The organism is Burkholderia sp. AU19243 (genome assembly GCF_018148075.1).
Lineage (GTDB): Bacteria > Pseudomonadota > Gammaproteobacteria > Burkholderiales > Burkholderiaceae > Burkholderia > Burkholderia latens_A.
On sequence record NZ_JAGSTV010000022.1, the window covers coordinates 1 to 56,110 of the forward strand.

Genomic DNA, 56,110 nt, shown 5'->3' on the forward strand with positions numbered 1-56,110 from the left:
CTCCGGTGGCGGCTCCGGCGGCGGCTCCGGCGGCGGTCACGGTGGCGGCTCCGGTGGCGGCTCCGGTGGCGGCTCCGGTGGCGGCTCCGGTGGCGGTTCCGGTGGCGGCTCCGGTGGCGGTTCCGGCGGTGGCTCCGGCGGTGGTTCGGGTGGCGGCTCCGGCGGTGGTTCCGGCGGTGGTTCGGGTGGCGGCTCCGGCGGCGGCTCCGGCGGCGGTTCCGGCGGCGGTTCCGGCGGCGGTTCCGGCGGCGGTTCCGGCGGCGGTTCCGGCGGCGGTTCCGGCGGCGGTTCCGGCGGCGGTTCCGGCGGCGGCTCCGGCGGCGGCGGTCATGGCACCGGCGGCCACGGTAACGGTGGTGGCAATGGCAGCGGCAACGGGAGCGGCGGCGCCGGCAACGGTGGCGCCAACGGCGTCGGCAATGGCAACGGTAGCGGCAGCGCCGGCGGTAACGGCGGCCATGGCCACTGACCGACGCACCGCCTGACCCGATGCTGTCAGAGCATTTCGAGCGCGCGCTTGCTGCGCGGCGGACGGAAGTACCCGTCCAGCTGCGCGCGCTCGTCATCACTGAGCACGACGTCGAGCGCCGCGCGGTTGTCGCGGACGTGCTCGATTCGCGATGCCTTCGGAATCGCGAACACGTGCGGCTGCGCCAGCACCCACGCGAGTGCGACACGCATGACCGAAACGCCTCGCTGACGCGCGATTTCATCAAGCGGCGAACGCTGCGGCAGCCGCCCGTGGTCCACAGGACTGTAGGCCATCGCCGGGATGCGGTGATCGGCAAGCCACGGCAGCAGGTCGAATTCCGGGCCGCGGCGCGCGAGGTTGTAGAGGATCTGGTTGGTCGCACACGCACCACCACCCGCTTCGTCGACGAGTTCGACCATATCGGCCGTGTCGAAATTGCTGACGCCCCAGTGACGGATCTTGCCGGCACGCCGCAGCGACTCGAAGCCTTCGACCGTCTCCTCCAGCGCCACCGAGCCGCGCCAGTGCAGCAGATACAGATCGATGCGATCGGTGCGCAGGCGCTTGAGGCTCGCGTCGCACGCGGCGACCACGCCGCGCCGGCTCGCATGATGCGGATAGACCTTGCTGACGACGAACACGTCGTCGCGCAGGCCGCTCAACGCTTCGCCGACGAGTTCCTCGGTCGCGCCGTCGCCGTACATCTCGGCGGTATCGACGAGCGTCATCCCGAGCGCGATCCCTTCGCGCAGTGCGGCGATTTCGTCCGCGCGCCGCGCAGGCCGCTCACCCATTTCCCAAGTCCCGAGGCCAAGCTTCGGAATCGTTTCGCCGTCCGGCAGGACGACCGTGGCGATCGTGTCTGTCATGCGCTCCTCACGTCGGATAGACGGCCGCGCACCGCGGCCGAAGCATGGGCCAGTGTAGTCAATCGGGGCGCTGCCCGCCTATCGCACGGCAAAAACCGGCTATAACGGCGCCGTGTGATGACTTAGAATGGCCGGCAACCTGATCGATACCCATTCCATGAAGGCACCCACGGACGACCGCTGGCAGGACCTGCGCCCCGACCCCGACAACGACACGCCGCTCTATCTGCAGCTCGCGCGCAAGCTCGGCGACGCGATCCACGACAATCGCTGGGCAGCCGGCGAGGCGCTGCCGTCCGAACGCGTACTGTCCGAAGCGCTCGGCGTGTCGCGCATTACCGCACGCAAGGCGATCGCGCTGCTCGTCGAGCAAGGCCTGATCCGCCGCACGCAAGGCGCGGGCAATTTCATCCAGCCGCGCTACGAGGATCCGCTGTCGCGCCTGTCGAGCTTCAGCGAGATGCTCGAGCGGCGTGGCTTCAAGCCGAGTTCGCAATGGCTCGAACGCGAGATCCAGCCGGCGAACCGCGACGAAGTAATTCAACTCGGCCTGTCGCCGGCAGCATCCGTTACACGGCTGAAGCGCCTGCGCCTCGCCGACGGCATCGTGATGGCGGTGGAGAACTCGACGTTCCCCGCCACCCTCATTCCCGATCCGCAGGCAATCGCCGGTTCGCTGTACAGCTATCTCGAAGCGCGCGGCACGCCGATCGTACGCGCGCTGCAGCATTTCCGCGCAGTCAATGCAACCGACGAGATCGCGCAGCAGATGGGCATCGCACCGCACGACGCGTTGCTGCTGATCACGCGGATCGGCTATACGGCCGACCAGCGCGCGATCGAGCTCACCGACACCTACTGCCGCAACGACTACTACGATTTCGTCGTCGAACTGCGCAAGTAGCGCGCGCTGCCAGGCGGCCCCGCCTACAGCCAGCGCGCAGCGTCGGTGCCGAGCGGCACGGGCGGCCGCACGAATCGCGCCGGGGTTGCCGACAGGCGCTCGGCCGCACGCACGGCATCGATCATGCCGAACGGCGATGCGGTCCGGTCGAGCCGGTCCCGCACGTCGTCAGCCGTGAAATCCGCTGCGTGCAGGCCGTCCGGTACCGCACCGAACGATTGCAGCCAGCGCCCCGTCTGCGCGAGCGACAGGCGCACATGCCAGCTGCCTCCTTCCGTCGCGCGGCGCGCGAGCGCGATCATCGCGCCGAACGCCGCGAGATAGCCCGTCGCATGATCGAGCGCCTGGCAAGGCAGATGGCGCGGGCCGTCCGCGTGCGCAGCGTGCTGCTCCTGCCACGCGATGCCGCTCGCCGACTGCACGAGGCTGTCGAAGCCGCGCCGCATCGCCCATGGCCCCGCGTGGCCATACGCAGACACCGACACGCATACGATGCCCGGCCGCAACTCGGCGAGCGCCTGCGGCGAGAATCCGCGCGCCGCGAGCGCGCCGGGACGGTACGCCTGCAGGAACACGTCCGCGCCGCGTGCAAGTTCGCGCAATGCGGCGATGCCTGCGGCATCGCGCAGGTCGATCCAAGTCGAGCGCTTGCCGCGCCCGTTGTCGATCACGAGCGATGCGATGTTCGGCAGGTGCGGGCCGTTGACGAGCAGCGTCTGCGCACCGTGCGACGCCAGCGTGCGGCCCGCGACCGGCCCCGCGATGATGCGCGTGAGATCGAGCACGCGCACGCCCGCGAGCGGCTGGTCCGGCTCGCCGCGTCCGATCGCCTCGACGGGCGCGTCGCCGATCCGTTCTATCTCGAACAGCGGCAGCGAAGCAAGTGCACGCGCCTGCTCGTGCGCGGCCCATTCTTCAGGGCTTCTGATCAATGCCGCGCAGAGCCCCGCGTCGGCCAGCGCGGTATCGAGTATCGCGCCGTCCCACGTGCGGATCGCCGTCGCAACGTCGTCGCGCTGCGGGCCGCAGCCGAGCACGTCGAGAATTCCGTGCAGGTGATGCGGAAAATTCGCATGCAGCTGGATCCAGCGCCCGTCGCGGGTGTCGTAGAAACCCGTCACCGGATGGCGCGGCTCGGGCGGCGGCCCGCCGTCCACCCGCAGGTAGCGCTCGCTGCGGAATGCGACGAGCGCGTCGCGCACCGACACGTCGACGCGCTGCGCGACACCCGAGCGCAGGCGATGGCATTCGGCCGCCGCAAGGCCGGCCGCGGCGATCGTCGCCGCGGCGAGCGTGCCGACATGGAACGTCGACGGGAGCGTCGGGTCCTGCCCCGTCACGGTCACGCGTGCGAGTGCGCCGGCCTCGCCGCGCGCGAGCTGCCACAAGCGGGTCAATGCGAATTCGGGTGTCATGGTGGATAGCCGTCGTGAACACGCAAACGAGTCTAGAATCCGCTGCACGTGCGATCAATCTTGATCGCGGGAATCAATGCATAACGAATAGTTGTAACCGGGCCGCGCTTCATGCGCCCCGACAGGAGCGATCGGCATGACGTCAGTCAGCGCACCGGAAGCCGCCGGCATTCTTGGTGTCAGCGTGAGCACCCTTTACGCGTACGTGAGCCGTGGCCTGCTGCGCTCGCTGCCCGACGGTGCGAGCAAGCGCCGCCGCTACGACGCGGACGAGGTGCGTCTGCTCGCGCGTCGCCGCGCCGATGCGAAACGCGCGGGCGGCGTCGCCGAACGTTCGCTCGACTGGGGCGTGCCGGTGCTCGAGTCGCGAATCACGCAGATTGCCGACGGCCGCCTGCGCTATCGCGGCGTCGATGCGGTCGTGCTCGCGAACAGTGCGACGCTCGAAGAAACGGCCGCCCGATTATGGGATTGTCCGCCGGCACGGCTCGCGGCGACGTCGCTTGCGGCTGGCGGCTTCGACGCCGCCCAGTGGGGCGACTGGACTCGTCGGTGGATGCATCTGCCACCGCTCGAGCGCGCGCTGGTGCTGCTGCCCGCCGCCGCTGCATCGCTGCCGCGCCTTTGGGCGCTGGAGCGCGATGCGCAGTTCGATACGGCCGCGCTGCTGCTGCGCATAACGGCAGCCGCGCTCGCGGGCGCCGCCCCCGGCAACGCGCCCGTGCATCGGCAACTCGCCGCCGCGTGGCGCATTCGGCGGCGCGACGAAGCGGACCTGCTGCGCCGCGCGCTCGTGCTGTGCGCCGATCACGAACTGAACCCGTCGACCTTTGCGGTGCGCTGCATCGCATCGACCGGCACGCATCTGTTCGGCGCGGTCGCCGGCGGACTCGCGGCGCTGTCGGGCCCGCGTCACGGCGGCGAGACGTTCCGCGCGGGCGCGCTGCTCGACGAAGCGGCGCGCGCCGCCGATCTCGACCGCTATCTCGCGCTGCGCGTCGCGCACGACGAGCGGGCCGACGGTGCGCGCACGGTGCTGTCCGGCTTCGCGCATCCGCTCTATCCCGACGGCGATCCGCGCGCTCGCGCGCTGCTCGATGCGCTGCACGCCGCAGTGCCCGACCGCGCGCCGCTACGCATGGCCCGCGCACTTGCCGTTCGCGTCGAGACGGCGACGGGGCTGCGGCCGACGATCGATTTCGCGCTTGCGGTGCTGGAACGCACGCTCGCGCTGCCGGACGGCGCCGCGTTCACGCTGTTCGCGGCAGGCCGCACAGCCGGCTGGATCGCGCATGCGCTAGAACAATATGCGGACGGCAAGCTGATTCGGCCTCGCGCGCGCTACGTGGGCAGCGTCGCGGCCGCCTGAGGGCGGCCGCCGCGCCACGCGGCGAGCCGGCGCCACGCCGTAGGGGCCACCTGCACGGCCGGCGCCGCCTGCGGGCCGAACGCGAACACCGCGCCGCCCGCAGCCGCGCTGATCCACACGCGCATGCCGGGCTCCAGCAGCAGTGACTCGCCGGCGCGCAGCCAATGATCGTCCGGCCGGCCTTCGACCGTCGCCCACAGGCCGCCGTCCGCGACCTGCAGCACGGTGCGATCGACGATCCGCCAGCGTCCGGCCGGCTCGTTGCCGTCCATCTCGTAGAGTCGCAATTCGCGCATGGCCGCCTCCAGATCGCGTGGGTTCGATGGCACCAGTATTTCGGACGGCGGCAGCAAGCGGACAGATACGCCTTCGAAGACTTTTGGCTGAACTGTACCGGCCCGCGGACGGACGGGCGTCCGCCTGATCGGGTGGGCCGGGGACACGCGGGCGCCCCCCCTCCTGCGCGGCACGGCAGCTTTGCCTACAATGACGGCTGTCTTGCGCCACCGGCCCCGTCATGTTCCAAAGCCCCCCCGCCGCCGCTCCCGGCGAAAAGAACCTCACCGTAATGCTCTGGCTCGTTGCGACGGGCTTCTTCATGCAAACGCTCGACGCGACGATCGTCAACACGGCACTGCCGTCGATGGCCGTGAGCCTCGGCGAATCGCCACTGCGAATGCAGTCGGTCGTGATCGCATACTCGCTGACGATGGCGGTGATGATCCCGGTGTCGGGCTGGCTCGCCGACACCTTCGGCACGCGGCGCGTGTTCTTCAGCGCGATCCTGGTGTTCTCGCTCGGTTCGCTGCTGTGTGCGAACGCGCATACGCTGCAACAGCTCGTCGCGTTCCGCGTCGTGCAGGGCGTCGGCGGCGCGATGCTGCTGCCGGTCGGACGGCTCGCCGTGCTACGCACGTTTCCGGCGGAACGCTATCTGCCCGCGCTGTCGTTCGTCGCGATACCCGGGCTGATCGGACCGCTGATCGGGCCGACGCTCGGCGGCTGGCTCGTGAAGATCGCGTCATGGCACTGGATTTTCCTGATCAACGTGCCGGTCGGCATCGCCGGCTGCGTCGCGACTTTCTACTCGATGCCGGACGCGCGCAATCCGGCCGTCGGCCGCTTCGACATCAAGGGCTATCTGCTGCTGACGATCGGGATGGTGGCGATCTCGCTGTCGCTCGACGGCCTCGCCGATCTCGGAATGCAGCACGCGGCCGTGCTCGTGCTGCTGATCCTGAGCCTCGCGTGCTTCGTCGCATACGGGCTGTACGCGGTGCGTGCGCCGCAGCCGATCTTCTCGCTCGAGCTGTTCAAGATCCACACGTTCAGCGTGGGGCTGCTCGGCAACCTGTTCGCGCGGATCGGCAGCGGCGCGATGCCGTACCTGATTCCGCTGCTGCTGCAGGTGAGCCTCGGCTATTCGGCGTTCGAGGCGGGACTGATGATGCTGCCGGTCGCGGCGGCCGGGATGTTCTCGAAGCGGATCATCACGCACCTGATCACCCGGCACGGCTACCGGAAGGTGCTGCTCGCGAACACGATCATGGTCGGCGTGATGATGGCGAGCTTCGCGCTGATGCGCGACACGGTGCCGGTCTGGGTAAAGGTCGTCCACCTCGCGCTGTTCGGCGGCTTCAACTCGATGCAGTTCACCGCGATGAACACGCTGACGCTGAAGGATCTCGGCACGGGCGGCGCGAGCAGCGGCAACAGCCTGTTCTCGCTCGTGCAAATGCTGTCGATGAGCCTCGGCGTCACGGTCGCGGGCGCACTGCTGGCGACTTTCACCGGCATGCTGCGCACGGTTACGCCGAGCAACACGCTGCCCGCATTCCACGCGACCTTCATCTGCGTCGGGATCATCACGGCAGCGTCCGCGTGGATCTTCGCACAGCTCGCGCCCGAGATCCGCGGCCGCGCGCAGCAGAAGACCGATCCTTCCGAACGCGCATGACCCCGGCATGCACGTAATGTGCGCGATGCGCGCCGGTGCAGCGGCCACGGCGGCGCGGCGCGGCGCGCACCATGTCGGTGCAGCGGCGCTGCGCCGCGCGGCGCTTCGGCGGACGGGGGACGGCTGCGGCGGGCAGCCGCACGCGATACGCTGCCGTGCATGCTTCTTGCTGGCCTATTCTGTAGGTAAACTTGCAGTATTCCTTCGGCCGACATCATGAGCATGATCGACATCGATCCCCCCGGCTTCCAGCCGCCCCGCCCCGTCGCGGGCGACGACGGCAAGCGGCGCACCGTGCTGTACGGCGCATACACCGTGTTCAGCGTGTTTCAGCCCGTTTTCTCGGTGTCGCACCGCCGCGCGATCGGCTACCACGCGTCGCTGCGCGCGCACGACGAGGACGGCCGCCAGGTCGCGTCGCACGAGGTATTCACGCAGGCGGCGCGGCGCGGCGACCTGCTCGAACTCGGCAGGCTCGCCGAATCGCTGCATCTCGGCAACTTCCATGCGTTCGACAGCCACGACGAATGGCTCTTCCTGAGCCTGCACCCGGCCGCGCTGATGGACACCGTCTACGGCGATGCGCTGCTCGCCAACCTCAAGGCACTCGGCCTGCCGCCGCATCGCGTGGTCCTCGAGGTGCCCGAACAGGCGGGCGGCGAAACGCCGCGCTATGCAGCGATCGTCGACGGGCTGCGCAAGGCCGGCTTCCTGATCGCGCTTGGCGGCTTCGGTGCGAAGCACTCGAACATCGACCGCGTGTGGCACCTGCACCCCGACATCGTCACGCTCGACCGCGGGATTCTCGCGCAGGCGAGCGAGCACTCACATCTGGAGCGCGTGCTGCCGGGGCTCGTGTCGCTGCTGCACGAATCCGGCCAACTCGTGCTGATGGGCGGCCTGTCGACCGAGCGCGACGCGCTGATCGCGCTCGAATGCGACGTCGATTTCGTGCAAGGGCAGTATTTTGCGGGGCCGAGCGTCGACCCGGTGCAACCGCAGGCGGCCGCGGGTTGCATGGATACGCTGTCGGCCGCGTTGCGGCTGCGTGTCGCGCAGCGCGAACGCACGCAGGCCGAACGCCTCGCGCCGTATGTTGCCGCGCTGGAGGAAGCGAGCCAGAAGCTCGCGGCCGGAGAAACGCTGATCGACGCCGCCGGCGCCGTGCTCGGCTTGCCGGAAACCGCGCGCTGCTTCCTGCTCGATGCATCGGGCCGCCAGATCGGCGACAACGTGCTCGCGCGCGGCAGCGTATCGCAGCGGGCGAAGCGCTTTCGACCGCTGCTGCACTCGGAAGGCGCGAGCTGGGAACGCCGGCCTTACTTCATTCACGCAATGCGCGCGCCGGGCCGCGTGCACCTGACGCCGCCGTACCTGTCGATCAACGAGGCGCATCTGTGCGTGACCGCGTCGATCGCCGCGCCGGCCGCGGCCGGCATGCAGGTGCTGTGCGTGGACATCAACTGGGAAGCGGCGCTCAGCCGCGAATGAAGCCCCGCGCCGCGCTCACGCGGCGCCCGCTGCGGCCGGGGTGGCGTCGTCGCGACGCGCGATCAGCCGATGCACGCGCTTGCCGGACGCGGCGCTGACCACCTCATGTTCGTCGATCACGCGGATGCCGGGACCAAGCGCCGCACGCATGCGCGCCGCATCGAGCGGCGTGTACAAGCGGCCGCGCTCGTCGCGCAGCGTGCCGTTTCCGCCGACGCGCCAGCTCAGGTACAGCGTGCCGCCCGGCATCAGCAGCGCGGCGAGCCGGGCCGCCGCCGCAGCCGCATCGGCAGGCTCCAGGTGCATCACGACCGTCTCGCACAGTACGTTCCGGAATGCGCCGGACGGCACGCCGGCCAGCGCCGGCAACGCGGCCAGCTCGAACGTGAGCGACGGGTGCCGCAAGCGCGCCTCGGCGAGCAGCGCGGCGCTCGCGTCGTAGCCGCGCACGTCGAATCCCTGCGACGCAAGCCACGCTGTGTCGCGCCCCGCGCCGCAGCCGACGTCGGCCGTCGGCCCGGGAGAGAAATGCTGCTCGAGCAGCGCATACATGTCGTCGGGGGCGGCCTGGTCGAGCCAGTCCTGCGCGTATTGCGCGGCATGGGCTTCGTAGGCATCGAGGGTCAGGCGATCTGCCATGGCGGTTACTCCGCGGATGTGTACGTCGAATGACGCACCCCGCATCTTAGCCGTTGCGCGTCGCGCGTGGTGCGGCGCGCCGCACGCCGGCCAGGCCGCCGCCGCATCGTCACGCGCCGATTGACCACAACGAGCACGAGCCCCGGCCGGCCGCGGCGGCGCCCGACATCAACCGGTTCACAGGAATCGCGTGCCGTACGCCCCGGCCGGCGCGTCACACATGCGAATGCGCGCCGCCGCGCACGGGGCCCGCGCGCCGCTCGACTTCGCGACGCACGTCGCCGCGCAGGCCTGCGAAGAACGCAACTTCGGCAACGACGAACAGCGGCCCGACCATCAGGCCGACCAGGTCGTCGACGAACGCCGGCTTGCGTCCCTCGAACCAGTGCCCGACGAACTGCACGACCCAGCCGACCACGAACGCGCCGATGCCGATTGCGAGCCATTGCGCGGTCGGCCGCAGCGCGAGCGTCTGCGCGGCCCACAGCCCGAGCGCGAACAGCGCGGTCATCACGACGCCGAAACGCAGGTCCAACCGCAGGTAGAACACCGAGAACGCGGCGGCGAGCACGAGCGTCGGCGACAGCGCGACGCCGGCCAGCGTACCGAGCGCCGGCCGCGACAGCAGCACCTCGACCGCGAACACGATCATCGGGATGCCGACCAGATGCGTCGCGATGTTGCGCGCGTCGCGATGGTAAGCCGCATACTGGGAAAGGTGATCTTCGAGCGTTTTCATCGCGTCTCCTGGACGATCATTGAGCGCTATCATGCGCGTCAAACCCGAGAACCTCTGTCAGCTACCCGACATCGCCTGCCCATGCCGTCGCAGCTTGCCCCCTACTTGCCGGAGATCGAAGCGAGCCCGTGGTTCGCCGCGCTACCGTCCGCGTTGCGCGACGCCTTGCTCGCCCGCGCGACGTTGCGGCGCCTGCCCGCCGGCCACGCGCTGTTCCGGCGCGGCGATCCGCCGTGCGGGCTGTATGCGGTGCTGGCCGGTTCCGTGACGATAGGCGCGGTCGATCCGCAAGGCAAGGAAGCGCTGCTGACGGTTGCCGAACCCGTCACGTGGTTCGGCGAGATCGCGCTGTTCGACGGCCAGCCGCGCACGCACGATGCGATCGCGCTCGACGACACGCTGCTGTTGCACGTGCCGCAGGCCGAGTTGCTCGCGATGCTCGACGCGACACCGCAATATTGGCGGCAGTTCGCGCTGCTGATGGCGCAAAAGCTGCGTCTCAGCTTCCTGACCGTCGAATCGATGAGCGTGATGCCCGCCGCGCAACGGCTCGCCGCGCGGCTGCTGATGATCGCCGACGGATATGGCGGGATCAGCGCCGGCCGCACCCGTATTCGGCTGTCGCAGGAGAAGCTCGCGGCGATGCTGTCGCTGACGCGGCAGACCGCCAACCAGTTGCTGAAGGCGCTGGAGGCAGACGGCGTCGTGCGCTTGCACGTCGGCGAGATCGAACTCGTCGACGTCGACGCACTGCGCCGCGCGAGCGGGTTGCCCGATCGCACGAGCTGACGCAGCACCAATTACGCGCCAACGTCGCGAATACAACGGCGCTGCAACGCCGGGTTTGCGCCGTCATCGCATCGCGCTATCGTGACGGCTCGCACCGCTTTCCTCAGGCCCTTTCCTGCACACGCACTTGAGCACATCGACTGTCACCGCTCCTTCCCGCCATGCATGGCCCGTGTTCGTCGCGTTCCTGCGGCTCGGGCTCACGTCGTTCGGCGGCCCCGTCGCGCATCTCGGCTATTTCCGCGATGCGTTCGTCACGCGTCGCGGCTGGCTGACCGAACGCGCATACGCGGATCTCGTCGGGCTGTGCCAGTTCCTGCCTGGGCCGGCGAGCAGCCAGGTCGGAATGGCAATCGGTCTTTCGCGCGCCGGCTACGCGGGCATGCTCGCCGCATGGCTCGGCTTCACGCTGCCGTCGGCGCTGCTGATGATGCTGTTTGCGATCGGCGTGCATGCGACGGGCATGCCGGTGGCAGCCGGCGCGCTGCACGGGCTGAGGATCGTGTCGGTCGCGGTGATCGCGCAGGCGGTATGGGGGATGGCGCGCACACTGTGCCCCGATGCCCGCCGCGTGACGCTGATGGCGATCGCGGCGTGCATCGCGCTGCTCGTGCCGGCCGCGTGGCTGCAGGTCGTCGTGATTGTCGCGGCCGGCGCAGCCGGCCTCATGCTGTTGCCGCGGCTCGCGAGCGGCGCGCACGATCCGTTGCCGCTGCATGTGTCGCACCGCGCGGGCGTGCTGTGGCTCGCGTTGTTCGCCGCGCTGATCGTCGCGCTGCCGATCGCCGCGGCTGCGCTTCATTCGCATGCGCTCGCCGTCGTCGACGCGTTCTTCCGCACCGGGGCGCTCGTGTTCGGCGGCGGACACGTGGTGCTGCCGCTGCTGCAGGCCGCGGTCGTCACGCCCGGCTGGATCGGCGATTCGGCGTTCCTCGCCGGCTACGGCGTCGCGCAGGCCGTGCCGGGGCCGCTGTTCACGTTCTCCGCGTTCCTCGGTGCGTCGCTGCGCGATGCGCCGAACGGCTGGATCGGCGGGACGATCGCGCTCGTGTCGATCTTCGCGCCGTCGTTTCTGCTCGTTGCGGGCACCGCGCCGTTCTGGGAACGCTTGCGCCGAAGCGCGCGCATGCAGGCAGCGCTCGCGGGCGTGAATGCAGCCGTCGTCGGACTGCTGCTCGCCGCGCTCTATTACCCGGTGTGGAGCGAGACGATCGTCGCGCCGAGTGATTTCGCGGCGGCGCTCGTCGCATTCGTTGCGCTCGTGTTCTGGCGCGTGCCGCCATGGGCCGTCGTGATCGCAAGCGCGGCGCTCGGGTGGGCGTCGACGATGATCGCGTGATCCGGCAATCGTCGCCGCGGCGGGCAAAAACAAAAAAGCCCTCGAAATGAGGGCTTTTTCTCGACGCGCTGCGCGCCGCGGCGGCGCGCAGCGCGCGTGGACTTACGCGAAGTTCTTCGCTGCGAAGTCCCAGTTCACGATGTTCCAGAACGCTTCGACGAACTTCGGACGTGCGTTGCGGTAGTCGATGTAGTAAGCGTGTTCCCACACGTCGATCGTCAGCAGCGGCTTGTCGGCCGTCGTCAGCGGCGTGGCGGCGTTGCTGGTCGACACGATGTCGAGCGAGCCGTCGGCCTTTTTCACGAGCCATGCCCAGCCCGAACCGAACGTGCCGACTGCTGCCTTCGTGAACGCTTCCTTGAACGCGTCGTACGAACCCCACTTCGCGTTGATCGCGTCGCCCAGCGCGCCCGACGGTGCGCCGCCGCCGTTCGGCGACAGGCTGTTCCAGAAGAACGTGTGATTCCAGATTTGCGCGGCGTTGTTGAAGATGCCGCCCGACGACTTCTTGATGATCTCTTCCAGCGACAGGTTTTCGAATTCCGTGCCCGGGATCAGATTGTTCAGGTTCGTCACATAAGCCTGGTGATGCTTGCCGTAGTGGTACTCGATCGTCTCTTTCGAGATGGTCGGCGCGAGTGCGTCTTCAGCGTACGGGAGCGGCGGGAGCGTATGAGCCATGGCGATTCCTTCGTTGAGTATGTAGGGAGGCTGTGTTGAATGCTGCCGAGCGTCCGATTGTAGGCGACTCCGAATATCCCCGCAAACTCACGGGTATTTATCCGCGGTATGCAGAAAATCGGTGCTGGCGCTTCACCCGACAGGACGACACGGCCGCGCGCAGCATCCATTCCCGGGCGCGCCGCGACGCGCCGGTGGGCGGCCGCGCGCGCGACCTTCGTTTCGCTTACGCGGTGTCGTCAGATCGTATCGGTCAGGCGCGGCTGCACGTCGGCGAGCGACACGTCGGCCGAGCCTTCGGCGAGATGGACGGTCAGCCGGCGCTGCGGCTTCAGCGCGCTCGGCGCCCGCACCGCTCGGCCGGTCTGCGTGTCGATCAGCGCCGCATAGCCGCGCTCGAGCGTGCGCTGCGGGCTCAGCACCTCGAGCCGAGCCGCGCACGCCGACACACGCGCGGTGTCGCGCTCGTGACGGCGCTGCAGCGCGAGCGCAAGACGTTGCGACAGCCCGGCGAGTGCATGCCGCGCCTGCGTCGGGTCGGGCCGCGCGCGCTGCCAGCGCAATTGCGCGAGCGCAAAACGCGCACGCGCATCGCGCACCGGCCGCGACGCCGCCGACGCGAGCCGCACCGCGAGCTGCTCGACGTGAACGCGCTGCCGCTTCAGCCGTTCGCCCGGGCTGACGAGCCGGCGCGCGAGCCAGTCGAGCTGCTGCGCACGCTGCTCGAGCCCGCGCTCCAGACAGCGCGCCAGGGCGCGCTGACGATCGCCGAGCTCGCGCAGCAGCAAGGCGCGCTGCGGGCTCGCGAGCTCCGCTGCGCCGGTGGGCGTCGGCGCGCGCAAGTCGGCTGCGAAATCCGCGATCGTGAAATCGGTTTCGTGGCCGACACCGCTGACGACCGGCAGTTCGCTCGCCGCGATCGCACGCGCCAGCGCTTCGTCGTTGAACGACCACAGATCTTCGATCGACCCGCCGCCGCGACAGACGAGCAGCACGTCGACCTCGCGCCGCGCGTTCGCCGTCTGCACCGCAGCGACGAGTTTCTCCGCCGAGCCGGCCCCCTGCACGGGCGCGGGATAGACGACCACCGGAATGTGCGGCGCGCGGCGTGCGAGCGTGGTCAGCACGTCGCGCAGCGCGGCGGCCTGCAGCGACGTGACGATGCCGATTGCGCGCGGATGGGCCGGCAGCGGCCGCTTGCGTTCGGGCGCAAAGAGTCCTTCGGCCTCGAGCTGCGCCTTCAGGCGGAGGAATGCCTCGTACAGACGCCCCTGACCGGTGCGCCGCACGGCCTCGACGTTGAGCTGCACTTCGCCGCGCGGCTCGTACATCGTGACGACTGCGCGCACCTCGATCCGGTCGCCTTCGCGCGGCGTGAATTCCGCATACTGCGCACGGCCGCGAAACATCACGCAACGCATCTGCGCCTGCTGGTCCTTGATCGAGAAGTACCAGTGACCGCTCGCGGCGCGCGTGAAATTCGACACTTCACCCGAGATCCACAGCAGCGGAAACGAGCGCTCGAGCATCGACGAAATCGCGCGATTGAGCGCCGAAACGGGAATCACTTCGTCACCGCCGCGGGTCGCGCCGGGAGCGGAAAAGGGAGAGTCGGAAAGCATGGGCGGTCGAATGAATGCTGGCGGCGACACGATAGTCCGACGCGCGCGCGGCGTCCAGCGCCGACGTTCGGGCGTTGCTGCACCCGGAATGTGTCCACACTCTGTCAATCGTCCAGCAAAAACCTTGGAAAACCGCGGGAAAATCCAGACGATTCCCCATAACACATTGATTTCAATGAACTTTTAAACCTTACGGCATTCTTCACTTCCGACACGATGTCCGTCCGGCGGGCATCTGGCGCTCACGGGCGCGGAGTTTTTCACAGAGTTATCCACAGTGCGCGCCGATCCGGCCCCTTCGTCGTTGTCACGGAGGCCGCTTGCCGCGCCCGCGTGCGGCACGCTAGAGTGCCGCCTTCCGAACACCTTGCGGCAAGTGCCGCCCAACGGAGAATCCGTGTTGACGAATCCGTCCCACGTCGCGGCGCACGGCGCGCCGCGTCCGGCCCGATGAGCGCGCCCGGCGGCCCGCTCGCGCGCCTCGAAGCGCGGCTCACGCGCGAATGGCAGCGGCGCGGTGCGCTCGCATGGGCGCTCACGCCGCTCGCGTGCGTGTTCGGCGCGTGCGCGGCGCTGCGCCGCGCCGCGTACGCGCAAGGCTGGAAAAAGCCGGTCGACGTCGGCGTGCCCGTCGTCGTGGTCGGCAACGTGACCGTCGGCGGCACCGGCAAGACCCCGACCGTGATCGCGCTCGTCGATGCGTTGCGCGCGGCCGGCTTCACGCCGGGCGTCGTATCGCGCGGTTACGGCGCGAACGTGCAGGCACCGACCGCGGTCACGCCGGCATCGCGCGCGAGCGCGGCCGGTGACGAGCCGCTGCTGATCGCGCGCCGCACCGGTGCGCCGGTGTGGGTGTGCCCGGACCGCGTCGCCGCCGCGCAGGCGCTGCGTGCCGCGCATCCGAACGTCGACGTGATCGTCAGCGACGACGGCCTGCAGCACTATCGCCTCGCGCGCACCGTCGAGCTCGTCGTGTTCGATCACCGGCTCGGCGGCAACGGCTTCCTGCTGCCCGCGGGCCCGCTGCGCGAGCCGCTGTCGCGCCGTCGCGACGCGACGCTCGTCAACGATCCGTACAGCGGCGCACTGCCGCCGTGGCCCGACACCTACGCGCTCGCGCTGACGCCGGGCGCCGCATGGCATCTCGACCAGCCGGCGCTGCGCCGCCCGCTGTCGCAGTTCGCGAACGAGCGCGTGCTCGCCGCGGCGGGGATCGGCGCGCCGGAACGCTTCTTCGCGACATTGCGCGCGGCCGGCCTGGCGCCGGCGACCCGCGCGCTGCCCGACCATTACGCGTTCGCCGACAATCCGTTCGTCGACGACGCGGTCGACGCGATCCTGATCACCGAGAAGGATGCAGTAAAATTGGGCGCTTCCTGGCGCGATGCTCGGCTGTGGGTCGTCCCCGTCGAAGCCGCGCTCGATCCTCGCCTCATTGCCCTCGTTGTGGAGAAACTCCGTGGACGCTCGCCTGCTTGAAATCCTTGTGTGCCCTATCTGCAAAGGCCCGCTCCACCATGACCGCGCCGCGCAGGAGCTGATCTGCAACGCGGACAAGCTCGCGTATCCGATCCGCGACGGCATCCCCGTGATGCTCGTCGACGAAGCGCGGCAGACCGTCGAAGGCACGCCGGTCGATCCGGCCGGTCCGGCCAGCTGAACGCCGCCGCACCGGCGCATGGCCTCGGGATTTCCGCGGCCGCGCCGGGCGCGCCAAACGTGCCGGCCGCTCAAACCGCCGGCCTCGTCCCTGCCTTTCCCCCCGCCCAGTCCAGATGACTCATTCGCAACCCTTCATCGCCGTCATTCCTGCCCGGCTCGCGTCGACGCGCTTGCCGAACAAGCCGCTCGCCGATCTCGGCGGCAAGCCGATGGTCGTGCGCGTCGCCGAGCGCGCGCGCGAAGCGGGTGCGCAGCAGGTGCTCGTCGCATCCGACGCACAGAGCGTGCTCGATGCGGCACGCGAGCACGGCTTTGACGCGGTGCTCACGCGCGCCGACCATCCGTCCGGCACCGACCGGCTCGCGGAAGTCGCCGCGACGTTCGGGTGGAGCGACGACACCGTCGTCGTCAACGTGCAGGGCGACGAACCGCTGATCGACCCCGAACTGGTGCGCGACGTAGCGTCGCACCTCGCCGCGCATCCGGACTGCGCGATCGCGACCGCCGCGCATCCAATCCATGACGCGGCCGACGTGTTCAACCCGAACATCGTGAAGGTCGCGCTCGACGCGCGCAACGTCGCGATGTACTTCTCGCGCGCGCCGATTCCGTGGAGCCGCGACGCGTACCAGCCGCACTGGCCCGACGTCGCATCGATGCCCGCACCGGCGTTTCCGGTCCATCGCCACATCGGCCTCTATGCGTATCGCGCGCGTTTCCTGCGCACGTATCCGTCGCTCGCGCAGGCTCCGATCGAGCAGGCCGAGCAGCTCGAGCAGCTGCGCGCGATGTGGCACGGCGAACGCATCGCGGTGCGGATCACCGAGCATGCGCCCGAAGCGGGGATCGACACGCCGGCTGATCTCGCTCGCGTGCAGGCCCTTTTTCGGCCGGGTTCAAAATAACCCGTGGCATAATCAGGCGATTGTGCGAGCCGTCCGCGACCCGCGCGTTCTCGCTTGACCCGCCACGGCCCGCCCCGGCAGCCGCGCGCCGCTTTTCGCCGCGCGCCGCGTCAGACCGGTGCGCCGCGCGGCAGACAAGCCCCGCGCACGCTGTCGCCGACGCTTTGCGTCTCGCCAGACGAATCTACATACTGGAGATATCACCATGCGTTTGATCCTGTTGGGCGCGCCCGGCGCGGGAAAGGGCACCCAGGCAAACTTCATCAAGGAAAAGTTCGGCATCCCGCAGATCTCGACCGGCGACATGCTGCGCGCGGCCGTCAAGGCAGGCTCGCCGCTCGGCGTCGAGGCAAAGGGCTACATGGACGCCGGCAAGCTCGTGCCGGACGCGCTGATCATCGGGCTCGTGAAGGAGCGCCTGAAAGAAGCCGACTGTGCGAACGGCTATCTGTTCGACGGTTTCCCGCGCACGATCGCGCAGGCTGACGCGATGAAGGAAGCAGGCGTCGCGATCGACTACGTGCTCGAAATCGACGTCCCGTTCTCGGAGATCATCGAGCGCATGAGCGGCCGTCGCACGCACCCGGCATCGGGCCGCACGTATCACGTGAAGTTCAACCCGCCGAAGGTCGAGGGCAAGGACGACGTGACGGGCGAACCGCTGATCCAGCGCGACGACGACAAGGAAGAAACCGTCAAGAAGCGTCTCGAGGTGTACGAGGCGCAAACCAAGCCGCTGATCACGTACTACGGCGACTGGGCGCAGCGCGGCGAGGAAAACGGGCTGAAGGCCCCGCAGTATCGCAAGATCTCCGGCCTCGGCACCGTGGACGAAATCCGCGAGCGTGCGTTCGACGCACTGAAGTAAGCACCGACGCACCGCGTCGTGCACGCGCGAGCCGCCCTTGCCGGGCGGCTTTTTTTCGTCCACTCGATCCGATTCGCGCGGCAGGATTCGCATCGCCGTGTCGCTGTCGCCCCACGCGGCGGCGGCCCGTACAATCGATCGGACGCACGGGCGCCGTGACGCGACGCCGCGCGCGCACCCTCCGATCGACCGGCATCGGACCAACCAAGGAGACAGTGATGGAGATTCGCGGCAACGTCTTTCTGATCACGGGCGGCGCATCGGGCCTCGGCGCGGGAACGGCCCGCATGCTTGCGCAGGCCGGCGGCAACGTCGTGCTCGCCGACCTGAACGAAGCGGCCGGCACGGCGCTCGCGTCCGAACTGGGCGGCGTGTTCGTGCGCTGCGACGTGTCGAGCGAGGCCGACGCGCAGGCCGCGGTCGACGCGGCGACGCACGCAGGCACGCTGCGCGGGCTCGTGAACTGCGCGGGCATCGCGCCTGCTGCGAAGACCGTCGGCAAGGACGGCCCCCATCCGCTCGACGTGTTCGCGAAGACGATCAACGTGAATCTCGTCGGCACCTTCAACATGATCCGCGTCGCCGCCGCCGCGATGGCCGCGACCACGCCGGACGGCGGCGGCGAGCGCGGCGTGATCGTCAGCACGGCGTCGGTCGCGGCTTACGACGGGCAGATCGGCCAAGCGGCATATGCGGCGTCGAAGGCTGGCGTCGCCGGCATGACGCTGCCGATCGCGCGCGATCTCGCACGCAGCGGCATCCGTGTGATGACGATCGCGCCCGGGCTGTTCGAGACGCCGATGCTGCTCGGCATGCCGAAGGATGTGCAGGACGCGCTCGCCGCGATGGTGCCGTTCCCGCCGCGGCTCGGCAAGCCGGCCGAATACGCGCTGCTGGTGCGCCAGATCCTCGAGAATCCGATGCTCAACGGCGAAGTGATCCGCCTCGACGGCGCGATCCGGATGCAGCCGAAATAAGTGCAAACAACTGCAAACAAAAAACGCCTGCGATGCAGGCGTTCTTCATGGTGCGGGCTTCCGGCGGCGGCTCAATCGTCGGCGTCGCGCTGCATCCGCTGCCGCAGTTCGGTCACCTGCGATTCGACGACGGTCGCGTCTTCCGCGTCGGGGCGCTCGCCGAGATACTGCTCCAGATCCTCGAGCGCCGGGCGCAGGTAGTCGAGCCGCGCATACGCAAAGCCGCGATCGCGCACTTCGTCGAGCTGCTCCGGCAGCAGAATCACGAGCCGCTGCTGCACCGCGAGCAAGCGCTGCCAGCGCTCCGTCTGCAAATAGATCGTCTTCAGGTTGCGCAGCATCCGAGCGATGATCTCGCGGCTCGTGGCCGGCTGAAGCAGCGCGCGCAACGCGCTGTCGACCGCGCCTGCCGCGCGCGCGACGTACGGTTCGAGCATGTCGACCATCTCGGCTTCGGACAGCGAATGGCCGTTGGTCGGGTCGATGATCAGGTCGCCGTCCGGCAGCGTCACGCGCAGCAAAAAGTGGCCGGGGAACGACACGCCGCGCGCCGGCACGCCGATCTGTTCGGCGAGCTCCAGGTACAGCACCGACAGCGAGATCGGAATCCCGCGACGCCGCTTCAGCACCGCGTTCAGATGGCTGTTATCGGGGTCGTAGTAATCGTTGTGATTGCAGGCGAAGCCGAGTTCGCGAAAGAAGAACTCGTTCAGCGCGGCGACGCGGTCCTTCAGGTCCGCATCGTCGGTGAGCCGGCGGCGCAGCCGCGCGGCCAGCATGTCGAGTTCGGCCAGCGTGCCCTGCAGGTCGAGGTCGGGATAGGCGTCCTGCGCGAGCGACAGCGCGGTTTCCGTGACGGGCAGACTGTCGTCGTCCGCCACGAGCGTGCTGAAGTAGTCGAGAACGCGGGTCATTGCGGTCGTCACTTGGCGCGCCTTCTGAAGTAAGCGTATTTGAAGCCCATCACCCACAACATACCGAAATATAGTGCAGCGAACAGCACGAGGCACGCGGCCATCAGCGCGATGCGATCGAGCGGCTGCGCGCGCATGCCCGTCCAGTCGAAGTTGATCGCGCACCAGCGCATCAGGCCCGCGAGCACGAGCGCCGCGCCGACCAGCTGCACGAAGAAGCGCAGCCACCCCGGCGACGGCTGATAGATGCCGCGCTTGCGCAGCCCGAAGAACAGCAGCAGCGAGTTCAGGCACGCGCCGACGCCGATGCTCAGCGTGAGGCCCGCGTGGCCGATCAGCGGCACGAACACGTAGTTCGACAGCTGCGTGACGATCAGCACCCCGATTGCGATCTTCACCGGTGTCTTGATGTCCTGCTTCGCGTAGAAGCCCGGCGCGAGGATCTTGATCAGGATGATGCCGACGAGGCCGATCCCGTAGGTTGCGAGCGCGCGCGCGACCATCGTGACGGTGTGCGCGTCGAACTTGCCGTAGTTGAAGAGCGTCGCGGTGAGCGGCGTCGCGAAGAAGAACAGCGCAAGCGCGCTCGGCGCCGCGAGCAGGAACGTGACGCGCAGCCCCCAGTCGAGCAGCGCCGAATACTCTTGCGTATCGGCGTCGACGTGCGCCTTCGACAGGCTCGGCAGCAGGATCGTGCCGAGCGCGACGCCGAGCAGCGCGGTCGGGAATTCCATCAGGCGATCCGCATAGTTGATCCACGACACCGCGCCCTGCCCGAGCCGCGACGCGATGTTGGTATTGATGATCAGCGACAGCTGCGCGACCGACACCGCGAACGTCGCGGGCACCATCTTCGCGAGCACGCGCTTCACGCCCGGATGGCGCAGCGCACGCAGCGGGTTCAGCCCGATCAGCGGCACCATGTCGATCTTCTTCAGGCCCGGCAGTTGCACGGCGAACTGCAGCACGCCGCCGACGATCACTGCCCATGCGAGCGCGAATACCGGCACCTTCAGGTGCGGCGCAACGAACACGGCCGCGGCGATGAACGCGACGTTCAGCAGCACCGGCGCGAACGCGGGCAGCGAGAAGCTTTTGTAAGTGTTGAGCACGCCGGATGCGAGCGTCGTCAGCGAGATGAACACGATGTACGGGAACATGATCCGCGTCATCGTGACCGCGAGCGGGAACGCCTGCCCGTCAGTATGCAGGCCGGACGCGACCGCGAACACGACCCACGACGCGCCGGCAATGCCGACGACCGACAGCACCGCGAGCGCCCACGCGAGCACGGTCGACATCGCGTCGACGAGCGCCTTGGTCGCATCGTGGCCTTGCTGGTTCTTGAACTCGGCGAGGATCGGCACGAACGCCTGCGAGAACGCACCCTCGGCGGACAGGCGGCGCAGCAGGTTCGGAATGCGGAAGGCGACGTAGAACGCGTCGGTGTATTGACTGGCGCCGAACGCACGGGCGATCAGCGTCTCGCGGGCCAGTCCGGTCACGCGCGACAGCAGCGTGAAGCCGCTGACCGTCAGCAGGGCTCGGAATAGATTCATGGGGCGCTTATTATACGGACGTTGCGTGTCCCGGCACGGACGGACGCCGAAAAGCCCAAACGCCGCCCTCGCGCCTGAGCACCCGACGTCACGTCGGACTTGCCACGCGCTTGATTTTGTTGCTATAATCGCCGGTTTCTGAGCCTGTTACATGCACGGCGCCTGTCGTTTTCATGTCTCGGCCTCGGTTAAAATCACCGTTTTTTTATGCGCCCCTGGGCAATCGTTCTCAGGGGACGGATCGAAAAGCAGCGCTTGGCCGTCAGGCTCCAAGCTCTGGAAACAGGACAGGATAAGGAACCGTCATGGCTAACTCCGCACAAGCACGCAAGCGCGCCCGCCAAGCCGCGAAGGCAAATTCGCACAACTCGGCGCTGCGCTCGAAATTCCGCACCGCGATCAAGTCGGTTCGCAAGGCTGTTGAAGCCGGCGACCAGGCAAAGGCTGCCGAGCTGTTCAAGGCTGCCGTGAAGACGATCGACACGATCGCCGACAAGAAGATCGTTCACAAGAACAAGGCCGCTCGCAGCAAGAGCCGCCTCGCCGCAGCCGTCAAGGGCCTGCAGGCAGCAGCGTAAATCCGGCGTGCCCGCTTCGGCGGGCGCTCCTGTTTCCTGCGATCACGAAAAAGCCCGCCTAGGCGGGCTTTTTTGCATGCGTCGTCCGGGCATCGCTGCGCCGGAGGCCACCGGGCGAACCCGCATCGTGCGCGCTCGCCCCCGCCGGATTCACTTCTTGTCGTTGTAGTCCGGCAACTCGCATGCCTCGGTAACGACGAGGTTGTTGTCCTTCGCGAAGTTCAGCACGAAATCGAATGCCATCGGCTCGATATCGCGCAGCCGCGAATCGAGGATCACGCATTTCAGGTCGCCGAGCATCGTCGGGCGCACGTACAGAGAATATTTCAGACGCGCGTTCGGCCCGCTCGCACCGGGCCCGAAGCAGGCCATCACGCCGGCCAGACGCTCCGACCAGTCGCTCGGGCGAAACTTTTTCCCGTCTTTCGTGATGCCCTGGATGAAGAATTCGGTCGGAGGGGTTTCAGCCATGTGGTTACCCAAGTGACGGCCCGGCGATGTCCAGGCGACGGCGCCTGGGTACGCGAACACAAAGCTGGAATGGACAGCGGCAGATGCGCGTCGATATCCCGAAAACAGGCTGTCGATGCGCGCCGCCGACGCGCCGCACCGGATTTGTGCAGCGCACGGCTTGTGTCCGGCAGTGCGCGAAACGGCTTGCCTGCCGGGCTGGAGAAAACTTTTGAATTATACCGCAGCGCGGCATCGCGCGTCGTCCCGCGGCCCCTCTTCCGACGCGCGCCGCCGCCCGTCGCGATCGCTCCCCGCTTCTGCGCGCGGCTCGTCAAAGCACGGAAAATCCTTTATGCTGCTTTGAGTTATCCACATCCGACGGCGGCGCCGTCCGGCCTCGCTGCCGGTCCCGACCCGCCGTATTTCGTTTCATGACCGCCAAAACCATTCGTCACTACCTGCAGTTCAAGGATTTCTCGCTGGAAGACTACGAGTACGTGCTCGAACGCACGGGTATCCTGAAGCGCAAGTTCAAGAACTACGAGACCTATCACCCGCTGCACGACCGCACGCTCGCGATGATCTTCGAAAAGAGCTCGACCCGCACGCGGCTGTCGTTCGAAGCGGGCATCTTCCAGCTCGGCGGCCACGCGGTGTTCATGAGCACGCGCGACACGCAGCTCGGCCGCGGCGAGCCCGTCGAGGATTCCGCGCAGGTGATCTCGCGGATGGTCGACATCATCATGATCCGCACGTTCGAACAGGACGTGATCACACGCTTCGCGCAGAATTCGCGCGTGCCGGTGATCAACGGGCTGACCAACGAATACCACCCGTGCCAGGTGCTCGCCGACATCTTCACGTACTACGAGCACCGCGGCCCGATCGCCGGCAAGACGGTCGCGTGGGTCGGCGATGCGAACAACATGCTGTACACCTGGATCGAAGCCGCGCAGATCCTCGGCTTCAAGCTGCGCCTGTCGACGCCGCCTGGCTATGCGCTCGACATGAAGCTCGTGTCGCCGGACAGCGCACCGTTCTACGAAGTGTTCGACGATCCGAACGAAGCGTGCAAGGGCGCCGATCTCGTCACCACCGACGTGTGGACGAGCATGGGCTTCGAAGCCGAGAACGACGCACGCAAGCAGGCGTTTGCCGACTGGTGCGTCGACGAGGAAATGATGGGTCACGCGAACCCGGACGCGCTCTTCATGCACTGTCTGCCCGCGCATCGCGGCGAGGAAGTGACGGCCGGCGTGATCGACGGCCCGCAGAGCGTCGTGTGGGACGAGGCGGAAAACCGCCTGCACGTGCAGAAGGCGCTAATGGAGTTCCTGCTGCTCGGCCGCCTCAAGCACTAATCGCGGCAACCGCCCGCGCGCACGCGCGCGGATAAAAAAAAAGCGCCGGTCATCGATCGGCGCTTTTTGTTTGCGTGGGTGAAGCCGGCGCGGGCGACCGCGTTACATGCACACCGGCTCGGGCTCGAGCTCGACGCCGAACCGCTTGCGCACGTCGGCCTGGATCGCGCGCGCGAGCGCGAGCACGTCGGCCCCCGTCGCGCCGCCGCGATTCACCAGCACGAGCGCCTGCCGGTCGTGCACGGCCGCCGCGCCGAGCGCGCGCCCCTTCCAGCCGCACTGATCGATGAGCCAGCCGGCCGCGAGCTTCACGTGCCCGTCCGGCTGCGGATACGACACGACGTCCGGCGCACGCGCGCGCAGCGCATCGAACTGCGCGCCGTCGATCACCGGATTCTTGAAGAAGCTGCCGGCGTTGCCGAGCACGAGCGGGTCGGGCAGCTTCGCGCGACGGATCGCGACGACCGCGTCGAACACGTCGCGCGGCGTTGCGGCATCGGGGGCGATGCCGCGCGCGTCGAGCTCGCGCGTGACGTCCGCGTAGCCGAGCCGCGGCGTCCATTGCTTCGGCAGCCGGAACGTCACCGCGACGATCGCGAAGCGGCCGCGCCCGTCCCGCTTGAAGAAGCTGTCGCGATAGCCGAATGCGCAGCGCGCCGCATCGAAACGTTCGGTGCGTCCGGTCGCGAGTTCGATTGCGTGCAGCGAGTGGAAGTGCGTCTTCATCTCGAGGCCGTACGCGCCGATGTTCTGGATCGGCGCGGCGCCGACGGTGCCCGGAATCAGCGCGAGATTCTCGAGGCCGGGCATTCCGTGCTCGAGCGTCCATGCAACGAATTCGTGCCAGGTCTCGCCGCCGCCGGCCTCGACGTACCACGCATCGTCGTCCTCATGAACGACGCGGCGGCCGGCGATCTGGTCGAGCAGCACGACGCCGTCGAAATCGCGCGTGAACACGACGTTGCTGCCGCCGCCGAGCACGAGCTTTGGCAGCGACGCGACGCGCGGGTCGCGGTGCAGCGCCTCGAACTGCGCCGCGTGCGTGATGCGCGCGGCGAAGCGCGCGTTCGCGGCAATGCCGAACGTGTTGTGTGCGGCGAGCGGATGGTCGGGAAGCAGCGACAGGGCGGATTCGTCAGGGGGCATCGGCATTGGCGGTCACGTCCGCCAGGCGCGCGCATGGCCGGCCTTGGGCAAACGGAGGGGCATCGGTAAAATGGCAAACAGTCCGCAATTATAGCGAGTACCCGCGCGCGAGCCGGGCGCCCGCACCTCAAGGGAGAATGCCATGCCATCGTTCGACGTCGTTTCCGAAGCGAACATGATCGAAGTGAAAAACGCCATCGAGCAGTCGAACAAGGAAATTTCGACGCGCTTCGACTTCAAGGGCTCCGACGCGCGCGTCGAGCAGAAGGAGCGCGAGCTGACGCTGTTCGCCGACGACGATTTCAAGCTCGGGCAGGTCAAGGACGTACTGATCAGCAAACTCGCGAAGCGCAACGTCGACGTGCGCTTCCTCGACTACGGCAAGGTCGAAAAGATCGGCGGCGACAAGGTCAAGCAGGTCGTCACCGTGAAGAAGGGCGTGACCGGCGATCTCGCGAAGAAGATCGTCAGGCTCGTGAAAGACAGCAAGATCAAGGTGCAGGCGAGCATCCAGGGCGACGCGGTGCGCGTGGCCGGCACCAAGCGCGACGACCTGCAGAGCGTGATCGCGATGCTGCGCAAGGACGTGACCGACACCCCGCTCGACTTCAACAACTTCCGCGACTGATCGACGCCGTCGACCGGCCGTCCCGCGCCGCCGGCGCCCGCACGCAGCAGCGCCCCGGCGGCCGGGCCATCCGGCAGTACCTTTCTCAGGCCTTGCCGCCGTCCTGCGCGCCGCCGTCGGCCGCCTTCTTCTTGTCGCCGATCCGGCTCTCCTGCCCCGCCAGCAGCTTCGAGATGTTGCCGCGGTGACGCCATACGAGCAGCACGCTCATCGCCAGCACGGCCCATGCGACCGGATTGTGGCCGGTGCCGAACAGGAACACGTCGAACACCGGTGCGAACACGGCCGCGACCAGCGCCGCGAGCGACGAATAGCGGAAGAAGAACGCGACGATCAGCCAGGTCAGCGCGGTCGCGAGCCCGAGCACCGGGTGCACCGCGAGCAGCACGCCGGCGGCTGTCGCGACGCCCTTGCCGCCCTGGAAGCGGAAGAACACCGGATACAGGTGGCCGAGAAATACGGCGATTGCGACCCATGCGACGGCCACGTCTGACAGTCCGAAGTGCCGCGCGAGCCACACCGCGAGCCAGCCCTTGAACGCGTCGCCGACGAGCGTCAGGATCGCGGCCTTCTTGTTGCCGCTGCGCAGCACGTTGGTCGCGCCGGGATTCTTCGACCCGTACGAACGGGGATCGGCCAGGCCCATCGCGGCGCTGACGACGACGGCGAACGACACCGAACCGATCAGGTAGGCAACAAGTGCGGCGAGCAGGATCTGCATGCGGAAAACTCTTCTTTCAACGTATCGGTGAAGGGACGGCCGGGAGCGGCATCCCGACCGGTTGCGACGGGCGCCGCCGCGGCGGAGCGCCGGCAGGCCGTTTCGGCCGGCCGTGCGGGCCGACCGGCCAAAACGGCGCCCATTCTACCGAACGAACGCGGCCTGCCACGAAGGTGAAACCCTCAGTCGGCGCTCGCGCACTGCACGGGCGTCGCGCCGAGCAGCGTCGTGAGCACCGCGGGCGCGAGGCTCACGAGATAGCCGCGGCGGCCGCCGTTCAGGTAGATCGTCGGCAATTCGAGGATCGTAGACTCGACGTACACGGGCATCGTCTTGCGCGTGCCGAACGGCGACGTGCCGCCGACCAGATAGCCTGAATGGCGGTTCGCGACGTCGGGCTTGCACGGCTCGACGCGTTTCGCGCCGATCTGCCGCGCGAGATTCTTGGTCGACACCGTGCGGTCGCCGTGCATCAGCACGATCAGCGGCTTCGCGTGCTCGTCCTCCATCACGAGCGTCTTCACGACGCAGTGTTCGTCGACGCCAAGCTGGCGCGCCGACTCGCCGGTGCCGCCGTGCTCGACGTAATCGTACGGATGCTCGCCGAATGCGATGCCGTGGCGGCGCAGCAGCTGGGTCGCCGGTGTCTCGGACACGTGTCTGGATTTGCTCATGGCCGCATTTTAATGGCGAACGAGCGGCGGGAGCCCACGATCGCGCCGGCATGCGCTTGTTCGGTGTCCGCGCCTGCGGCTCGCGCACCGGCGGTATACTCGCGGCCCTTCAGGCGCGGGCGGGCATGCCCGTCGTCGCGTCCGTCATCATTGCGCACATCGCGAAGCGCTATTGCCCGATTGCCCGATTGTGGCGCGTGCGCCGTCATGGCACGATCGTTCGCAAATCTCGCCGCGCGGTTGCCCGGCCCTTCTTCTGGAGACGCCATGATCCCTGCTGTCCGCCCGGCCACGCCGCTCGATGTCGCGGCGCTGCTCGCCGCATTGCCCGACCGCATCGCCGACGTGCCTGCCCGCCGGGCCGCGCATGCGCCCGCGCAGCCGGCGCTGATCGAGGATGCACGCCGGCTGTCGTACGGCGAGCTCGCGCAAGCCGTCGACGCGGCCGCCGAACGGCTCGCCGCCCTTGGCGTGCGCGGCGGCGATCGCGTGATGATCGTCGCGGAAAACAGCGTCGCGCAGATCGTGCTGCTGTTCGCGGCCGCGCGCATCGACGCCTGGGCGCTCATGTCGAACGCGCGGCTGTCGGCCGGCGAGCTCGACGCGATCGCCGCGCACGCGCGCCCGAAGCTGATCGCGTTTACGACGGAAGCGTCACCCGATGCGCGCGCGCACGCCGCGCGGTACGGCGCAACGCCCGCCGACGCGCTGCCCGTCGACATCGGCGCGTGGTCGCACCACGTCGACGCGCGCGCGCCCGCCGAGCCGGTCGCGGCCGACGGCGCCGCGCAATGCGCGGCGCTCATCTATACGACCGGCACGACCGGCACGCCGAAGGGCGTGATGCTGTCGCATCGCAACCTGCTGTTCATCGCGGCGACGTCGAGCGCACTGCGTCGCGTGTCGCCCGACGATGTCGTTTATACGGTGCTGCCGGTATCGCACGTATATGGGCTCGCATCGGTGTGCCTCGGCAGCCTGTATGCCGGCGCGACGCTGCGGCTCGCACCGCGGTTTTCGCCGGAGGCCGTGCGGGTCGCGCTCGCGGACGAAGGCGTGACGATCTTCCAGGGCGTGCCCGCGATGCACGCAAAGCTGCTCGAGCATCTGCACACGCACGCACACGCGTGGCACGCGCCGCGACTGCGCTTCGCGTATTCGGGCGGCTCGCCGCTCGATGCCGACCTGAAGGCGCGCGTCGAACGCATGTACGGCGTGCCGCTGCACAACGGCTACGGGATGACCGAAAGCAGCCCGACGATCACGCAGACGCCGCTCGACGCACCGCGCGCCGACTGCTCTGTCGGCATGCCGATCCCCGGCGTGGAGATGCGGATCGTCGCGCCCGACGGCACCGACGTGCCGCGCGGCGAGGTCGGCGAGATCCGCGTGCGCGGGCCGAACGTGATGCTCGGCTATTACCGGAATGCGGACGCGACGCGCGCGGCGGTGTCGCAAGACGGCTGGCTCGCCACCGGCGATCTCGCGCGGCAGGACGCCGACGGCTCGGTGACGATCGCCGGCCGCAGCAAGGAGCTGATCATCCGCTCGGGCTTCAACGTGTATCCGGTGGAAGTCGAACAGGTGCTGAACGCGCACGCGGACGTCGTGCAGGCGGCAGTTGTCGGCCGTGCAGTCGACGGCAACGAGGAAGTGCTTGCATTCGTCGAACTGGTGCCTGATGCGACGGCGACGGAGGCCGAGCTGCACGCGTGGTGCGCGCAACGACTCGCGCCTTACAAGCGCCCGGCCCGCATCCGCGTGCTCGACGCGCTGCCGGCCGCGTCGACCGGCAAGGTGCTGAAGCACAAGCTGCGCGAACTCGGGTAACGCTCGGCGCCGGCCCCGCGGCCTGCGAGCCGGCGCACGCGCCGCGTGAACCTAGCCGCGCGGATGATGCTGCGCATGCAGCGTCTTCAACCGTTCGCGCGCGACGTGCGTGTAGATCTGCGTGGTCGAGATGTCGCTGTGGCCGAGCAGCAGCTGCACGACGCGCAGGTCGGCGCCGTGGTTCAGCAGGTGCGTCGCGAACGCGTGCCGCAGCGTATGCGGCGACAGGTGCGCGCGCACGTCGGCCTTCAGCGCATGGCGCTTGATGATGTTCCAGAATTGCTGGCGCGTCATTCCATCGCCGCGCGCGGTCACGAACAGCGCGTCGGCCGCGCGCGCGCCGAGCAGCGCCGGCCGCGCGTCGCGCAGATAGCGTTCGATCCAGCCGTGCGCGACTTCGCCGAACGGCACGAGCCGCTCCTTCGAACCCTTGCCCATCACGCGCACGACGCCTTCGTTCAATCCGACTTCGACCGTCTTCAGCGTGACGAGCTCGCTGACGCGCAGCCCGCTCGCATACATCAGCTCCAGCATCGTGCGATCGCGCAGGCCGAGCGGCGTCGCGATGTCGGGCGCGCCGAGCAGCGCCTCGACCTGGGCCTCCGACAGCGTCGACGGGAACCGCGTGCCCTGCTTCGCAGACGTGATCCGCAGCGTCGGGTCCGCGGTCGCGCGATGCTCGCGCACGGCCCAGCCGTAATAACGGCGGAACACCGACAGCCGCCGGTTCGACGACGTCGCCTTGCCGTCGCTGCGCGCGGCGATGTAGCCGGTCACCATTGCCTCGTCGGCCGCGTCGAGCGGCGCGCCGTGCGTCGCGGCCAGCCATTGCGAAAACAGCATCAGGTCGCGCCGGTACGCATCGAGCGTATTGCGCGCAAGCCCGTGCTCGAGCCACAGCGCATCGCAGAACACGTCGATCGACGCACGGCTCGCGAGCAGCGCAGGCGACGCGTCGGCAATGGAACCCGCATCGGAATCGGGGGACAGCAGCGGTTCGGTCATTTGTACGGCACACCCTCGTGCGCAAGCAGCCAGCGCTTTACTTTCTGGTAGTAGCCACCGTCGTCGTGATTCGCGAAGCCGCCGAGGCCGCCCGCCGCGACGACGCGATGGCATGGAATCACGAGCGGGAAATAGTTCGCGCCGCACGCCTGGCCGACCGCGCGCGGCGCGCTGCCGATGCGCTTCGCGACCTGCCCGTACGTCAGCACCGTGCCTGGCGGAATGTCGCTGATCACGCCCCACACTCGGTGCTGAAACGCGCTGCCGACCTCCGCGAGCGGCAGGTCGAAGCGCGCCGACGCGCGCTCGAAATAACGTTCGATCTGCTCGACTGCCCGCTTCGCGAGCGGCGAATCGGGCGCGACCGTTGCGATCGACTCCGGCAGATAGACGATTTCGCGCACCACCGCGGCATCGGTGCGAATGCCGACCTTGCCGAATGGCGCGTCGATGACTGCGTTGAACATGAGCTTCTCCTTACCGGTGCAACGTGCGGCGCCGCGCCGACACTCTACGCCGCCTTCACGCGGCACGCAGCGCCCATTCGACGTGCTCGCGCACGACCGGCGACGGATCCTCGGCGCGCGCGCGCAACGCGGCGACGATCGCGTCGCGCGCATCCGGCGCGAGTCGATCGCGCGGCGCGCGCAGCGCATTGCCGAGGCCGACCGCGAGATTGCGCAGCCAGCTTTCATGCCCGATGCGCCGGATCGCGCTGCCCTGCATCCGCGTCTCGAACGTGTCGGCATCCCAATCGAACAGCTCGACGAGCGTCGCCCGATCGAGTCCGTGCCGCACGTCGAAATCGGCGACCGGCGCCGCCTGCGCGAACTTATTCCACGGACACACGAGCTGGCAGTCGTCGCAGCCGTACACGCGGTTGCCGATCAGCGGCCGCAGCGGTTCGGGAATGCTGCCTTTCAGTTCGATCGTCAGATACGAGATACAGCGGCGCGCGTCGACGCGATACGGTTCGACGATCGCGCCGGTCGGGCACGCGTCGATGCAGCGCGTGCAGCTGCCGCAGTGCGCGCCGGGCGTCTCGGGCGCGGTGCCGGGCGCCGTCTGCGCGTCGGTCGGCAGCGGAATGTCGACGTAGATTTCTCCGAGAAAGAACAGCGAGCCCGCATCGCGCTGCAACAGCAACGTATGCTTGCCGCGCCAGCCGACCCCGGCTTTCTGCGCGAGCTCGACCTCGAGCACCGGCGCGGAATCGGTGAACACGCGGTAGCCGAATCCGCCGATCTCGCGCTCGATGCGCTCCGCGAGCGTCTGCAGCCGGTTGCGCAGCACCTTGTGATAGTCGCGGCCGCGCGCGTAGATCGACACGACGGCCGCCTGCGGATCGTCGACGCGCGCGCGCTCGCGTGCGCGCCAGTCGTGCGGCGCGAGCGCGCCTGCCGCCGCATCGGGCGCGTCGGCGGCCAGCGTTTCGGCCGGCAGATACGCGAGCCGCGCGGATATCACGCGTCGCGTGCCGGCCACAAGTTCGGCCGGCCGCGCGCGTTTCATCCCGTGTTTGGCCATATAATCCATTTCGCCGTGGTACCCGGCTTCCAGCCAGGCGGCGAGGCCCGCTTCGGCATCCGAGAGATCGGTGTCGCTGATGCCGATTGCCCCGAAACCCAATTCGCGCCCCCACGCCCTGATGCGAGCGGCGAGCGCAGTCAACGTCGCATCATCGAGCGCGCACGGCGCCGCGCCTTCGGCACGAGTCGAAGGGGTGTCGGATGCGGCGAGTTCCGGTAATCGGTTCATCGCACTATTTTACGAGAATGCCAGCCACGCCCCATACGCGTCACGCCGACACGCTGCCCGCCCCGCTCGCGGAGCGCGTAATCGCACTCGCCGACGAAGCGGCGACCGAAGCCTTCGGCGCCCGCTTCGCGCACGCGCTCGACGCGGCGCGCACCGAACTCGCCCGAGCGCACGCGTTCGAGGGGCTGCAGATTCAGCTGCTCGGCGATCTCGGCGCGGGCAAAACGACCCTCGTGCGCGCGGTCCTGCGCGGCCTCGGCCATGCCGGCCGCGTGCGCAGCCCGACCTACACGCTCGTCGAACCGTACGCGTTCGCACGCGACGACGGGGAACTTGAGGTCTATCACTTCGATCTGTATCGATTCAACGATCCGGCCGAATGGTCCGATGCAGGCTTTCGCGAATACTTCAATTCCAGCGCGATCTGCCTCGTCGAATGGCCGCAACAGGCGGGCACCCTGCTCGGCGTGCCCGATCTGGTTTTCTCGCTCGACGTGGACGGCGAAGGCCGCGCCCTCACCGTCCGGGCGTACAGCGCTTCAGGAAAGGCATGTCTCGAAAGATGTTGATCAAACCGTTCCGCTCGATCGAATCGGCGGCCACCGCGACGCACAACTGGCGGCGCCGTCAGATCCTGCGCGCGGGCGCGTCGACGCTGGTGCTCGGCCTCGCCGCGCCGCGGCTCGCGCATGCGTCGTCGGTGCTCGGCGTGCGCGTGTGGCCCGCCCGCGATTACACGCGCGTCACGATCGAATCCGACCAGCCGCTGCAGAATAGCCAACAGCTCTTGCAGGCTCCCGACCGCCTCGTCGTCGACCTGACCGGCCTCGAGCTCGACCAGGCGCTGCGCGACCTCGTGTCGAAGATCGCACCGAACGATCCGCAGATCCAGTCGGTGCGCGTCGGCCAGTATCAGCCGCATGTCGTGCGGATGGTGTTCGACCTGAAGGGCTCGGTGAAGCCGCAGGTTTTCACGCTGCCGCCGGTCGGCACCTACAAGTACCGGCTCGTGTTCGACCTCTATCCGGCCGTCGCGCCCGATCCGCTGGCCGATCTAATCGCGCAGACCGAACGCAAGGAACAGGCGCTCAACGACACCGCGCGTGCGCAGCAGATGCAGCCGCCGACCACGCTCGCGGGCCCGGCCGCACCGCCGCCCTCGGCGGCAGACAACAGCGACGCGTTCTTCCAGCGCTTCGCGCAGAACGCTCCGGCGACGCCGCGCACGCCGCCGGCCGCGGCCACACCGTCGGCACCGGCGAAGCCGGCCGTCAAGCCGCCGGCCGTCATCGCGCGCCGCGACGACAGCGACGACGACGGCGACACCTACAAGTTCACCGCGCCGAAGTCGGGCAAGGGCGGCACCATGCGCCTGTTGACGGTCGCGATCGATCCGGGCCACGGCGGCGAGGATCCCGGCGCGATCGGCGGCGGCGGTACGTACGAGAAACACATCGCACTCGACATCGCGAAGAAGCTGCGCGCGAAGATCGACGGCGCGCCGAACATGCGCGCAATGATGACGCGCGATGCCGACTTCTTCGTGCCGCTGAACGTGCGCGTGCAGAAGGCGCGCCGCGTGGGCGCCGATTTGTTCGTGTCGATCCATGCGGATGCGTTTACGACGCCGTCCGCGCGCGGCTCGTCGGTGTTCGCGCTGTCGGATCACGGTGCGTCGAGCGCGGCCGCGCGCTGGCTCGCGAACAAGGAAAACGCGTCGGACCTGATCGGCGGCATCAACATCAAGACGCAGGACGCGGCCGTGAGCCGCGCGCTGTTCGACATGTCGACGACCGCGCAGATCCGCGATTCGCTGCGTTACGGCAATTACGTGCTGAAGGAAGTCGGCGGCATCAACAAGCTGCACAAAGGCTCGGTCGAGCAGGCCGGATTCGCGGTGCTGAAAGCGCCGGACATTCCGTCGATTCTGGTCGAGACCGCGTTCATCAGCAATCCGGACGAAGAGCGCAAACTCAACGACGACAGCTATCGCGACGAGATGGCCGACGCGATCTTCCGCGGCATCAAGCGCTACTTCGCCGCGAATCCGCCGCTCGCGAAGAACCGGATGGCCTGACGGCCGCACGCGCGAGCGCCCTCTCCCGCGCCGCCGGCACGCGCCGCGTGCCGGCGCGTCACGACGCCGCGAAACGGCGTATCAGCTTCCCGCCGAACACGTTCACCGCAAGGCCAGCCAGCACGAGCGCCGCGCCGATCAGCTGCGCGTGGCTCAGGTGCTCGTCGAGCAGCAGCGCCGACGACGCGAGCCCGACGATCGGCACCAGCAGCGAGAACTGAGCGACCTGCGCAGCCGGATAGCGCGACATCAGGCGGCTCCATAATCCGTAGCCGAGCAGCGTTGCAACGAACGCCAGATACACGACCGCGAAAATCGATGCGCGGTCGAGCCCGGCCAGCGCGGCGCCGATCCGCTGCGGCCCCTCGAACCACAGCGACAGCACGAAGAACGGCACGGGCGGCACGAGGCTCGCCCAAACGACGAGCGAGACCAGGTTCGCGTTGCCGACTTTCTTCGTGACGATATTGCCGAACGCCCACATCGCGGCCGAGCCGATGGTCAGCAGGAAGCCCGCGAGCGTCATCGCGCTGCCGCCCTGCACGGCGATCACGACGAGCCCGGCCGCGGCGATCGCCAGGCCGACCAGGTTCTGCACGCGCAGCCGCTCGCCGAGGAACAGCATCGCGAACACAAGCGTGAAGAACGCCTGCGACTGCAGCACCAGCGACGCAAGGCCGGCCGGCATGCCGACGTACATGCCGGTGAACAGGAACACGAACTGGCCGAGCTGGATCGTCGCGCCGTACAGCAGCAGCATGCGCCATGGAATCTGCGGGCGGCGCACGAAGAACACCGCAGGCACCGCCGCGAGCGTGAAACGCAGCGCACCGAGCAGCATCGGCGGCATGCCGTGCAGGCCGACCTTGATCACGACAAAGTTCACACCCCACGCGAGGATCACGACCAGCGCGAGCAGCAGGTCCTTCGGGGCCATCATCGGCGTCTCCTCGATTGTCGGATGAGTTCGAAAGGCGCTCAGTCTACCGGGTTTCGCCGCACCGCCCGATACCCGCGCGGCGCGAATGGAATCGGCGCGCGCGCGGGCGTGCGGGGCTCCCCGGACCGGGCACGCCGCATGCCTGCGGCCGCTGCAGCGCAACACGCACCGCGTCGGCTCGCTCCATCGCACCGCCGGCACGCCGCGTTCCCCGTCGCCCGCGCGGCTGTGCCGCCGGTACAATGACCGGCAAACCTGCCGTCCCCCACGAGGCCCCCCATGACCGACCCGATCAAAGCCCTGCTGAAGCCGCACATCCGCGACATCGGCAACCTGCAGGTGCGCCGCACGCTGCCCGCGCTCGCCGCACGCCTCGTCGGCCCGTTCATCTTCTTCGATCACATGGGCCCCGCCGCGCTGCCGGCCGGCACCGGGCTCGACGTGCGCCCGCATCCGCACATCGGGCTCGCGACCGTCACGTACCTGTTCGACGGTGCGATCCTGCACCGCGACAGCCTGGGCTCGCTGCAGGAAATCGTGCCGGGCGACGTGAACTGGATGACCGCCGGACGCGGGATCGTGCACTCGGAGCGCACGCCCGACGCGCAGCGCGCGAGCGGCCATACCGTCCACGGTATCCAGACCTGGGTCGCACTGCCGGTCGCGCACGAGACCACGGAGCCGTCGTTCGAGCACCATCCGGCCGACACGCTGCCCAAGCATCAAGAAAACGGGGTCGCGCTGACCGTGATCGCCGGCGACGCATTCGGCCTGCGCTCGCCCGTCAAGACGTTCTCGCGCACGCTGTACGTCGCCGCCGAATTCGCGGCCGGCGGCCGCGTCGAGCTCGATGCGTCGCATCAGGAGCGCGCCGTCTATGTGGTCGACGGTGACCTGACGATCGACGGCACGAGCGTGCCGGCCGAGCAGATGGCCGTGCTCGCGCCGGGTGCGACGGTCACGCTCGCGAGCGCCCATGGCGCACGCGCGATGCTGCTCGGCGGCGACAAGATCGACGGCGAGCGCTTCATCGAATGGAATTTCGTTGCCAGCAGCCGCGACGCGATCGAGCGCGCGAAGCGGGCATGGACGAACCAGGAAATGGGCAAGGTGCCCGGCGAAACCGAGTGGATTCCGCTGCCCGAATCGAAGCCGCGTTGAAAAAGCGCGCGCCGCCCCCACCCTGACGACATTCGAACGGAAGAGAACGACATGGATACCACGCTTGCCACTTTCGAAAGAGACGTCATAGAGGCGTCGCTGGACACGCCCGTGCTGGTCGACTTCTGGGCGCCGTGGTGCGGCCCGTGCAAGACGCTCGGCCCGCTGCTCGAAAAGCTCGAAGCCGACTACGAAGGGCGCTGGAAGCTCGTGAAGGTGAACGTCGACGAGAATCAGGAACTCGCCGCGCATTTCCAGACGCGCAGCATTCCGCACGTGATCGCATTCGCGGACGGCCGCCCGGTCGACCAGTTCATCGGCGTGCTGCCGGAAGGACAGTTGCGCGCGTTTCTCGACCGGCTGCTGCCGGCGCCCGACGAAGCGGAGCGCCGCGCCGCACAAGATGCGATCGCCGAATCCCGCTACGACGATGCACTCGCGCACCTCGAAGCCGCGCTCGCGCTGAACCCCGGCTTCGAGGATGCACGGCTTGACCTGATCGAGCTCCTGCTCGCGCGCAACGACGTGGACGCCGCACGCGCCGAAGCCGAACGCCTGTCGCCGCAGACGCTCCAGGGCGCGGATCCGCGCTACCAGGCGATCAAGACCCGTTTCGATGCGCTCGATGCAACGGCCGACCTGCCGCCGACCGACGCGCTCGAAGCACGCATCGCCGCCAATCCCGCCGATCTCGAAGCGCGCTTCGACCTCGCGCAGAGCCTGATCGCTCGACGCGCGTACGAAGGCGCACTCGAGCAGTTGCTGGAAATCGTGTTGCGCGACCGCACGTATGGCGACGATCTCGGCCGCCGCACGATGATTTCGGTGTTCGAACTGGCGGGCGATCGGCCCGAGCTCGTCGCCGCGTGGCGGCGCAAGCTGAGCATGGCGCTCAATTGATTGTCCGAACGGCCGGCCGCAACGGCCTGGCCGGTTCGCGAACGTACGGCGCCGCCGCCGCCGTACCGCACGCACCATTCCCGTTCGCGGCCCGAGCTGCCCCGATCAGCCGGCAGCGCGCGCCGCAATTGCGCGCAATGCGTGCGCGGCCGCCGCGAACCCGAAGCTCGCGGTCACGCACACGCTCGACCCGAACCCCGCGCAGTTGAGCCCCGCGACATGCGCGGCGGTGGACGGCTCCGCACCATCCTCGATGTCGCAAGCGGCCGCTTCCGGATAGATCAGCGGCTCGTCCGAATACACGGCGCTGATCCTGAAGCGCGCTTTCGGCCCGCGCGGGAAGCCGTGCTGCTTGCGCAACTGCGCGCGCACCTTCGACAGCAGCGGATCCTGGATCGTCAGCGCGAGATCGTCGATGCGGATGCGCGTCGGATCGAGCTGGCCGCCCGCGCCGCCAACCGTGACGAGCGGCTGCCCCTTCGCGACGCACCATGCGATCAGCGCGACCTTCGTGCGCACGCTGTCGATCGCGTCGATCACGTAGTCGAAGCCGCCGCCGAGCAGCGCATCGAAATTGTCGGGCTCCGCGAAATCCTCGATCCTGTTCACGCGGCACGCGGGGTCGATCAGCGCGATGCGCTCGGCCATCGCGTCGACCTTCGGCTTTCCGTAATTGCCGTCGAGCGCGTGGATCTGCCGGTTCGTATTGCTTTCCGCGACGTTGTCGAGATCGATCAGCGTGAGTGTGCCGATCGCGCTGCGCGCGAGCGCCTCGGCCGTCCACGACCCGACGCCGCCGATGCCGATCACGGCCACGTGTGCGCGCTCGAACGCGGCGAGCGCCGGTGCGCCGTACAACCGCGCAATACCGCCGAAGCGGCGCTCGCGATCCACGTCAAGCTGGATCGTCGGGGTCGGGGTAAGATCAGAGGAACTGTGCGGGGCGGCGTCGGCGGCAGACATGGCAGCAAGGAAAACGTAAGTCGTGCAGCCCTCTATTTTGCCTGAAGTCCCCGCCCGCACGCGGCACCGCGCACGCACGATTCCCGCGCGTTCGCTATACTGGCCCCCGATTGAAGCGTTTGCATAACATGACGACACTCGCCGATCTCCGCATCAACTATTCGCGTGCTTCGCTCGACGAAGCCGACGCCGCCCCGGACCCGTTCGCGCAGTTCGATCGCTGGTTCAAGGAGGCGCTCGACGCCAAACTTCCCGAGCCCAATACGATGACGCTGGCAACCGTCGGCGACGACGGCCGCCCGTCGGCCCGAATCGTGCTCATCAAGGGCGTCGACGAACGCGGGTTCGTCTTCTTTACCAATTACGAAAGCCGCAAGGGCCGCGACCTCGCCGCCCATCCGTACGCGGCGCTGCTGTTTTACTGGATCGAACTCGAGCGCCAGGTGCGCATCGAGGGCCGGATCGAGAAAACCAGCGCCGACGAAAGCGACCGCTATTTCGCGTCGCGCCCGCTCGGCTCGCGCATCGGCGCGTGGGCGTCCGAGCAGAGCGCGGTGATCGACAGCCGCGCGACGCTCGAAGCGCGCGAGAAGGCCGTGGCCGAGCGCTACGGCGAGAACCCGCCGCGCCCGCCGCACTGGGGCGGCTACCGTGTCGTGCCCGACGCGATCGAGTTCTGGCAGGGCCGCCCGTCGCGGCTGCACGACCGGCTGCTCTATACGCGCGACGCAGCGGCGGCGTCGGGCTGGACGATCTCGCGCCTGTCGCCGTAAACAACCGGCCGCAGCGGCGCCGGCGCGTGCCGGCCGTACTTCGTGTTGCATCCGGGCGCCCGTGCCGCAAGGGCTGGCGCCGTCAAGAAACTCGGCTGTATTCGATTCAACGAACAAACGGAGAATCCAAATGTTCTGGGAAAAGAAGCTGGCGCAGTGGGCGGACGATGTACGGGCGAAAGCGAACATACCGGCGCGCCTCGTGCTGTGGAACGGCGATCAACTCGATTTCGGCACGTTCAGCGCGCCGCAGGTCACGCTGAAGGTCAACAGCGCGTCCGCGTTGCCGCTTTTGCTCGAACCGAGCCTCGACAATCTCGGCGAGGCGTACGTGAAGGGCAAGATCGACATCGAAGGCAAGCTGTCGGACATCATCAACATCGGGTACTCGCTCGCACGGAGTACCGTGACGAGCGCAAGCAAGCTCGCGCGGGTGAAGCGCTACTTCAACCACACGAAGAGCAGCGACAAGAAGGCGATCCAGTACCACTACGACGTCTCGAACGAGTTCTACCAGCTGTGGCTCGACGAGAACATGGTGTACTCGTGTGCGTACTTCGAGAACGGCGACGAAGATCTCGCTACCGCGCAGATCAAGAAGATCGACCACATCCTCACCAAGATCCGGCTGGAGCCGGGCCAGCGCCTGCTCGACATCGGCTGCGGCTGGGGCGCGCTCGTGCTGCGGGCCGCGCAGAAGTTCGGCGCGACGTGCCTCGGCGTGACGCTGTCGCAGAACCAGTTCGACCTGGCAACCGCGCGCGTGAAGGCGGCCGGGCTCGAAGACAAGATCGAGATCCGCCTGCAGGACTATCGCGAGGTCGAAGGCCAGTTCGATCGCATCACGAGCGTCGGGATGTTCGAGCACGTCGGGCGCAAGAACCTGCCGCTCTATTTCTCGCGCATCCGCGAACTGCTGACGGACGACGGCATCGCGATGAACCACGGGATCACGTCGACCGACGCGGAGAGCGGCGAGACCGCGCTCGGCGGCGGCGAATTCATCGACCGCTACGTGTTCCCGGACGGCGAGCTGCCGCACATCAGCCTCGCGCTCGAAGCGGCGCAGCGCGGCGGGCTCGAAGCGATTGACATCGAAAGCCTGCGGCGACACTATGCGCGCACGCTCGACATCTGGACCGAGAACTTCGAGGCGAAGGCGGAACAGGCGCGTGCGCTCGTCGACGACGAAAAATTCCGCATCTGGCGCGTCTATCTGGCCGGCTGCGCGTATGCGTTCGAGCACGACGACGTATCGATCTTCCAGATCGTGTGCCGCAAGGCCGGCCGCAGCGCGAAAACGCTGCCGTGGTCGCGGCGCTACATGTACGAAAACCCGCTGCCGCGCTAGGCGGCGCTTCACGCTGGGCATGCATGGGTGACGGCAGCACGCGGCGCAACGCGCCGCCGCAACGACAGCAACGCGACGGACCGGACGAGTCGCACGCCGACGGGCAGTTCGACCTGTTCGGCGCGCCCGGCGACGCGCGTGCGAACGACGATCACCCCGCAGGCGCCGGCGCGTACGCCACGCCGGACGAACACGGCACTGCGCGCCCGGCGAAATCGCCGGCGCGCGCCGGCCGCGCACCGTCCCGCGCTTCGTCGGATCGCGAACCGGAGCCTGCGCCCTCCTCCGGCCTGCTATGGGACGAACCGTCGCCGCCCGCCGCGCCGTCGAAGAAAGGCCGGGGCCGGCGCGGCGTGCCGCCGGCCCCGGTGTCCGCCGAAGTCGCCGACGCGGCGGCCGCGCTGCCGCCGAACGTGCGGCTGGGCACGTCGTCGTGGTATTTCCCCGGCTGGGACGGCATCGTCTACGACGGCGAGTTCGCGCAGACGAAGCTGTCCCGCGAGGGGCTCGAAGCGTACGGTGCGCATCCGCTGCTGAAAAGCGTCAGCCTCGACCGGTCGTTCTACAGCCCGCTGTCGGTGGCCGATTATTTGCGCTATGCGCAACAGGTGCCCGACGACTTCCGGTTCGTCGTGAAAGCGCCGGCGTCCGTCACCGACGCGGTTGTGCGCGGCCGGCGCGGCGAGCCGTCCGGCCCGAACCCGACGTTTCTCGACGCGCAGCTGGCAACACAGGAGTTCGTGCAGCCCTGCATCGACGGGCTCGGCAAGAAAGCCGGCGTGCTCGTGTTCCAGTTTTCGCCGATGCCCGATCAGCTGCTCGCCGAACCGGCCGCACTGATCGACCGGCTGTCGGCGTTCTTCGCGGCGCTGCCGCCGTTGCCGCCTGATCCCGACGGCACGCGCTACGCGATCGAAATCCGCGACGCGTGCCTGCTCACGCCGCGCTTCATCCGCGCGCTGGCCGCGCTCGGCGTGCGCTACTGCGTCGGGCTGCATGCGCGGATGCCCGACCCGCTGCGTCAGGCGGCCGCGCTCGCATTGCTCGACGGCGACGCGCCGGGCCCGCTGATCGTGCGCTGGAGCCTGCACGGCGGGTTCAAATACGAACAGGCGAAGGCGAAGTACGAGCCGTTCGACAAGCTCGTCGACGAGGATCCGGCCACGCGCTCCGCGCTCGCCGAGCTGGCCGCGCGCTATGCGTTGGCCGGACAGCCGGTGATCATCACGATCAACAACAAGGCGGAAGGGTCTGCGCCGCTGTCCTGCATCGCGCTGGCGCGGGAAATCGCCGCCGCGTGCGCGCACTGGCGCAGCGAGGCGGCGTAAGGACTTCACTGCACGCGTCGCGTGCTGGCGCGCACGCCGGTTATACGCGGATGATTTCCGCGCGCAATGCGCTGGGCGCGATCACGCGCCGCGCTGCGACTTCAGCCGGTGCGAGAACTTCTGGCGGAATTTCGCGAGCTTCGGCCCGATCACGACCGAGCAATAGCCTTGCCCCGGATTGCGGGCGTAATAATTCTGGTGATAGTCCTCGGCAGGCCAGTAGTTGTCGTCAAGCGGCACGACCTGCGTGACGATCGGCTGCCCGAATACCTGCTCGCGCTCCAGCTCGCGAATCACGTCGAGCGCGATGTCGCGCTGCGCGTCCGAATGCGTGAACACCACCGAACGATATTGCGTGCCGACGTCGTTGCCCTGCCGGTTCAGCTGCGTCGGATCGTGCGTCGCGAAGAAGATCTCGAGGATCTCGCGATAGCCGATGCGCGCCGGATCGAAGGTCACGCTCACGACCTCCGCGTGTCCGGTGTCGCCTTCGCACACGTCGCGATACCCGGGATTGCGCGTATGGCCGCCCGCATATCCCGACTGGACGGCCGTCACGCCGTCGACGTCGAGGAACACGGCCTCCGTGCACCAGAAGCATCCGCCGCCAAGCGTCGCGGTTTCAAGCATGTCGTTCCCCATGAAGTCTGCACCTCGTTGATGATGGCGACCGGTACGCCTTCGCGCGCCGGCGGCCGCCGTTACGTATCGCCGCTGGCCGGTTGCCCGGCGCGAAGCGGCACGCGTTCAAGTATCTCACTCGCGCATGAATCCGGCAGGATCGCGCGCGTACCGCGCCCGACCCGACGCGCGTTTCTCGACTACACTTAGGCACGCTTCGCCGCGACGGCACACCGTCCGGCCGCACGCAGCGTCCGATGCACGCCCGCCCTGATGCCAACATCATCTGCCGGAACATCGATATGTACGCCACAGCAGACTCCATCCGCATTGCCGGCCGCACCACGGGTGTCACACACGCCGCCGCGGCCATCGCACCGTCGCGCGGCCGCGTGCCCGCCGCACGGCCTGTACCGCGATCCGGCTCACCCAGCTTGCCCGCTTTGCCGACCTGATGCACGAGCGCCCGCGTGCCGCAACCGCTTGCGGCCGCTGCACATCCCACCGACCCGCACGTCCGCAGCGGACGGCCGTGCGCCCGCGATCCGATACAACCGAGAGAGGCACCCCATGAGCATGCGGCCCGACCCAACCTTTCACGCTTCGCCGGAACTTGCGATGCAGGCGCCGGCCGAGGAGTTTGCATATACGTTGTTGCTGAGCCCCGATTTTTCCAGACCCGACGCGCTCGCCGTGATCGACGTGAAACCCGGCTCGTCGACCTACGGAAAAATCGTGCACACGGTGACGATGCCGAACACCGGCGACGAGTTTCATCACTTCGGCTGGAATGCGTGCTCGTCGTCGCTGTCGCCGCTGACCGGGCACGCATTTCTCGAACGCCGCTTCCTGATCATCCCCGGGCTGCGTTCGTCGCGCATCTACGTGATCGACACGAAGCCGCACCCGACGCAGGCGCGCATCCACAAGATCATCGAGCCCGACGAAATCTTCGCGAAGACCGGCTATTCGCGGCCGCACACGGTGCACTGCGGCCCCGAGGGCATCTACGTGAGCACGCTCGGCGGGGCCGGCAAAGACGGCACGGACGGCGCGCCGGGCATCTTCATCATGGACTGCGAGACGTTCGACGTGCTCGGCCGCTGGGAAATCGATCGCGGCCCGCAGGACAAGCATTACGACTTCTGGTGGAACCTGCCGCGCGACTACATGGTGTCGAGCGAATGGGCGCTGCCGCCGCAGTTCGAGAACGGCATCGTGCCGGACGACCTGCTCGCGAACCGGTACGGCCACCGGCTGCATTTCTGGGATCTGCGCGCGCGCCGCAACGTGCAGACGATCGATCTCGGCGCGCAGCACCAGATGGCGCTGGAGGTGCGCCCCGCGCACGATCCGGTGCGCGAATACGGATTCGTCGGCGTCGTGGTCGATACGACCAATCTCGAAGGGTCGATCTGGACCTGGTGGCGCGAAGGCGGCCAGTTCCATGTGAAGAAGACCGCAACGATCCCGCCCGAGCCGGCCGCGGCCGACGAGCTGCCGCCGCTGCTGAAGGGTTTCGGCGCGGTGCCGCCGCTCGTGACCGACATCGACCTGTCGCTCGACGACCGCTTCCTGTACGTATCGTGCTGGGGCACCGGCGAAATGCGCCAGTACGACGTGTCGGATCCTCACCACCCCGTGCTCGCGGGGTCGGTGCGCATCGGCGGGATCGTGCGCCGTGCGCCGCACCCGAACGGCCGCGCGTTCGCCGGCGGCCCGCAGATGGTCGAGATCAGCCGCGACGGCCGCCGCGTGTACTGGACCAACTCGCTGTACTCGACGTGGGACGACCAGTTCTATCCGGATGGCCTCCCGGCCGCGCAGGTGCTCGCGCATGCGGGGCCGGACGGCGGCCTGACGCTTGCCGACGACTACTGGGTCGAGTTTCCCGACGGCTATCGCGCGCACCAGATCCGGCTCGAGGGCGGCGACTGCTCGACCGACTCGTTCTGCTACCCGTCGGTCAAGCGTTGAGCGCCGGCGCTACCGCACCGCTTGCGCTCTGGGCTGCGGTGCTCGCGAGCGGCGTCTATCACGGGCTCAATCCGGCGATGGGCTGGCCGCTCGCGGTATCGAACGCGCTGATGGCGCGCCGCGGCAGTGCGCTCGTCGCGGCGCTCGGCTATCTGGCGCTCGGGCACGCACTTGCGGTATTCATGGTGATGCTGCCATTCGGCCTCCTCGCCGCGCTGCTCGCGTGGCAGACGGCGATCCGGATCGGCGCGAGCGCGCTCGTGATCGGCTTCGGTGCCGCATTGCTGATCCGGCGGCGCCACCCGCGTGCGCTCGCGCGGATTCCGCCCGCGCGGCTCGGGCTGTGGTCGTTCGCGATCGCGCTCGCGCATGGCGCCGGGTTGATGCTGGTGCCGATCTATCTCGGGCTGTGCGGCCTCGACCGCGATGCCGGCCATCGCGCGGCGGCCGCGCTCGTCCACGCACATGTCGGGATGGCACTCGTCGTCGCAGCCGCGCATGCGGCGGCGATGATCGCGGCCGGCGGCGTGCTCGCGTGGCTCGTGTACCGCTATCTCGGGCTGAGGTTCGTCGCGCGGAGCTGGTTCAACCTCGACGCGATCTGGGCGTCGAGCCTGATCGTGACGGGCGCGCTGGCGCTGGGGTTCGCGGCGGCGCGATAGGGGCGTCGCGCGGCAATGTTCGCTACCTCACGCTCGGCCCGCAATCCGCCGTCCGCGCGGGCCCGGCGGTCGCGATTCCGCTAAAATCGGGCCATGCGCACCACTTTCCAACCGACCGCCCCGGCCTTGTCGCCCTTCGTCCGCCGCGCCTGTTGCATCCGCCGCGCGCCGCGCCCGTCCGTCTCGTTCCGGATCGCCGCCCGATGAACCACGCCACACCGCCCGATTTCGATTCGGGCGCCTTTCGCCAGGCGCTCGGCCAGTTCGCGACCGGCGTCACCGTCATCACGACGCGCGCGCCGTCCGGACAGTTGATCGGCATCACCGCGAGCTCGTTCAACTCGGTTTCGCTCGATCCGCCGCTCGTGCTGTGGAGCCTCGCGCACAAATCGGCGTCGACGCCGGTGTTCCGCAGCAACAGCCATTACGTCGTGAACGTGCTCGCGGCATCGCAGCTCGACCTGTGCAAGCGCTTCTCGACCTACAAGGGCGATCGGTTCGAAGGGATCGCGCATGTGGCCGGCAACTCGGGCATGCCCGTGCTCGACGGAGCGCTCGCATGGTTCGAATGCCACAACCGCAGCCGCTACGACGAAGGCGACCACGTGATCTTCGTCGGCGAAGTGGAACGCTGCGGCGTGCGGGCCGCGTCGGAAGGCGCGCCGCCGCTCGTGTTCCACGGCGGCGGCTTCCACGGCCTCACACCGCTTTGATCGCCCCGGTGCGCGCCAGCCCGACCGGCGCGCCCGCTTCGTCCTTGAGCGTCTGCAGCACGATGTTCGAACGGATGTCCATTACGCCCGGCGCCTTGTACAGCCGGTTCAGCACGAAATCCGAATAGTGCTTGAGGTTGTGCGCGAGCACGCGCAGCAGATAGTGGCTCTCGCCCGTCACGACGAACGCGCCGACCACCTCCGGCCATTCGCGCAGCGCTTCCGCGAAGCGCTCGTGCCATTGATTCTCCTCGTTGCGCATCGACACCTGGACGAACGCCTCGAGCTCGAAGCCGAGCTTCTCGCGGCTCAGACACGCGCGATAGTGCTCGATCACGCCCTGCTCCTCGAGCAGCCGCATCCGGCGCAAACAAGCGGACGGCGAAAGCGAGATGCGTTCGGCCAGGTCGAGATTGCTGATTCTGCCCTCCTCCTGCAGTACCGCGAGAATCCGGCAGTCGGTGGCGTCGAGCGTGATCGCGTGCATTTTTGGTCCCCCTTTTCCCTCTGATTCGAATTATCTGCCAATCGGGCCGATTGTCCATGGTTATTTCGCAAGCACTTTTTGCGAGCGTCCACCTATCATTCGAAGGATCGATTTACCGATTCGTCATGCCATGGACACACTCTGGGACATCTCGCCGCCCGTCAGCCCTGCCACCCCCGTGTGGCCAGGCGATACGCCGGTTTCCATCGAACGCGTGTGGCGGATGGAAGCCGGCTCGCCGGTCAACGTCGGCCGCGTGACACTGTCGCCGCACACGGGCGCGCACTGCGACGCGCCGCTGCATTACGACGCCGAAGGCGCGCCGATCGGCGCGGTGCCGCTCGATACCTATCTCGGCCCGTGCCGCGTGATCCACTGCATCGGCACGTCGCCGGTCGTGCGCCCGGCCGACGTCGAAAGCGCGCTCGGCGGCGTGCCGCCGCGGGTGCTGCTGCGCACGTACGCGCGCGCCTCGGTCGAACGATGGGACAGCGGCTTCTGCGCGGTCGCGCCCGAGACCGTCGACCTGCTCGCCGCGCACGGCGTGAAGCTGATCGGCATCGATACGCCGTCGCTCGACCCGCAGGAATCGAAGACGATGGACGCGCATCACCGCGTGCGCGCGCACCGGATGGCGATTCTCGAAGGGATCGTGCTCGACGACGTCCCTGCCGGCGACTACGAGCTGATCGCGCTGCCGCTGAAGTTCGCGACGCTCGATGCGAGCCCCGTGCGCGCGGTGCTGCGCGCGCTGCCCGCGCATGCCTCCTGATTACCCCGACCTACGAACTCACATCATGATCAACACCCGTGAAGACGCGCTCGCACTCGATCGCGACGACCCGCTCGCCGCGCTGCGCGACCAGTTCGCGCTGCCCGACGGCGTGATCTATCTCGACGGCAACTCGCTTGGCGCGCAGCCGCGCGCATCGGCCGCGCGCGCACAACAGGTGATCGGCGCCGAATGGGGCGAAGGCCTGATCCGCAGCTGGAACACCGCCGGCTGGTTCGCGCTGCCGCGCCGCCTCGGCGACAAGCTCGCGACGCTGATCGGCGGCGCGCCCGGCGAGACGGTCGTCACCGACACCATCTCGATCAATCTGTTCAAGCTGCTGTCGGCGATGCTGCGCCATCAGGCCGAACGCGCGCCGGAACGCCGCGTGATCGTGTCGGAGCGCTCGAACTTCCCGACCGACCTCTACATCGCGCAAGGGCTGATCGCCCAGCTCGGCGGCAACTACGAGCTGCGCCTGATCGACGATCCGGCCGAACTGCCCGACGCGCTCGGCGCGGACACGGCGGTCGCGATGATCACGCACGTGAACTACCGCACCGGCTACATGCACGACATGCCGGCTGTCACGCAGCTCGTGCACGACGCGGGCGCGCTGATGCTGTGGGATCTCGCGCACTCGGCCGGCGCCGTGCCGGTCGACCTGAACGGCGCGCGTGCGGACGGCGCGGTCGGCTGCACGTACAAGTACCTGAACGGCGGCCCCGGTTCGCCGGCGTTCGTGTGGGTGCCGCAGCGCCATCTCGCGCACTTCTCGCAGCCGTTGTCGGGCTGGTGGGGTCATCGCGCGCCGTTCGCGATGGAGCCGGGCTTCGCACCCGATCCGGGTATCGCGCGCTTTCTGTGCGGCACGCAGCCGATCGTGTCGATGTCGATGGTCGAGTGCGGGCTCGACGTGTTCCTGCAGACGGACATGCAGGCGATCCGTCGCAAGTCGCTCGCGCTGACCGACGCGTTCATCGCGCTCGTCGAGCATCGCTGCGCGGGCCTGTCGCTGAAGCTCGTCACGCCGCGCGCGCATCACCAGCGCGGCTCGCAGGCGAGCTTCGAGCACCCGCACGGCTACGAGGTGATGCAGGCGCTGATCGCGCGCGGCGTGATCGGCGACTACCGCGAGCCGTACGTGCTGCGCTTCGGCTTCACGCCGCTCTATACGCGCTTCGTCGACGTGTGGGATGCCGTCGAGACGCTGCGCGACATCCTCGCCACCGATGCGTGGAAGGCGCCCGAATTCGCCGAACGCGGCGCGGTGACCTGATCGGTACCGTCCGGCGCGCGCCGCGGTTGCGAGTGGATCGCGCGCCGCGCCCCCCGTCATTCAAATCTGGAGAAGGTCGTGAATTCTGGTCATATGCAGCCGCCCGGCGGCGACGCGCCGGCGGGCTGCCCGTTCTCGGGCGCACGTGCGGCCCAGCCCGCCCACGAAGCGCCCCACGTGCCGGGCGGCGATGCCGTGGGCCAAGCCGGCTGGCACAACGCGCAACTCGATTTCTCGAAGTCGATGAGCTACGGCGACTACCTGTCGCTCAATTCGATCCTCAACGCACAGCATCCGCTGTCGCCCGATCACAACGAGATGCTGTTCATCATTCAGCATCAGACGAGCGAGCTGTGGATGAAGCTCGCGCTGTTCGAACTGCGCGGCGCGCTGGATGCAGTGCGCACCGACGCGCTGCCGCCCGCGTTCAAGATGCTCGCGCGCGTGTCGCGCATTCTCGAGCAGCTCGTGCAGGCGTGGAACGTGCTGTCCACGATGACGCCGTCCGAGTATTCGGCGATGCGGCCGTATCTCGGCCAGTCGTCGGGCTTCCAGTCGTACCAGTACCGGCAGCTCGAATTCCTGCTCGGCAACAAGAACGTGCAGATGCTGCAGCCGCATGCGCACCGGCCCGACATTCTCGAACAGGTGCGCGCGACGCTGGAGGCGCCGTCGTTCTACGACGAGGTCGTGCGTCTGCTCGCGCGCCGCGGTTTCCCGATCGCGCCCGAGCGGCTCGAGCGCGACTGGACGCAGCCGATGCGTCACGACGAAACCGTCGAGGCCGCGTGGCTCGAGGTTTATCGTCATCCGCAGCAGCACTGGGAGCTGTATGAGATGGCCGAGGAACTCGTCGATCTCGAAGATGCATTCCGCCAGTGGCGCTTCCGGCATGTGACGACCGTCGAGCGCATCATCGGCTTCAAGCAGGGCACCGGCGGCACGAGCGGCGCGCCGTATCTGCGCAAGATGCTCGATGTCGTGCTGTTCCCCGAGCTCTGGCACGTGCGCACCACGTTGTAACATCCGCGCGAGGTGCCCGCCGGTCACGACGACGTGCGGGCCACCTTCCCTTCTCGCGCCGGTTCGCCGTCGCGCACGAGCCGCGGAATGTGCCGCTGCACCGCGAGCAGCGCGACGCACACCACCCCCATCGCGACGGCCAGCAGCGTCAGGTACGCGGTCGCACCGCCCGCGGTGATCACGAGCGCGCCCGCGAACGCGCTGAGAATCGCACCGAGCCGGCCGAACGCGAGCGCGCTCGCGGTGCCGGTCGCGCGGACCGCGGTCGGATAGATATACGCGCAGAGCGCGTACATCGTCGACTGCACTGCGTTGACGAACAACCCGTGCAGACCGAGCCCGACGAGCAGCCAGCCCGTGTGGCGTCCGGCGTCGACGCCGATCAGCCACACCGCGCTCGCCGCGCCGCCGATACCGCACAGCGCGAGCGGCCAGCGCGAACCCGCATGCGCGATCGCCCATGCGCACAGCAGCGCGCCGATCACGCCGCCGAGGTTGTACGCGGTGAGCCCCGAACCCGCGACCGATACGCTGAGGCCGCTCGCGGCCAGCATCGTCGGCAGCCAGCTGAACGCTGCATACACGGCGAGCAAACACATGAAGAACGCGCACCAAAGGGCGATCGTGTCGCGCGCGTGGCCGTCGGCAAACAGCGCGCCGAAGCCGCCGCGCGCGCCGGGCGAGCGTGCGTCGCGCAGATCGGTGAACGCAGTGCCCGGCGCCACGGGCCGCTGCATGCGCGCGAGCAGTGCGCCGAGTTCCGGCCAGCGCGCGGGGCGGCGCGCGAGATAGCGTGGCGACTCGGGCAGCGCGCGCACCAGCACGAAGCCGAGCACGAGCGGCAGCGCGCCCCCCGCGAAGAACAGCGCGCGCCAGCCGTAGCGCGGCAGCACCTCGTGTGCGAACAGGCCCGCCAGCATCCCGCCGAGCGGCACGCAGACGATCGTCGCCGTCACCATCATCGTGCGTCGCCGCGCGGGCGTGTATTCGGCCGTCATCGTGGTGGCGGTCGGCAGCGCGCCGCCGATTCCGAGCCCCGCGCAGAAGCGCAACAGCGCGATCGTCGCGACGTCCGGCGCGAAACCGATCGCACAGGTCGCGACGCCGAACAGGAATACGCTGCCGATCACTGCGTGGCGGCGGCCGAACCGGTCCGCGGCGAGTCCCGCGCAGGCACTGCCGATTCCCATCCCGATCAGCCCGGCGGCCACCGCGGGCGCGAATGCGCTGCGCGTGATCCCCCATTCGCGGATCAGCACCGGAATCGCAAAGCCGATGAGTTGCCCGTCGAACCCGTCCAGCACGATCGCGAGCGCGGCAAGCAGTACGACGCACCGCTGCATCGTCGTGAACGGCCCTTCGTCGAGCGTCGCGCCGATGTCGACCGACGGCGGCGGCAATGTATCGCGCGTGCTCATCCGACTTCCCGTGCACCGCGCATCGGCGGTATCGAAGGCAACGACGCTAACGAACACATCGGCGGCAACGTGCGCGAACGGCGCACGGCAAGACAACGGCATTTGCTGGCTTTCATCGCGTCTCCAGTTGTCCGGGCTCGCGCGCACGCGCGTGCCGGATCTCGTGCTGCACCGGCGCCGTCAACGCGTGCGCGCCGGCGCCGTCTGCTGTTCCGTTCGCGTCGGTCGGGCGCCGTCGGCGATGCGCGGCGCATTTCCCGTCGTGCGGCGCTCGCCGGCCGCAGGCCTGACATTCAGTCGCGCCGCGCGTCGATCAGCCTCACCAGTGCAAGCAGCGTGTCCGCGTGCGGCACCGCGACGCCCGTCTCGCGTGCGGCTGCGACGACCTGGCCGTTGATCGCGTCAATCTCGGTGCGGCGCCCGGCGAGCACGTCCTGCAGCATCGACGGCCGGTGACCGCGGTGCGCATGAATCGCATGCTCGACGTTGCGTGCGATGCGCGCGCCGTCCACGGCGATCCCTTTCGCGCGCGCGACGGCAGCCGTTTCCGCCGCGATCGCGAGCGCAAGCCGTGGCCCGTCGGGCACACAGGCGAGCTGATCGACCGTGCAGCCCGTCGCCGCGCACAGCGTGTTCAGTGCCGCGTTGAATGCGACCTTCTCCCAGATCGCGGCCCACACATCCGCATCGAGCGAGCACGCAAGCCCGGCACGCGACAGCACGTCGGCCACGGCTGCTGCGAACGGGCGCGCTGCACCGTCGGCCGTCATCATGCGGATCGTGCCCGCACCGTGCGATCGTATGTGGCCGGGCCCGGCGAAATCGGCCGGCCATGTCGTGACGCCGACCAGAATGCATTCGAGCGGCACGAACGCGTTCACCGTCTCGACATTGCCGAGCCCGTTCTGCAGCGTCAGCACCGACGTGCGCGGCGTAAGCAAAGCGCGCACGCCATTGAGCGCGGCACGCGTGTGCAGCGACTTCGTGAACACGATCAGCAGGTCGAACGATGTGTCGGGCGCCGCGCACGCCGCCGCGTTCGCCGCTTCGGGCCGGACGGCCTGCAACGCGCGGACGCGGCGTTCGCCGCGATCGTCGTCGATGCGCAAGCCGTCGCGCCGGATCGCATCGAGATGCGCATCGTTCACGTCGATCAACGTGACCGCTTCGCCGCGCTCGGCGAGCAGCGCGCCGAACAGCGAACCCATCGCGCCGGCGCCCAGAATCGCGATCCTCATCGTCCGCGCCTCCTCGGAACGGGTAATGACGCGGCGCGGTCTGCACGGTGATCCAGCGCAGGTCCGTGAACGCGGCGATGCCGGCCTTGCCGCCGAAATGGCCGAAGCCGCTTTCCTTCACGCCGCCGAACGGCATCTGCGCCTCGTCGTGGACGGTCGGACCGTTCACGTGGCAGATGCCCGATTCGATCCGCGCGGCCACGCGCATCGCGCGCGCCACATCGCGGCTGAACACGGCCGACGCGAGCCCGAACGCGTTGTCGTTCGCGCACCGGATCGCGGCCGCTTCGCCGGCGACGCGCACGATCGGCTTCACCGGCCCGAACGATTCCTCCGCGTAGATGCGCATCGCGGGCGTCACATGGTCGAGCAGCGTCGCCGGGAATAGCGTGCTGCCCGACTTGCCGCCGCACACGAGCGTCGCGCCGTGCGCGAGCGCATCGTCGATCAGCGCGTTGCAGCGTTCGACGGCATTCGTGTCGATCAGCGAGCCGAGCACGACGGGGCCGTCGCGCGGGTCGCCGAGCGGCAGCGACGACGCGCGGGCGGCAAGCTTCGCGACGAATGCGTCGGCAATTGCTTCGTCGACGACGATCCGCTCGGTCGACATGCAGATCTGCCCGGAATTCGCGAACGCACCGAATGCGGCGGCCGCGACCGCCGCGTCGAGATCCGCGTCGTCGAGCACGACGAACGGCGCCTTCCCGCCGAGTTCGAGCACCGCCGGTTTCAGGTACTGCGCGCACGCTTGCGCGACGATCCGCCCGACGCGCGTCGAACCGGTGAAATTCACGCGCCGCACGGCCGGATGGGCGATCAGCGCGTCGACCACGGTGCCCGCATCCTCGGGCGCGTTCGTGACGAAGTTGACGACACCCGGCGGCAACCCGGCCTCATGCAGCGCCTCGACGATCAATCCGTGCGTGACCGGACACAGTTCGGAGGCCTTCAGCACGACCGTGTTGCCGCAGGCGAGCGGCAGCGCGAGCGCACGCGCCGCGAGGATCACCGGCGCGTTCCACGGCGCGATGCCGAGCACGACGCCGGCCGGCTGCCGCACACCCATCGCGAGCGAGCCGGGCACGTCGGACGGAATCAGCTCGCCGCCGATCTGCGTGGTCAGCGATGCGGCCTCGACGAGCCCGCTGGCGGCCAGCTGAACGTTGAAACCGGCCCACAGCGCCGACGCGCCGGTTTCGGCCGCCATCGCGGCCACGAACTGCTCGTGCTTCGCTTCGAGCGCAGCGGCCGCTTTCAGCAACAGCGCGCGGCGCGCGCCGGGGCCGAGCGCGGCCCATTCGGGAAACGCGCATGCCGCCGCGTCGGCCGCCGCGCGCGCATCGTCGACCGTGCACGCGGGCGCCGACGACGCGACGTCTCCGTCGAGCGGATTGCGGCGCAAGAACGTCGCTCCGCTGGACGAATGGCGGCGTTCGCCGCCGATCAGCATCGATACGGTTTGCATGGATTCTCCGGAAGACGCGTGGCGCGTCAGGCAACCTCGACGTCGACCACGACGGGCGTATCGGCCCGCAGCGCGTCGGCGAGCACATCGGTCAATGTCGCGCGCAGCCGCGAGGCGTCGGCGACGCGCACTGCGCGGCACCGCATTCCCTGCGCAAGCGCGACGAAATCCAGGTCGGGCAGATCGGTGCCCTGCACCGGATCGCCGGGACCGAAACCGAACACCGGCGCGAAATCCTGCAGCGCGGCGTAACGGCGATTGTTGAGGATCACGAACGCGATCGGCAGCTTCAGCTGCGCGGCGCTCCACAGCGCCTGGATCGAATACAGGCTCGAGCCGTCGCCGATCAGCGCGATCACACGCTGGCCGCGCCGCGCGAGCGCGACACCGACCGCGGCCGGCATCCCGTACCCGAGCCCGCCGCTGTCCATCGTGTAGAACGTGCCGCTGCGCGTGAACGGAAGGTAGTCCTGCATCACCGGCCGCGCGCTCGGCGCTTCCTCGACGACGATGTCGTGCGGCTCGCGCACGTCGGCGAGCGTCTGCAGCGCGAATGCGACCGACATCCGCTCGCCGCCGCCCGGCGCTGCAACGCGCGCACGCGCCGGACGCGGCGTGGGCATCGGCCGCTCGGGCGGTGCCGGCCGCGCGAGCAGGTCGCGCGCCGCGAGCCGCAGATTGCCGACGACCGCGTCGCCCGACGGCGTCCATGCTGCGACGCCCGGATCGTCGACGAGCTGCACGAGGGTCGCGCCCGGCGGCACGTGCGGACCGAAACCTTCGATGTGATAGGTGAACGCGGGTGCGCCGAACGCCAACACGAGGTCGTGCCCGTCGAGCCGCGCAACGATCTTCTCGCGAATCGCCGGCAGGAAGCCGGCGAACAGCGGATGGTCCTCGGGAAAGCTGCAGCGTCCCGACATCGGCGCGGCATACACGCTCGCCCGGTGCCGCTCGGCGAGCCGCACGACGTCGTCCCACGCGCCGGCACGATCGACGGCCGCGCCGACCACGAGCGCCGGCCGCCGCGCGGCATCGAGCGCGTCGCCGAGCCGCGCGAGCGCGTCGGGATCGGGCCGCACGACGCTGCTCACGTCGCGGCGTGGCAGCAGCTCGGCCGGCTGATCCCAGTCGTCGACCGGGATGGACACGAACACCGGCCCGCGCGGCTCCTGCATCGCGATCCGGTACGCACGCGCGATCGCAGCCGGCACGTCCTGCGCGCGCGCGGGCTCGATGCTCCACTTCACGTACGGCTTCGGCAGCTCGGCGGCCTGCGTCGAGCCCAGGAACGGATCGAACGGCAAGATTGCACGCGCCTGCTGGCCAGCGGTGACGATCAGCGGCGTCCGGTTCTTGAACGCGGTGAACAGGTTGCCCATCGCGTTGCCGACGCCGGCCGCCGAATGCAGATTGACGACCGCCGCATTGCCGGTGGCCTGCGCATAACCGTCGGCCATGCCGACCACGATGGCCTCCTGCAGGCCGAGCACGTACTGGAAGTCGGCCGGGAAATCGCGAAACATCGGCAATTCGGTCGAGCCGGGATTGCCGAACACGCGGTCGATCCCGAACTGGCGAAACAGGTCGATGACGGCTTCGCGGACGGTCACGGGTGTAGCGGCCGCCGCAGACGTGGCGGATCGGGACGGGGTGCCGGACATGCTCGGGCGTCTCCTCGGTGGCTTGGCGGTTTCCACAGTATCGAAGCGCGATCCATTCGCGGATACTGTATTTTTTGCGAAAAGCCATAACGATTTGGCATGACTTTCGACCTTCGACAATTGCGGGCATTCACGACCATCGTCGCGTGCGGAAGTCTCGGCCGCGCAGCCGAAGCGCTGCACGTGACACAGCCGGCGCTGAGCCGGATCCTGAAGCGGCTCGAGGACCAGGTCGGCGCGCCGCTGTTCGAACGCCACTCGAAAGGCGTCCAGCTGACCGCGTTCGGCGACGCGCTGCTGCCGCACGCGACGCTGCTGCAGCACGAGGCCGAGCACGCGCGCGAGGAACTCGACGCGATGCGCGGCTTCGCGAAGGGCACGATCAAGGTCGGCACCGTGGGCAGCATCGCAAGCCTGGTTTTGCCGGTCGCGGTCGGCCGCGTGCTGGACCGCTGGCCGAACCTGCGTGTCGAGGTCATCGAAGGCGTGTGGGACCGGCTCGCCGAAGGGCTGACCAAACACGAGATCGATCTCGCGCTGTCCGCTTACGGTCCCGACACGGACGAGATCGTCGCGATTCCGGAGTGCCGCTGGGAAGATCGCAGCCATATCGTTGCGGCGCCGCACCATCCGCTCCGCGCGCTCGGCCGCGCGCCGACGCTTGCCGACACGCTGCACGCACGCTGGGCGATTCCGCCGCGCGGCACCGCACCGTTCGACCACATGCGCGCGACCTTCGACGCGCACGGGCTCGCGCTGCCCGACATCGCGGTCGAGACGCGCTCGGTCACGACGCTGAAGGGCCTCGTCGCGCATGCGGGCTTCCTGAGCTGGATGGCCGAACCGATGTACGGCGCCGAACGGCGGGCAGGCACGATCGATACGCTGCCGGTGCGCGAGGTCGTCGCGATACGCACGCTGACCGCGTTCCGGCGGCGTCACGGCATCCTGCCGGGGCCGGCCGGGAAGCTCCTCGACGAGCTCGTCGCGTTGACGCGCGACGCGGGGTGAGCGCTGCCGTGCCCGGTGTGTCCGGCCGCGCTTGCCGCCGGCGCATTGCGGCCATTACTGCGGCACTCGCCCTCCGCCCCTCCGCGCTCGCGGCTGCGGCGCCAGCCCTCCCCGCCGCATCGCACCATCGAAATGCGATGTCCGCGCCTTGACTTTCGCGCCTCCGAATACGATCATTCGCTCACATGAAGAGCAAATGATCGTATTAGACAGCAACGATCGCGGATGCCGCGCCGCAGCTGCGCGCGCTCCGATCGCGACAGGAGACACCGGATGACCGACTCGCCCTCCGCCCGCACGCCCGTGCTGCTGCACATCGGTGCAGGCTCGTTTCATCGCGCGCATCAGGCGTGGTACCTGCACCGCGTGAACGCGGCCGTGCCGGCCGACGAGCGCTGGACGCTGACCGTCGGCAACATCCGCGACGACATGCGCGCGACGATGGACGCGCTCGCCGCGCAGCACGGCGCATACACGCTCGAAACCGTCACGCCGCAAGGCGAGCGCGCGTACGAGACGATTCAAGCGATCTCGCGCGTGCTGCCGTGGTCGGTCGACCTCGCCGCGCTGATCGATGCAGGCGCCGACCCGGCGTGCCGGATCGTGTCGTTCACCGTCACCGAAGGCGGCTATTACCTCGACGAACACAACCGCCTCGACGTCGCGAATGCCGATCTCGCGGCGGACCTGCAAGGCGCACGCACGACGCTGTACGGCGCGCTCGCCGCGCTGCTCGCCGAACGCGTGCAGCGCGGCGCGGGCCCGCTCACGCTGCAAAGCTGCGACAACCTGCGCAACAACGGCGCGCGCTTTCGCGCGGGCATGCGCGAATTCCTCGAACGGCGCGGCGAAGGCGGCCTGCTCGCGTGGTTCGATGCGCACGTTGCGACGCCGAGCGCGATGGTCGACCGCATCACGCCGCGCCCGACCGCCGACGTGCGCGAGCGCGTGCGCGCGGCCAC

The 56,110-nt window shown here is 68.7% G+C and carries 54 protein-coding genes and 1 pseudogene (1 of these 55 cut by a window edge); 31 read left to right on the forward strand and 24 right to left on the reverse strand.

Translation table 11 applies throughout. The features are described from left to right. A partial coding sequence (locus KDW55_RS27275) for a hypothetical protein (protein WP_212198115.1) occupies positions 1-469 on the forward strand: 469 nt, incomplete at its 5' end. Between the two features lie 26 nt (positions 470-495). On the opposite strand, the gene KDW55_RS27280 is transcribed toward KDW55_RS27275, so the two are convergent. Further along, positions 496-1,341 (reverse strand): aldo/keto reductase, encoded by an 846-nt coding sequence (locus tag KDW55_RS27280; RefSeq protein WP_212161680.1) that lies wholly within the window; start codon positions 1,339-1,341, stop codon positions 496-498. A gap of 157 nt (positions 1,342-1,498) precedes the next feature. On the opposite strand from KDW55_RS27280, the gene KDW55_RS27285 reads away from it, so the two are divergent. After that, entirely contained in the window at positions 1,499-2,245 is a 747-nt protein-coding gene (locus KDW55_RS27285; RefSeq protein WP_040144783.1) for a GntR family transcriptional regulator, read from the forward strand. A 23-nt stretch (positions 2,246-2,268) separates the two neighbouring features. Here KDW55_RS27285 and KDW55_RS27290 read toward each other — a convergent pair whose 3' ends face one another. After that, positions 2,269-3,660 carry a CoA transferase gene (locus KDW55_RS27290; RefSeq protein WP_069241675.1) on the reverse strand — a complete coding sequence of 464 codons (1,392 nt, stop codon included), beginning with the start codon at positions 3,658-3,660 and terminating at the stop codon, positions 2,269-2,271. Positions 3,661-3,796: 136 nt separating this feature from the next. Here KDW55_RS27290 and KDW55_RS27295 point away from each other — a divergent pair, with 136 nt between their 5' ends. Beyond that, positions 3,797-5,029, forward strand: a complete 1,233-nt coding sequence (locus tag KDW55_RS27295) for a citrate/2-methylcitrate synthase (RefSeq protein ID WP_069241676.1) — start codon at positions 3,797-3,799, stop codon at positions 5,027-5,029. Here KDW55_RS27295 and KDW55_RS27300 read toward each other — a convergent pair. Next, positions 5,002-5,325, reverse strand: coding sequence for a DUF2917 domain-containing protein (locus KDW55_RS27300; protein WP_040141578.1), 324 nt, complete (start codon positions 5,323-5,325; stop codon positions 5,002-5,004). The two genes, KDW55_RS27295 and KDW55_RS27300, sit on opposite strands and share 28 nt — an antisense overlap. A gap of 221 nt (positions 5,326-5,546) precedes the next feature. Between KDW55_RS27300 and mdtD the strand changes: the two genes are divergently transcribed. Both mdtD and KDW55_RS27310 read left to right on the forward strand, forming a co-directional pair. Further along, positions 5,547-6,986 carry a multidrug transporter subunit MdtD gene (mdtD, locus tag KDW55_RS27305; protein WP_209824544.1) on the forward strand — a complete coding sequence of 480 codons (1,440 nt, stop codon included), beginning with the start codon at positions 5,547-5,549 and terminating at the stop codon, positions 6,984-6,986. Between the two features lie 216 nt (positions 6,987-7,202). Then, positions 7,203-8,477: an EAL domain-containing protein gene (locus tag KDW55_RS27310; protein WP_040141582.1), complete on the forward strand. Its 1,275-nt coding sequence runs from the start codon at positions 7,203-7,205 to the stop codon at positions 8,475-8,477. Between the two features lie 15 nt (positions 8,478-8,492). On the opposite strand, the gene KDW55_RS27315 is transcribed toward KDW55_RS27310, so the two are convergent. Continuing rightward, entirely contained in the window at positions 8,493-9,116 is a 624-nt protein-coding gene (locus tag KDW55_RS27315; protein WP_040141583.1) for a methyltransferase domain-containing protein, read from the reverse strand. Between the two features lie 214 nt (positions 9,117-9,330). After that, positions 9,331-9,855: an Mpo1-like protein gene (locus tag KDW55_RS27320; protein ID WP_212161679.1), complete on the reverse strand. Its 525-nt coding sequence runs from the start codon at positions 9,853-9,855 to the stop codon at positions 9,331-9,333. Positions 9,856-9,936: 81 nt separating this feature from the next. On the opposite strand from KDW55_RS27320, the gene KDW55_RS27325 reads away from it, so the two are divergent. Beyond that, a complete protein-coding gene (locus KDW55_RS27325; RefSeq protein ID WP_040141587.1) occupies positions 9,937-10,644 on the forward strand; it encodes a Crp/Fnr family transcriptional regulator in 708 nt (235 codons plus the stop codon). 127 nt (positions 10,645-10,771) lie between these two features. Beyond that, positions 10,772-11,983 carry a chromate efflux transporter gene (gene chrA / locus KDW55_RS27330; RefSeq protein ID WP_069241680.1) on the forward strand — a complete coding sequence of 404 codons (1,212 nt, stop codon included), beginning with the start codon at positions 10,772-10,774 and terminating at the stop codon, positions 11,981-11,983. A gap of 102 nt (positions 11,984-12,085) precedes the next feature. On the opposite strand, the gene sodB is transcribed toward chrA, so the two are convergent. Continuing rightward, a complete protein-coding gene (sodB, locus tag KDW55_RS27335; RefSeq protein WP_040141592.1) occupies positions 12,086-12,664 on the reverse strand; it encodes a superoxide dismutase [Fe] in 579 nt (192 codons plus the stop codon). A gap of 239 nt (positions 12,665-12,903) precedes the next feature. After that, positions 12,904-14,286: an exodeoxyribonuclease VII large subunit gene (xseA, locus tag KDW55_RS27340; protein ID WP_040141594.1), complete on the reverse strand. Its 1,383-nt coding sequence runs from the start codon at positions 14,284-14,286 to the stop codon at positions 12,904-12,906. A gap of 450 nt (positions 14,287-14,736) precedes the next feature. Between xseA and lpxK the strand changes: the two genes are divergently transcribed. The 5 genes from lpxK (at position 14,737) to KDW55_RS27365 (ending at position 18,698) form a co-directional block, all read left to right on the forward strand. Then, positions 14,737-15,765 carry a tetraacyldisaccharide 4'-kinase gene (gene lpxK / locus KDW55_RS27345; RefSeq protein WP_040141598.1) on the forward strand — a complete coding sequence of 343 codons (1,029 nt, stop codon included), beginning with the start codon at positions 14,737-14,739 and terminating at the stop codon, positions 15,763-15,765. Further along, a complete protein-coding gene (locus KDW55_RS27350) occupies positions 15,746-15,946 on the forward strand; it encodes a Trm112 family protein (RefSeq protein WP_040141600.1) in 201 nt (66 codons plus the stop codon). The genes lpxK and KDW55_RS27350 overlap by 20 nt, the downstream gene beginning before the upstream one ends. Positions 15,947-16,061: 115 nt before the next feature. After that, positions 16,062-16,853, forward strand: coding sequence for a 3-deoxy-manno-octulosonate cytidylyltransferase (kdsB, locus tag KDW55_RS27355; protein ID WP_040141603.1), 792 nt, complete (start codon positions 16,062-16,064; stop codon positions 16,851-16,853). A gap of 205 nt (positions 16,854-17,058) precedes the next feature. Further along, on the forward strand, positions 17,059-17,721 hold the full coding sequence (gene adk / locus KDW55_RS27360) for an adenylate kinase (RefSeq protein WP_059547956.1): 663 nt from the start codon (positions 17,059-17,061) through the stop codon (positions 17,719-17,721). A 218-nt stretch (positions 17,722-17,939) separates the two neighbouring features. Next, positions 17,940-18,698: an SDR family NAD(P)-dependent oxidoreductase gene (locus KDW55_RS27365; RefSeq protein ID WP_059547954.1), complete on the forward strand. Its 759-nt coding sequence runs from the start codon at positions 17,940-17,942 to the stop codon at positions 18,696-18,698. A 71-nt stretch (positions 18,699-18,769) separates the two neighbouring features. Here the strand turns inward: KDW55_RS27365 and KDW55_RS27370 are convergent, their stop codons facing one another. Further along, positions 18,770-19,612: a SirB1 family protein gene (locus KDW55_RS27370; protein ID WP_040144784.1), complete on the reverse strand. Its 843-nt coding sequence runs from the start codon at positions 19,610-19,612 to the stop codon at positions 18,770-18,772. An 8-nt stretch (positions 19,613-19,620) separates the two neighbouring features. Beyond that, the gene (gene murJ, locus KDW55_RS27375) at positions 19,621-21,171 is read right to left on the reverse strand and encodes a murein biosynthesis integral membrane protein MurJ (RefSeq protein WP_040141609.1); all 1,551 of its coding nucleotides are present in this window, start codon (positions 21,169-21,171) and stop codon (positions 19,621-19,623) included. Positions 21,172-21,476: 305 nt separating this feature from the next. Here murJ and rpsT point away from each other — a divergent pair, with 305 nt between their 5' ends. Next, positions 21,477-21,749 (forward strand): 30S ribosomal protein S20, encoded by a 273-nt coding sequence (rpsT, locus tag KDW55_RS27380; protein WP_006482211.1) that lies wholly within the window; start codon positions 21,477-21,479, stop codon positions 21,747-21,749. 150 nt (positions 21,750-21,899) lie between these two features. On the opposite strand, the gene KDW55_RS27385 is transcribed toward rpsT, so the two are convergent. Further along, positions 21,900-22,220, reverse strand: a complete 321-nt coding sequence (locus KDW55_RS27385; protein ID WP_011885815.1) for a DUF3579 domain-containing protein — start codon at positions 22,218-22,220, stop codon at positions 21,900-21,902. A 413-nt stretch (positions 22,221-22,633) separates the two neighbouring features. On the opposite strand from KDW55_RS27385, the gene argF reads away from it, so the two are divergent. Continuing rightward, a complete protein-coding gene (gene argF, locus KDW55_RS27390; protein WP_040141614.1) occupies positions 22,634-23,563 on the forward strand; it encodes an ornithine carbamoyltransferase in 930 nt (309 codons plus the stop codon). 102 nt (positions 23,564-23,665) lie between these two features. On the opposite strand, the gene murB is transcribed toward argF, so the two are convergent. Then, the gene (gene murB / locus KDW55_RS27395) at positions 23,666-24,715 is read right to left on the reverse strand and encodes a UDP-N-acetylmuramate dehydrogenase (RefSeq protein ID WP_212161678.1); all 1,050 of its coding nucleotides are present in this window, start codon (positions 24,713-24,715) and stop codon (positions 23,666-23,668) included. 136 nt (positions 24,716-24,851) lie between these two features. Between murB and KDW55_RS27400 the strand changes: the two genes are divergently transcribed. After that, a complete protein-coding gene (locus tag KDW55_RS27400; protein WP_040141621.1) occupies positions 24,852-25,337 on the forward strand; it encodes a YajQ family cyclic di-GMP-binding protein in 486 nt (161 codons plus the stop codon). An 85-nt stretch (positions 25,338-25,422) separates the two neighbouring features. On the opposite strand, the gene plsY is transcribed toward KDW55_RS27400, so the two are convergent. Both plsY and ybaK read right to left on the reverse strand, forming a co-directional pair. After that, positions 25,423-26,058: a glycerol-3-phosphate 1-O-acyltransferase PlsY gene (gene plsY, locus KDW55_RS27405; protein ID WP_040141623.1), complete on the reverse strand. Its 636-nt coding sequence runs from the start codon at positions 26,056-26,058 to the stop codon at positions 25,423-25,425. Between the two features lie 182 nt (positions 26,059-26,240). Beyond that, entirely contained in the window at positions 26,241-26,732 is a 492-nt protein-coding gene (gene ybaK / locus KDW55_RS27410) for a Cys-tRNA(Pro) deacylase (protein ID WP_040141625.1), read from the reverse strand. A 267-nt stretch (positions 26,733-26,999) separates the two neighbouring features. On the opposite strand from ybaK, the gene KDW55_RS27415 reads away from it, so the two are divergent. Further along, entirely contained in the window at positions 27,000-28,562 is a 1,563-nt protein-coding gene (locus KDW55_RS27415; RefSeq protein ID WP_209824548.1) for an AMP-binding protein, read from the forward strand. A 51-nt stretch (positions 28,563-28,613) separates the two neighbouring features. Here the strand turns inward: KDW55_RS27415 and xerD are convergent, their stop codons facing one another. Genes xerD through queG form a run of 3 tightly spaced genes read right to left on the reverse strand, consistent with a single transcriptional unit; the run spans position 28,614 to position 31,325 of the window. Beyond that, positions 28,614-29,567, reverse strand: coding sequence for a site-specific tyrosine recombinase XerD (gene xerD / locus KDW55_RS27420; RefSeq protein ID WP_040141638.1), 954 nt, complete (start codon positions 29,565-29,567; stop codon positions 28,614-28,616). Beyond that, complete coding sequence (locus tag KDW55_RS27425) at positions 29,564-30,034, reverse strand: methylated-DNA--[protein]-cysteine S-methyltransferase (RefSeq protein ID WP_059547947.1); 471 nt, start codon at positions 30,032-30,034, stop codon at positions 29,564-29,566. The genes xerD and KDW55_RS27425 overlap by 4 nt, the downstream gene beginning before the upstream one ends. Positions 30,035-30,089: 55 nt before the next feature. Further along, positions 30,090-31,325, reverse strand: coding sequence for a tRNA epoxyqueuosine(34) reductase QueG (gene queG / locus KDW55_RS27430; RefSeq protein ID WP_040141643.1), 1,236 nt, complete (start codon positions 31,323-31,325; stop codon positions 30,090-30,092). Positions 31,326-31,342: 17 nt separating this feature from the next. On the opposite strand from queG, the gene tsaE reads away from it, so the two are divergent. Further along, positions 31,343-31,894, forward strand: coding sequence for a tRNA (adenosine(37)-N6)-threonylcarbamoyltransferase complex ATPase subunit type 1 TsaE (gene tsaE / locus KDW55_RS27435; RefSeq protein ID WP_059547944.1), 552 nt, complete (start codon positions 31,343-31,345; stop codon positions 31,892-31,894). Continuing rightward, complete coding sequence (locus KDW55_RS27440; RefSeq protein ID WP_040141648.1) at positions 31,876-33,402, forward strand: N-acetylmuramoyl-L-alanine amidase; 1,527 nt, start codon at positions 31,876-31,878, stop codon at positions 33,400-33,402. The genes tsaE and KDW55_RS27440 overlap by 19 nt, the downstream gene beginning before the upstream one ends. Positions 33,403-33,460: 58 nt before the next feature. On the opposite strand, the gene KDW55_RS27445 is transcribed toward KDW55_RS27440, so the two are convergent. Then, complete coding sequence (locus KDW55_RS27445; protein WP_174554675.1) at positions 33,461-34,339, reverse strand: EamA family transporter; 879 nt, start codon at positions 34,337-34,339, stop codon at positions 33,461-33,463. Positions 34,340-34,621: 282 nt separating this feature from the next. On the opposite strand from KDW55_RS27445, the gene KDW55_RS27450 reads away from it, so the two are divergent. Both KDW55_RS27450 and trxA read left to right on the forward strand, forming a co-directional pair. After that, positions 34,622-35,503, forward strand: a complete 882-nt coding sequence (locus KDW55_RS27450) for a pirin family protein (RefSeq protein WP_069241687.1) — start codon at positions 34,622-34,624, stop codon at positions 35,501-35,503. Between the two features lie 51 nt (positions 35,504-35,554). After that, complete coding sequence (gene trxA / locus KDW55_RS27455; protein ID WP_059547942.1) at positions 35,555-36,403, forward strand: thioredoxin; 849 nt, start codon at positions 35,555-35,557, stop codon at positions 36,401-36,403. Between the two features lie 105 nt (positions 36,404-36,508). On the opposite strand, the gene tcdA is transcribed toward trxA, so the two are convergent. Further along, entirely contained in the window at positions 36,509-37,366 is an 858-nt protein-coding gene (tcdA, locus tag KDW55_RS27460; RefSeq protein WP_040141657.1) for a tRNA cyclic N6-threonylcarbamoyladenosine(37) synthase TcdA, read from the reverse strand. Between the two features lie 128 nt (positions 37,367-37,494). On the opposite strand from tcdA, the gene pdxH reads away from it, so the two are divergent. The 3 genes from pdxH to KDW55_RS27475 all read left to right on the forward strand — a co-directional run bounded on the left by pdxH (position 37,495) and on the right by KDW55_RS27475 (position 40,818). After that, a complete protein-coding gene (pdxH, locus tag KDW55_RS27465) occupies positions 37,495-38,139 on the forward strand; it encodes a pyridoxamine 5'-phosphate oxidase (RefSeq protein ID WP_040141660.1) in 645 nt (214 codons plus the stop codon). 130 nt (positions 38,140-38,269) lie between these two features. Further along, positions 38,270-39,490 carry a cyclopropane-fatty-acyl-phospholipid synthase family protein gene (locus KDW55_RS27470; RefSeq protein WP_040141663.1) on the forward strand — a complete coding sequence of 407 codons (1,221 nt, stop codon included), beginning with the start codon at positions 38,270-38,272 and terminating at the stop codon, positions 39,488-39,490. A gap of 23 nt (positions 39,491-39,513) precedes the next feature. Next, on the forward strand, positions 39,514-40,818 hold the full coding sequence (locus KDW55_RS27475) for a DUF72 domain-containing protein (protein ID WP_069241689.1): 1,305 nt from the start codon (positions 39,514-39,516) through the stop codon (positions 40,816-40,818). 81 nt (positions 40,819-40,899) lie between these two features. On the opposite strand, the gene msrA is transcribed toward KDW55_RS27475, so the two are convergent. Then, a complete protein-coding gene (gene msrA / locus KDW55_RS27480; protein ID WP_040141667.1) occupies positions 40,900-41,460 on the reverse strand; it encodes a peptide-methionine (S)-S-oxide reductase MsrA in 561 nt (186 codons plus the stop codon). Positions 41,461-42,009: 549 nt separating this feature from the next. Between msrA and KDW55_RS27485 the strand changes: the two genes are divergently transcribed. The 3 genes from KDW55_RS27485 to KDW55_RS27495 all read left to right on the forward strand — a co-directional run bounded on the left by KDW55_RS27485 (position 42,010) and on the right by KDW55_RS27495 (position 44,791). After that, positions 42,010-43,416: a selenium-binding protein SBP56-related protein gene (locus KDW55_RS27485; RefSeq protein ID WP_069241690.1), complete on the forward strand. Its 1,407-nt coding sequence runs from the start codon at positions 42,010-42,012 to the stop codon at positions 43,414-43,416. After that, on the forward strand, positions 43,413-44,078 hold the full coding sequence (locus KDW55_RS27490) for a hypothetical protein (protein ID WP_212198116.1): 666 nt from the start codon (positions 43,413-43,415) through the stop codon (positions 44,076-44,078). The genes KDW55_RS27485 and KDW55_RS27490 overlap by 4 nt, the downstream gene beginning before the upstream one ends. Positions 44,079-44,281: 203 nt before the next feature. Further along, positions 44,282-44,791, forward strand: a complete 510-nt coding sequence (locus KDW55_RS27495; RefSeq protein WP_040144785.1) for a flavin reductase family protein — start codon at positions 44,282-44,284, stop codon at positions 44,789-44,791. Here KDW55_RS27495 and KDW55_RS27500 read toward each other — a convergent pair. Further along, entirely contained in the window at positions 44,778-45,278 is a 501-nt protein-coding gene (locus KDW55_RS27500) for an Lrp/AsnC family transcriptional regulator (protein ID WP_006477992.1), read from the reverse strand. The two genes, KDW55_RS27495 and KDW55_RS27500, sit on opposite strands and share 14 nt — an antisense overlap. Positions 45,279-45,408: 130 nt before the next feature. Here KDW55_RS27500 and kynB point away from each other — a divergent pair, with 130 nt between their 5' ends. The 3 genes from kynB (at position 45,409) to kynA (ending at position 48,352) form a co-directional block, all read left to right on the forward strand. Continuing rightward, the gene (gene kynB / locus KDW55_RS27505; RefSeq protein ID WP_059547938.1) at positions 45,409-46,050 is read left to right on the forward strand and encodes an arylformamidase; all 642 of its coding nucleotides are present in this window, start codon (positions 45,409-45,411) and stop codon (positions 46,048-46,050) included. Positions 46,051-46,078: 28 nt separating this feature from the next. Next, entirely contained in the window at positions 46,079-47,329 is a 1,251-nt protein-coding gene (gene kynU / locus KDW55_RS27510; RefSeq protein ID WP_144245461.1) for a kynureninase, read from the forward strand. A 93-nt stretch (positions 47,330-47,422) separates the two neighbouring features. Continuing rightward, complete coding sequence (gene kynA / locus KDW55_RS27515; RefSeq protein ID WP_040141679.1) at positions 47,423-48,352, forward strand: tryptophan 2,3-dioxygenase; 930 nt, start codon at positions 47,423-47,425, stop codon at positions 48,350-48,352. A 23-nt stretch (positions 48,353-48,375) separates the two neighbouring features. Here the strand turns inward: kynA and KDW55_RS27520 are convergent, their stop codons facing one another. From KDW55_RS27520 to mdlC, 4 genes and pseudogenes are all read right to left on the reverse strand, one after another. Then, complete coding sequence (locus KDW55_RS27520) at positions 48,376-49,770, reverse strand: MFS transporter (protein ID WP_059547936.1); 1,395 nt, start codon at positions 49,768-49,770, stop codon at positions 48,376-48,378. Positions 49,771-50,063: 293 nt separating this feature from the next. After that, entirely contained in the window at positions 50,064-51,008 is a 945-nt protein-coding gene (locus tag KDW55_RS27525) for a 2-dehydropantoate 2-reductase (protein ID WP_059547934.1), read from the reverse strand. Positions 51,009-51,024: 16 nt separating this feature from the next. Further along, positions 51,025-52,473, reverse strand: a pseudogene (locus tag KDW55_RS27530) (aldehyde dehydrogenase family protein); the annotation flags it as partial. Positions 52,474-52,499: 26 nt separating this feature from the next. Continuing rightward, a complete protein-coding gene (gene mdlC, locus KDW55_RS27535) occupies positions 52,500-54,137 on the reverse strand; it encodes a benzoylformate decarboxylase (protein WP_059547931.1) in 1,638 nt (545 codons plus the stop codon). 99 nt (positions 54,138-54,236) lie between these two features. Here mdlC and KDW55_RS27540 point away from each other — a divergent pair, with 99 nt between their 5' ends. Both KDW55_RS27540 and dalD read left to right on the forward strand, forming a co-directional pair. After that, a complete protein-coding gene (locus KDW55_RS27540) occupies positions 54,237-55,148 on the forward strand; it encodes a LysR family transcriptional regulator (protein WP_212161675.1) in 912 nt (303 codons plus the stop codon). A gap of 273 nt (positions 55,149-55,421) precedes the next feature. Continuing rightward, positions 55,422-56,110, forward strand: the 5' portion of a protein-coding gene (dalD, locus tag KDW55_RS27545) for a D-arabinitol 4-dehydrogenase (RefSeq protein WP_209820729.1). 706 nt of this gene lie beyond the right edge of the window; only the first 689 of its 1,395 coding nucleotides appear in the window; its start codon is at positions 55,422-55,424; its stop codon lies off the right edge, out of view.

Coding starts and splice junctions, on each gene's coding strand:
- KDW55_RS27320 (WP_212161679.1), bottom strand. CDS start 9,855: ATGAAAACGCTCGAAGATCACCTTTCCCAGTATGCGGCTTACCATCGC.
- KDW55_RS27485 (WP_069241690.1), top strand. CDS start 42,010: ATGAGCATGCGGCCCGACCCAACCTTTCACGCTTCGCCGGAACTTGCG.
- pdxH (WP_040141660.1), top strand. CDS start 37,495: ATGACGACACTCGCCGATCTCCGCATCAACTATTCGCGTGCTTCGCTC.
- sodB (WP_040141592.1), bottom strand. CDS start 12,664: ATGGCTCATACGCTCCCGCCGCTCCCGTACGCTGAAGACGCACTCGCG.
- msrA (WP_040141667.1), bottom strand. CDS start 41,460: ATGGGGAACGACATGCTTGAAACCGCGACGCTTGGCGGCGGATGCTTC.
- KDW55_RS27470 (WP_040141663.1), top strand. CDS start 38,270: ATGTTCTGGGAAAAGAAGCTGGCGCAGTGGGCGGACGATGTACGGGCG.
- KDW55_RS27525 (WP_059547934.1), bottom strand. CDS start 51,008: ATGAGGATCGCGATTCTGGGCGCCGGCGCGATGGGTTCGCTGTTCGGC.
- kynB (WP_059547938.1), top strand. CDS start 45,409: ATGGACACACTCTGGGACATCTCGCCGCCCGTCAGCCCTGCCACCCCC.
- KDW55_RS27290 (WP_069241675.1), bottom strand. CDS start 3,660: ATGACACCCGAATTCGCATTGACCCGCTTGTGGCAGCTCGCGCGCGGC.
- tcdA (WP_040141657.1), bottom strand. CDS start 37,366: ATGTCTGCCGCCGACGCCGCCCCGCACAGTTCCTCTGATCTTACCCCG.
- queG (WP_040141643.1), bottom strand. CDS start 31,325: ATGAACCGATTACCGGAACTCGCCGCATCCGACACCCCTTCGACTCGT.
- KDW55_RS27500 (WP_006477992.1), bottom strand. CDS start 45,278: ATGCACGCGATCACGCTCGACGCCACCGACTGCCGGATTCTCGCGGTA.
- mdtD (WP_209824544.1), top strand. CDS start 5,547: ATGTTCCAAAGCCCCCCCGCCGCCGCTCCCGGCGAAAAGAACCTCACC.
- murJ (WP_040141609.1), bottom strand. CDS start 21,171: ATGAATCTATTCCGAGCCCTGCTGACGGTCAGCGGCTTCACGCTGCTG.
- tsaE (WP_059547944.1), top strand. CDS start 31,343: ATGCCAGCCACGCCCCATACGCGTCACGCCGACACGCTGCCCGCCCCG.
- KDW55_RS27540 (WP_212161675.1), top strand. CDS start 54,237: ATGACTTTCGACCTTCGACAATTGCGGGCATTCACGACCATCGTCGCG.
- rpsT (WP_006482211.1), top strand. CDS start 21,477: ATGGCTAACTCCGCACAAGCACGCAAGCGCGCCCGCCAAGCCGCGAAG.
- KDW55_RS27325 (WP_040141587.1), top strand. CDS start 9,937: ATGCCGTCGCAGCTTGCCCCCTACTTGCCGGAGATCGAAGCGAGCCCG.
- kdsB (WP_040141603.1), top strand. CDS start 16,062: ATGACTCATTCGCAACCCTTCATCGCCGTCATTCCTGCCCGGCTCGCG.
- KDW55_RS27280 (WP_212161680.1), bottom strand. CDS start 1,341: ATGACAGACACGATCGCCACGGTCGTCCTGCCGGACGGCGAAACGATT.
- ybaK (WP_040141625.1), bottom strand. CDS start 26,732: ATGAGCAAATCCAGACACGTGTCCGAGACACCGGCGACCCAGCTGCTG.
- trxA (WP_059547942.1), top strand. CDS start 35,555: ATGGATACCACGCTTGCCACTTTCGAAAGAGACGTCATAGAGGCGTCG.
- KDW55_RS27385 (WP_011885815.1), bottom strand. CDS start 22,220: ATGGCTGAAACCCCTCCGACCGAATTCTTCATCCAGGGCATCACGAAA.
- KDW55_RS27370 (WP_040144784.1), bottom strand. CDS start 19,612: ATGACCCGCGTTCTCGACTACTTCAGCACGCTCGTGGCGGACGACGAC.
- KDW55_RS27450 (WP_069241687.1), top strand. CDS start 34,622: ATGACCGACCCGATCAAAGCCCTGCTGAAGCCGCACATCCGCGACATC.
- lpxK (WP_040141598.1), top strand. CDS start 14,737: ATGAGCGCGCCCGGCGGCCCGCTCGCGCGCCTCGAAGCGCGGCTCACG.
- adk (WP_059547956.1), top strand. CDS start 17,059: ATGCGTTTGATCCTGTTGGGCGCGCCCGGCGCGGGAAAGGGCACCCAG.
- xerD (WP_040141638.1), bottom strand. CDS start 29,567: ATGACCGAACCGCTGCTGTCCCCCGATTCCGATGCGGGTTCCATTGCC.
- KDW55_RS27315 (WP_040141583.1), bottom strand. CDS start 9,116: ATGGCAGATCGCCTGACCCTCGATGCCTACGAAGCCCATGCCGCGCAA.
- KDW55_RS27365 (WP_059547954.1), top strand. CDS start 17,940: ATGGAGATTCGCGGCAACGTCTTTCTGATCACGGGCGGCGCATCGGGC.
- KDW55_RS27495 (WP_040144785.1), top strand. CDS start 44,282: ATGAACCACGCCACACCGCCCGATTTCGATTCGGGCGCCTTTCGCCAG.
- mdlC (WP_059547931.1), bottom strand. CDS start 54,137: ATGTCCGGCACCCCGTCCCGATCCGCCACGTCTGCGGCGGCCGCTACA.
- xseA (WP_040141594.1), bottom strand. CDS start 14,286: ATGCTTTCCGACTCTCCCTTTTCCGCTCCCGGCGCGACCCGCGGCGGT.
- argF (WP_040141614.1), top strand. CDS start 22,634: ATGACCGCCAAAACCATTCGTCACTACCTGCAGTTCAAGGATTTCTCG.
- KDW55_RS27445 (WP_174554675.1), bottom strand. CDS start 34,339: ATGGCCCCGAAGGACCTGCTGCTCGCGCTGGTCGTGATCCTCGCGTGG.
- KDW55_RS27400 (WP_040141621.1), top strand. CDS start 24,852: ATGCCATCGTTCGACGTCGTTTCCGAAGCGAACATGATCGAAGTGAAA.
- KDW55_RS27520 (WP_059547936.1), bottom strand. CDS start 49,770: ATGAGCACGCGCGATACATTGCCGCCGCCGTCGGTCGACATCGGCGCG.
- KDW55_RS27295 (WP_069241676.1), top strand. CDS start 3,797: ATGACGTCAGTCAGCGCACCGGAAGCCGCCGGCATTCTTGGTGTCAGC.
- KDW55_RS27440 (WP_040141648.1), top strand. CDS start 31,876: ATGTCTCGAAAGATGTTGATCAAACCGTTCCGCTCGATCGAATCGGCG.
- kynA (WP_040141679.1), top strand. CDS start 47,423: ATGCAGCCGCCCGGCGGCGACGCGCCGGCGGGCTGCCCGTTCTCGGGC.
- KDW55_RS27300 (WP_040141578.1), bottom strand. CDS start 5,325: ATGCGCGAATTGCGACTCTACGAGATGGACGGCAACGAGCCGGCCGGA.
- murB (WP_212161678.1), bottom strand. CDS start 24,715: ATGCCGATGCCCCCTGACGAATCCGCCCTGTCGCTGCTTCCCGACCAT.
- KDW55_RS27415 (WP_209824548.1), top strand. CDS start 27,000: ATGATCCCTGCTGTCCGCCCGGCCACGCCGCTCGATGTCGCGGCGCTG.
- KDW55_RS27425 (WP_059547947.1), bottom strand. CDS start 30,034: ATGTTCAACGCAGTCATCGACGCGCCATTCGGCAAGGTCGGCATTCGC.
- KDW55_RS27310 (WP_040141582.1), top strand. CDS start 7,203: ATGAGCATGATCGACATCGATCCCCCCGGCTTCCAGCCGCCCCGCCCC.
- plsY (WP_040141623.1), bottom strand. CDS start 26,058: ATGCAGATCCTGCTCGCCGCACTTGTTGCCTACCTGATCGGTTCGGTG.
- KDW55_RS27285 (WP_040144783.1), top strand. CDS start 1,499: ATGAAGGCACCCACGGACGACCGCTGGCAGGACCTGCGCCCCGACCCC.
- KDW55_RS27475 (WP_069241689.1), top strand. CDS start 39,514: ATGGGTGACGGCAGCACGCGGCGCAACGCGCCGCCGCAACGACAGCAA.